Genomic DNA, 50,841 nt, shown 5'->3' on the forward strand with positions numbered 1-50,841 from the left:
CCCCTTAACGGTTTCGTCAGAACGAATCGCACTACACAAACATGCGCTCGGCAAATGTCTGCTCCACAGAGGACTGTGCCTCAACGTGAACCAAAAAGGCCGCTTCTGCCCCAGCCTGCTGCACTTCAACAAGTAAATCGACTACTTTATCTTCGCCAGTCGTTAAATCGGCAAAATATTCCTGGGGTAGAAATCGTACAGAGTTTCGATCAATTGATGCTGCCATCTCTGCAAAAACAAATCCAGAAACTCGATGAAAAAAGTAGAGAGGAGTTCTTTGAACAGGCGATCGTGATCGATCATAATATCACTTTATCACTCGTATCAAGCGCGTGTAGTGCCTACCCATCTTGTCTTTGGCTAAATTTTGCCCTTATATCATGTTGTTCTTTGATCAAGAAGATGCCCGATCGCGATCACGGCTTCTCTACCGCACAATCACGCTTGTCCCACTTCACTATCACCTCATCAAGTGGGCGATCGGGGCATAGTAGCAACATGAAACGCTGATCCAACGTCCGTGATAAGCGGGCAGGATGGAGGATTTAACGATGTTCAATGCGACCGAGATCCTGACGGGTACCTTTGTACAGCAGCTTAAGGCAGGCTACCGACGTACTTACGGCAACCTCAAAGCCGACTATGCCGATATCATTGCCTGGGCTGGCGGCATGGCGCTGGAAAATATTGCCAACAGCGATGCACTCTACCACGACATTGAACACACTATTTTGGTCACACTGGTTGGGCAAGAAATTCTGCGCGGTAAACATATTCGTGAGGGCGGCGTGGCTCCAGAAGATTGGTTGCACTGCGTTATCTCGCTGGTGTGTCATGACATCGGCTACGTGCGCGGAGTATGCCGAGACGATCGCGCCAGCCTTTGCGCTACAGGGATTGCTGACACCATGATTGAGCTACCGCCGGGTGCCACCGATGCTAGCCTTACGCCGTACCATGTCGATCGAGGCAAGTTGTTTATTGACGAGCGCTTTGGTGGACATCGCCTACTCGATACCGAACTCATCCAACGCAACATTGAACTGACTCGCTTCCCAGTGCCTGCTGCCGGAGACCATCAGGATACCAGCCACTATCCAGGATTGGTGCGATCGGCAGATCTCATCGGACAACTCAGCGACCCACGCTACTTGAAGAAAATTGCGGCGCTGTTCTATGAGTTTGAAGAAACCGGAGTGAACAAAGCGCTGGGCTACAAAACGCCTGGAGATCTCCGCCAGAGCTACTCACAGTTCTACTGGAAAGGGGTGTATCCCTACATTCAGGATGCGCTACGCTACCTGTCTGTGACGCAGCAGGGACAGCAGATTACAGCATCCCTCTACTCCAATGTGTTTGTCGTGGAGCACGGAGGGGCGTGAGGAAAGAGATGAGGGATGAAGGCTAAAGGCTAAAGGATGAAGGCTAAAGGGGTAATGTGATGGGGCGCTCGGTTTTTAGGATTCTTCTGGCAATCGCGCTAGTCGTCATGACTGGTTGCAACCTATCCTCTTCTCAACCACTTCCAGTTTCTTCCCACACCCCAAACCCTACACTCCAAACCCTACACCCCTCCCCTTCACAGCCACCCCCTCAAATCGACTCAACACGCCTCTTCCAGCACATTGAGGCATTGAACTTTGAGCGATACCAGGCAAGTGATCGCGATCGTGCCCGTCGCTATTTAGTCAAAACGCTGACTGAGTTTGGCTGGAAACCCCAGCTACAAGCCTTTGAAGGTGGTATGAATGTCTTCGCTCAGCGTCCCGGCACGAATGCCAACGCAGGGGCAATTTTGGTGGATGCCCACTACGACACGGTGAACGGATCGCCCGGTGCTGACGATAATGGGAGCGCGATCGCCACCACGCTCGAAATTGCCCATCTTTTAGGTTCCCGCCCAACTCAACGCCCGCTATGGATTGCGTTTTTCGATCGTGAAGAGGCAGGCTTGATCGGCAGTCTCAATTTCACAGCGCGTCCTAAAAATTTGGCGAACCTCGCGGGCGTGGTGAATTTGGAGATGATGGGGTACGCCTGCCATACAGCGGGTTGTCAGAAGTATCCCGAAGGTCTGCCTGTGCAGCCGTTGGGCGATCGGGGTGATTTTCTGGGCGTTGTTGGCGATCAGGAGCATTTGTCACTGCTGAAGGCGTTTCAAGTACCCACGTCGAACCCATCTGTATCCAATCTGCCAGCCGTCATCACAGTACCCATTCCCTTCAAAGGCTTGCTGACTCCAGACGTGCTGCGGAGTGACCACGCACCCTTTTGGGCCAAAAATATTGGTGCTGTGATGGTAGGCGATACCGCAAACTTTCGCAATCCCCACTACCATCAGCCCAGCGATACACCAGAAACGCTTGATCGCGTCTTCTTCACTGGAGCCGCCCAACGGGTAGTGGATGCGGTTAGTGCGCTATTGGATGAGTAAGAGGCATGAAGACTTTCAGCTTTCAGCTTTCAGCGGTCAACGGTCAGCTTTGAACCCCTTAAACGTAAACCTTCATACTCACAGCGATCTTCGTTTGGATTCACCACACTCGCTATCCTGTATCCTGCTATCCATCCTACAAAGACTGCGGCTGACCAATCAAAAACTGCTTAATGGTACGTACATCAAAAGCACACACATTCTCGTGGCAACCAACCAAAAGCTGACCGCTAATAACTAATTGCTGATCACGATCACCCCTCATCGCCAAAATTGTCACACGGCATGACTCTATTCAATCACCAGGCGGACTGGGCGACAGCTGCATACTAACAGTATCGAGTTGCCCCTTAAACGTATGGAAGCCCAAGTGTTGCCCCTCTCCCTTCAAGATGTTGTTGACCGCATTCTGACTTCTCGCCGCATTACTCGTCTTGATCAACGGTTGCTCGTTTCACTAGCAAATTTGAGCCGTGAAGAGCAAGCAGTACTCAACGAAGTGTTCGATCGCCTGCGTCGTGGTTTACTACGAGTCGTTGATTAGGCTCAGTAGCCGTATGCTGCACCTTCGCCACGTGGGTCGGCAGCACCTTCCAAAGTGCCATCGGGATAACGGACGATCACATCCGCATTACCCCAGCTACTACGCTCTTTAATCTGGTTGCCGCGACGGTGTAAATCATCCAGCGTGAGGCGATCGAAACCCTGCCGTTCTACCATCAGCTGATCGGGTAGCCACTGCTGATGGAGCCGGGGAGCCGCTACTGCCTGCCTCGCGTTCATGTCGTAGACCAATACATTCAGCACGACTTGGAGCACGGTGGTAATGATGGTGCTACCGCCCGGAGAGCCTGCGACCAGACGGAGTTGTCCCTTCTCTGTGACGATCGTGGGAGTCATGCTAGATAACGGCGTTTTACCAGATGCGATCGCGTTGGCCTCGCCACCGACCAGACCAAAGGCATTGGGTATACCGGGTGCGATCGCAAAGTCATCCATCTCGTTATTGAGGATAATTCCAGTTCCCGATATCACAACACCAGAGCCAAAGCCAAGATTGATCGTAAAAGTGAGACTCACCGCGTTTCCCGCACTATCGACCACGCTGAGGTGACTCGTGTCGTGGGACTCTTTGCCGAACCGCTTTAGCGTTTCTGGGTCAGCCGCTCGTACCTGACTGGCCGATCGTGCCTTTTGTGGGTCAATTTCCTGGCGGCGCTGCTTGGCATAAGTGGGACTGATCAATGCAGCAACAGGCACTTTCACAAAATCAGGGTCGCCTAAATATACAGCGCGATCAGCGTAGGCAATCCGCATCGCTTCCACCATGAGATGCAGCGCATCGGGACTGTGCCACCCCATCGCGTTAAGATCCGTGTCACCCAGGATGTTGAGGATTTCGAGCAGATGCACTCCACCGGATGATGGGGGCGGCATGGAGCAAATGCGCGTAGCCCGAAAGTTGCCGCACACCGGATCGCGCCAGATGGGATGATAGCGTTTCAAATCTGTCAGCGTAATCAACCCTTTATTGGTAGACATATCACGCGCGATTGTCTCTGCCAATTTGCCTGTGTAAAAGCTTTGTGGATCGTTGGCAATGGTTGTTAGAGTTTTTGCCAGATCCGTTTGCACCAGTCGATCGCCCGGTTGTAAGGGCGTTCCATTACGGGTGAAAATCTGACGGGCAGCAGGGTTTTGCTGAAGCGTTTTTTGCTGGGCGATCGCGTCTGCTAGCCGCCAACTCACCGGAAACCCCTTCGCTGCCAACTGGATCGCGGGAGCAACGACAGTCTTCCAGGGCAGTTTGCCGTAGTGATGCTGCACGTCATACAGTCCAGCCACCGTTCCGGGTACTCCTACAGCCAGGTAGCCATCTGTACTTGCCTTGGGGCGCACCTTGCCTTGGGCATCTAGATACATTTTGGGCGTAGCTGCCAGAGGTGCCCGTTCGCGGAAATCCAATGCCTTCACTTCGCCCGTGTTGCCCAACCGCACTAGCAAAAAGCCGCCGCCCCCAAGTCCTGCCGATGCTGGCTCCACCACCGAGATTGCCAGTGTAGTTGCGACGGCTGCATCGATCGCATTGCCGCCCTGTTTTAGCACTGCTAGACCTGCTTCACTCGCCAGTGGATGCGCCGAGACGACCATGCCCCGTTTCGCGCGATCGGGGTAGGGAAAGGCACCTCCACGCTCACCGCTAAACACTACTACTGTCAGGCAAATCAGCGATGTTACCAGTCGTCTACGCATAAACTATCCTTTTAGCTTTTAGCGCTTAGCCTTTTCTACACCCTATCACCCTACGCCTCAACCCTATTCCCCCATAAAAAGCCCTCCAACATTTCTGTCAGAGGGTCATTTCCGCACACAACCAAGGAGAAAACAGGAAAGAAAACTTCAGCTAAACACACACCTGACCATCATGCAGGTTACCAGCGTGTTGGCACAAACTCAGCCTCAAACGCAGACAACCAGGCTTCTTGGGGCACCAGCGCTAGAACTAGCTCTGGATGTTCGAGAAAAGGATGCTTGCTCCAAAGAGCAGCTTCAGAAGGTGGCAGCCTGCGATTGTGGCGGACTCTGTAAAAGATCGCAACCGTAAACAGCCCTGCAATTGCCCCAAAGCCAGCCAACTCGGCGTTGGTTATGCTCTGCCATTTAAAATCACTCGCAAAGTCAACCTCTCTACCACCACTGAAACTATCAGCCCGTCGAGAAGAGTCTCCAGAATTGTCTATTCCATTAGAACTCGCTCTATCTGAACTATTGGGGCCGTCCGAGCCGTTTGGATTTCTTGGACCACCCACTCCATTAGAGCTACCAAAAGCACCTACAGGACAGGGACTTGCTAAAACCGATGAGCCAAGCAGTAAAGCACCCGTGACAACCGCGATCGCCATCACGACTGACAGGGGAAGGCGTAATCGAGCCATAGCTTTAACGCGAGTAAACGTTGTGATGATTATGGGTGAGTCGATGCCATTAAACAGGCTAATACGATACAAAAAAACAGAAGACTTGCAAAAGACTAAAGGATAAGAGTAAAAGGCTAAATTGGAGACGACGCTAACGAGAAAGAAGCAAGAGTTCGGAAACCGCCGCAATCTTCATACGTTCCTTCGCTCTAACGTTGTCCTCCAGCCTTTATCCTTTTTTTCCCATGCCTACCTACACCGGAATCTCTAGTGAAGCCTTTCGGCATCCGCTCGATCGCCAAGCCGAACAAGCGCTGCGTAGCGTCCCTGGTTTTGATTTAGTGGCGCGCACCTTCGTTGAGTTCCTATCTGAGCGTCCGCAGTTCGTCTATCAAATGGGCAACAGTATTCAGGTAGGCCCTCGTCAATACGCAAACATTTACCAAATTTTTCGAGAATGCGTCCGCGATCTGGATGTGCATCCTGAGCCTGTTTTGTTCATTTCCCAAGATCCGTTTGTGAATGCGTTGGCGCTAGGGCAAGAATTTCCCAGCATGGTGCTCAACAGTGGTCTGCTGGATTTGCTGGACGAGCACGAGTTGCGGACGGTGATTGCTCATGAGCTGGGGCACATCAAATGCGGTCACACCACATTGGTGAGAATGGCGCTGTGGGTCAACCAGATTATTTCCGGTCTGGCAGAGCGCACGTTTGGGTTGAGCAATCTGGTGACAACAGGGCTGCTGCTGGCGTTTGCCGAATGGAAGCGTAAGGCTGAGCTTTCTGCCGATCGCGCTGCCCTTTTGGTTACAGATGACCTGTCTCCAGTGCTGCACAGCATGATGAAAGTCGCAGGCGGTAGTAGCAAGTACGCCCACGAACTAAGTCTGGATGAATTCATGCGGCAGTCAGAACGCTATCAAGAGCTAGATCAGGACGGGCTGAACCAGGTCTACAAATTTTTCCTCTATAACAATCTTTCAACTGGCATCTTTCTCACCCATCCCTTCACGGTTGAGCGGGTGCATTTTCTGCGCGAATGGTCGATTTCAGACGATTATCGGCAGATTCGCCAGGGCAACTACACTCGCGCTGGCGCTGAAGGGTCGGTAGAAGTCCCCTCAGGCACTACTTCTAGCACGGCCCAATCTCAAACCGAAGTGGATGAGTTGCGTCGTCAAATTGAGGAGTTGCAGCGTGAGATCGATCGCGTCAAACGCTCTGAATAGATAGAACCTCAAACTAAAGCCCGATCGGAGGAATGCCCTAGAAAGAGAGTTGAGTAAAATCGGCGCTACGTGATTACGTTGGTTAGTCTGTGTGTCTTCCCGACGTGATCTGCGAGGACTGACGTACAAGAGGCAGCAGAATGATCCGCTCACAGTCTCAGAAAGAGTTGGCGGGGTTTCTCTACGGCTTTTTAGGTGTGCTGGTTTTCAGCCTGACGCTGCCAGCAACCCGCATGGCTGTTTCAGGGTTTGATCCGGTGTTTGTGGGGTTGGGTCGCGCGATCGTGGCGGCAGGTTTGTCGCTCATTCTGCTTGTCATTACGCGGCAAACCATCCCACCGCTCAGATTTCTGCCTCAATTTTGCCTGGTTGTCGCTGGTGTGGTTATTGGGTTTCCGTTACTGTCTGCGATCGCCATGCGAGATGCACCCGCTTCGTATGGAGCCGTCATTACCGGACTATTGCCACTCTCGACTGCTTTGTGTGGCGTGTGGCGGGCCGATGAGCGTCCATCCTTACCTTTCTGGATCTTTGCAGGTTTGGGGAGCACGTTGGTCATTGGGTTTGCGCTGCTATCGGGGGGAGGATCGCTGCGGTTGGCAGATCTGGCGTTACTGGGTGCGGTCGCAGCAGCGGGGTTAGGCTATGCGGAAGGCGCGGTTTTGTCACGTACATTTGGCTCTTGGCAAGTGATTTGCTGGGCGTTGCTGTTATCAACCCCGGTACTGCTGCCGATCGTGTGGCAACATGCGCCCTCTCATCCTTCATCTATTGCCCCCGGTGCGTTGCTGGGCTTCCTGTACATCAGCGTCTTTAGCATGTTTCTTGGGTTTTTCGCGTGGTATCAGGGGCTATATCTCGGCGGTGTAGCTCGTGTGGGGCAGGTGCAGCTACTGCAACCGTTTTTGACCATTGTGGCTTCAACTCTCTTGCTGGGTGAGCACTTAACGATGACTACCGTATTTTTTGCGGCAGGAGTCATCATCTGCGTGGCACTAGGAAAGCGCACTCAAATCAAAGCGTCTTAACCACGTTCAAGCGCTCGATCGCCACGGTTTTTGCGGGATGATGGGCATGATCGCGGAAGAAGTTTACAGTCTAGAGGCTGTGAACTGTAAAATGAACGTTAGGCTAGATGTCCGGCATCTAGATTCATCATCTTAATTTTGTCTTTGTCGCACGAAAGGTTTCACGATGACGCTTAACTATGTCCTGGAAGCAATTTGGGCGCTTTCTGCTCTCGGTTTGATTGTGCTGGTACTGTTGCATAGTCCCAAAGGGGATGGGTTAGGCGGCTTGGGCGGACAGGCGCAGCTTTTTACCAGCACTAAGAGCGCTGAAACCACGCTGAACCGTGTGACTTGGGTGCTGACGGTCGTTTTCATGGGGCTGACGGTCGTTTTGAGCGCAAACTGGTTAGCGAAATAGATCTGCTGTAGGGACGTTACATGTAACGTCCCTACAGAAACAAAACTAGATTCTTGAGGCTAATGAACTGGAAACGGGTTCTGAGAAGATTGCCTGGTTTGGTGCGGCAGTGGTGGCTGAAACTATTACCCCAAGTCATCACAAGCTGTTCACTTCTGGCAATGACCGTTGGAGCGATCGCGCTGGTGCTTTTGGTGCATCCTCTGCTAGCACGATCGGAACAGCCACTGACAGCAGCTTTCAACGCGAACAGACAAACGATCGCCCAAAAGCCTGCTCCCGATTTCCCATTACAAGCTCACCCTTTGCCGCCCACTCTGGCTCAGTGGAGCGCTCCTCAAGCGGGTGACTATTTTGACCAGATTGAAGTGGTTCCGGTCAATTACCTGGTCTGGTCTCACGTTCCGATAACCGTTTATATTCAACCGCCAACCGCTACAGAACTGGCAAGTCCGTTTACCGCCCAGCGATCGCAGGCGTGGATTACGGCGGTTTCGCAAGCTGTGCAAGAGTGGAATCGGTATCTTCCGTTAGAACAGGTCGAGCAGCTTGAAGGTGCCAATGTTGCCGTCTTGCGATCGCCCCCATCGTTACAGCTTGAAACCTCAACCAGCCAGGAGGCAACAGGCGAACAGCGAGAACGATCGATTTTGCGGCTTGGGCGTGCGCGATCGGCGGTTACGAACTACAAGGTGTACATTCAAGGCTCTCTTAAAGATCCAGCATCAAAACCAACACTGGCACTTCGCTACACCATGCAGCTTCGTCCTGACCAAGCGACCCAGTACCTTCAGGCTGCTGCACGGCACGAACTGGGCCACGCGCTCGGCATTTGGGGGCACAGTCGATCGCAAACGGATGTGATGTACTTTTCTCAAGTGCGGCACCCGCCATCCATTTCGCCCCGCGATGTCAACACGCTCAAGCGCATCTACGAACAGCCAACGCGCTTGGGATGGGCACTGGTTGATAATGATCCATAGTGAGTGATGTGAAAGCGCTACTCATTCATCGATCCTTCTAACCACCCACTGACTTCTACGTGAACCGTTAGGATCAATAGTAGTATCGCTGCCGTAAACGCCAAAGGAGCACCGATGAGTACTGTACAAACTCAGTTCCTACCGATGTTTGGGTTGTTGCATCGTGGGACGACTACATCAAGCAGATTGAAGACCCAGCGTGCGAAAAGGCGAAGGGATTACTACGCGACGGACAGATGAGGATTGAGATGCTACCAGTCGGCTCTGACCATTCATGCGATCACGCGATGATCATTGCAGCAGTGAGCTTGTTGCCATTCATAAAGGCATTCCCCTCACTGCTAGAGATAACGGCACCTATCGCAAAGTTGGGAGTCGGGAGTGCCAGCCAGGTGTTTCGTACTATGTGGGGGAGCGGGCACGCTTGATCCCGCGCGGCACGTCGATTATTGACCTTGATCGCTATCCCGCTCCAGATTTGGCGATCGAAGTTGCCAATAGCTCACTGTTGACTGATCAGGGTACAAAACGGTTGTTGTATGAGGATTTGCAAGTTTCCGAATACTGGGTAGTTGATGTCCAGAAGGCGCAAATTCTGGCGTACAGCGTCGCCGATCAGGGTAGCAAGCGGATTGATGTTTCACAAGTGCTACCAGGGTTGGCGATCGCCTTGTTAGAAGAAACCCTTCGTCGCAGTCAGGAAACCGATCAGGCACAAGCTGGAGCCTGGTTGCTGAGCCAACTTCAATAACCCAACTGTAGCCTGTTTTTATGGTACGGGCTTTAAGTTACGGGAGCGCGACCAAAGAGTTTGGTAAGGGTTTTGAGGCGATCGCTCAACTCTCCATGCAAGGCACCCGGATGATAGCGCCACTGCCAGTTACCTTCCGCCACGCTGGGAAAATTCATGCGTGCTTCGGTGCCCAACCCCAAAACATCTTGTAGAGGAGTGATAGCGAAGTTGGCGATCGAGCTTAACGCCAGCCGAATCAGATCCCACTGGATGCCATCAGGACTGATGCTGCCCAGATAGTTCACCAGGTTGCCTTTTTCGTAATCAGACAGTTGGTTAAACCAACCTAGCGTCGTGTCGTTGTCGTGAGTGCCCGTGTAAACCACGCAGCGACGGGGGTAGTTAAACGGCAAAAACGGATTGGCCGGATCGGAACCAAAGGCAAATTGCAGTATTTTCATACCTGGAAATTCAAACTGATCGCGCAACGCCTCCACTTCAGGCGTAATCACGCCCAAATCTTCCGCCAAAATTGGCAGTTTGCCCAACTTTTCGCGCAACACTTCAAAGAATTCGTGGCCCGGAGCTTCTATCCACTCGCCGTTTAAGGCCGTTTCTTCCCCTTGTTTAACGGCCCAAAACGCTTCAAACCCCCGGAAGTGGTCAATGCGGATCAAATCAACGTAATCCAACATGGCGCGAAAACGCCCTATCCACCAAGCAAAATCGGATTTTTGTAGATGCTCCCAGTTGTAAACCGGGTTGCCCCACAGTTGCCCCGTCGCGCTGAAGTAATCGGGTGGCACACCCGCCATGAGTGCAGGCTCGCCCGTTTCTTCAGTCAGGCAGAAGTTTTCGGGGTTTGCCCACACGTCCGCGCTATCGTGAGCTACATAAATGGGGATGTCGCCAATGATTTCAATGCCTTTGGCGTTGGCGTAATGCTTCAGGTCAGCCCACTGGTGAAAAAACTCGTATTGCAGGTATTTGTGGTAGAAAATCTCGGCAGGTAAGCGACGGCGACATTGCTCCAGCGCTTCTGGTTTGTGCTGCGCGATCGCGGGTTCCCACGTATGCCAGCTTGAATCGTCTTGAGTTTGCTTCAGCGCCATAAACAGGGCATAGTCATCCAACCAGCAGGCTTTGCTTTCACAAAAAGCGGTGAAATGCTGTTTTTGCTCCGCACTGGCATAGTTTTTGAAATTGGCACAGGCTTTCTCTAGCAGCGCCATTTTAATCGGAGCAACCTGATCGAAGTGGACGCGATCGTCTGCAAAGTGTGGCAAGTCAGCAAAGTCTGCCTCGCTGAGCATCCCGCTATCCCGCAAACGCTCTGGGCTAATCAGCAGCGGATTGCCCGCCATCGCTGAATAGCACATATACGGCGAGTTTCCAAAGCCCGTCGGCCCCAGCGGCAGCACTTGCCAAAGCTGTTGCCCGGTTTCAACCAAAAAATCTACAAAGTCACGCGCTTGGGGACCTAAATCGCCAATGCCAAAGCGGCTGGGAAAGGACGTAGGATGCAGGAGAATACCGCTCACTCTGGATGACGAGACAGAGAAGTTGGAGTCGGGATGACGAGTCATGACGTTGAGTGAGAGGGTTGACGTGCGATCGGCGTTGGTTTGACTCTATCATGGTGTTCCAGGGTTAAAACCTATCGGATGAAAGACCTGCCTGTGGCACACCGTAACCCCACTCCAACCGTTGACATCATTATTGAACTGAGCGATCGCCCCCAACGCCCGATCGTCCTGATTGAACGGCTCAACCCTCCCCTTGGCTGGGCACTTCCAGGGGGCTTTGTAGATTATGGAGAAGCCGTCGAAACCGCCGCCAAACGCGAAGCAGAGGAAGAAGTGGGCTTACAGGTCGAACTCATGGAACAGTTTCACGTCTATTCCGACCCCAACCGTGACCCACGCCAACATACGCTCAGCATTGTATTTTTAGCGATCGCCCAAGGCACACCCCAAGCAGGCGACGATGCCAAACATTTAGACGTGTTTGAATCCTGGCGCATCCCTACCAATCTCTGCTTTGACCACGATCGCATCCTGCGCGACTATTGGCGCTATCGGCACTATGGGATGAGACCAATGGTGTAGGGGGAGTGGGGACGCAAGGGAGGCAGAGGAAGCAAGGGAGGCAACAGGGGAAAAGTAAAGTTAAAGGCTAAAACTCAAACCTCCTTTCACTCTTCATTCCTATCTTCCAACTCAAGTTCTTATCTTTCAACTCAAAAATTTTCATCCCTCATCCCACTCAAAACTTTTCTACTATGTCCCGCCAAATTATCCGTACCGATGCTGCCCCTGCACCCGTAGGCCCTTATAACCAGGCGATCGCCGCTACTGGTCGTTTGATCTTTCTGGCAGGGCAAATTCCTCTTAGTCCTACCACAGGTGGGATTGTGGGAACCGATGTGGCAACGCAAACCGAACAGGTACTTGCGAATCTCAAAGCGATTTTAGAAGCGGGTGGTGCAACGCTGGCGGATGTGGTAAAAACGACTGTGTTCTTGAAAGATATGAATGACTTCGCAACGATGAATACGGTTTATGCAAACCATTTCGAAGAGGCGATCGCACCTGCCCGCGCCTGCGTGGAAGTATCTCGCCTACCCAAAGATGTCCTTGTCGAAATCGAGTGCATTGCAGTGGTCTAGCTGCTTATCTAGCGATCCTTATTTGATTTGTGAAAATGATTCTGGCTTAGCTTTCAGCTTTAAATTCAAGGCTGACCGCTGAAGGCTGACCGCTAAAACCAACGCCACATTTGCCTTCTGCCCTCCGCCTTACTGCACTAACGTTTTACCCGTCTCGACATCAAACACAAAAAGTTGGTCTAAGTCCAGCGTTACATAGGCACGATCGCCCACGCGAGGGCATTGGTCAGGACGGCACTGAAAGGCAATGTCCTGAGTTTGAGCAGACAAGTCCGTCGGCAATTGGGCACGTACCAAAACCTCTCGTCCTAACGGTTCAACCACACTGATCTCGACCTGAAGATGACCCGATTTGGCACCGAACTGAAGATGTTCTGGACGAATGCCAAGGTCGTAGGGTTGTCCCGCGATCGGCTGTAGCTTTGCTTGCAATGGTTCTGGGCAAGGCAGGCGTTGTCCATAGACCTGAAATGCTGCATCATCATAGACCGATCGCAAAACGTTCATGGGTGGACTGCCCAAAAATGTCGCAATCATGCGGCTGGAAGGACGGGTGTAAATCGTCTGAGGATCGCCAATTTGCTGAATGCGTCCCTGATCCAACACCACAATTTGATCAGCCAGAGTCATGGCTTCTACCTGATCGTGCGTCACGTAAATCGTCGTAATGCCTACTTGCTGATGGAGCCGTTTGAGTTCAGCCCGCGTTTCATCTCGCAGTTGGGCATCCAGGTTGGACAGCGGTTCATCTAGCAAAAATACCTGAGGCTGTCGAGCGATCGCCCGTCCTAAGGCGACTCGTTGCTGCTGCCCACCCGATAATTGCCCTGGCTTGCGATCGAGTAAATGATCGATCGCAAGCATTTTCGCAACTTCGGCAATTCGTTCTTGCCGCTTCTGAACTTCCACCCGTCGCATTTGCAGCCCAAAGGCAAGATTGTCTGCCACCGTCATGTGGGGATAAAGCGCATAGTTTTGAAACACCATCGCCACATCCCGCTGACGCGCTGGAATTTCGTTGACACAGCGATCGCCAATATACAAAGCCCCAGACGTTGCCTTCTCCAACCCTGCGATCGTCCGGAGAATCGTCGATTTACCGCAACCAGACGGCCCTACCAATACCCAAAACTCCCCATCGGGAACCTCAAAGGTAATATCAGCGATGCCAGCAGACGGCGCTACACGCGTTGTCGTCCTACCCAGCGCAGCGCTACCAAACTGCCGTGTAATGCCCTCTAACCGAACAGTTGCCATATTGCTGAAGATTCTTTGATAACGAATGCTTTGGAGTGTGTCCAATTAAAACTTACACGATCGCCCGCCCCCGCTTCCCCTGTCTCTCCCACTCCCCACTCCCCATTCCCCATACATATAGCTGCTACTCCCATCGTCATGCTAATCTTGCACAGGATTCCTCAGTTCGCGTTGCAGTCTCTCGTGTAAACTGACCGATGTAACTGAGAGATCTTTCTCAAGTAGCCCGACGTTCAATGCGTCGTGGTGGCGATCGCCGAGGCAAATTTCATGGCTATTCTGGACTCTAAAGGTCGGTTGTTTGGCAAAGTCAGCGTGTTGGATATTGGCGCAGCCTTAGTCATTCTGCTGGTCATTGTTGGCGTTTTGCTGCCCAGCATCACCGGCGCTCAACTCAGTGCCAGCGTTAAACCCGTTGAGGTCGATGTGGTCATTCGCAGCGTTGGCTCTCAAGATCCCAAAACGTTGCTCAAAGAAGGTGGTAAAACGAGTCTGATCATTCGGAATCAGCCCTTTGGCGATATTACCATCAAGACCGTGAGAGAACTGCCTCGAAATGTCGCAGTACCACAGCCCAATGGCACCCTGAAAGCATTACCAGATCCTAGACCAGAAGCCGCACTCACCAAGGATTTTCTCGTCACGGTGGCGGGTGATGCCAACATGACCAAGAATGGCCCCTTGTTGGGTAATAACAAGATTAAAACAGGCACCAAAATCGAGCTTGAAGGTTTTACCTACGATTTTTCAGATCTGTATGTCATTGATGTTCGCGTTGGTGCGTAATGGCCGGTTCATCGTCTAGGCTCATTTCAGCAGCTTAAGAAAGCGCCGGATGAGGGCGATCGTCACGGCGGGTAATTCCAGTTGAGGGGTTAGCCCCACATCGTCTAGCACCTGAAGGGCACGCACCGCTTGAGGATTGAGATCTGCCAATCGCTTACCAATATCGGGGCCTGTAAACTGCGATCGCTTGCCCCAGATCATCGCTGTCGGCACCGTTAACTGCGGCATGTAGAGCGACAGATCAAACGACAAATCGCCTCGCACAAACGACAGGGCTGAGTACTCCGCGTTGGGCTGTTGAGCAGACTCCAGATACGCCTCGACAATTTCAGGGAAGATCCGCTCAGGACGGGCGAACTGGCGCTTCTCTAAAAAGTTGCGAATGCCCCAACTCACCGCAATACCCGTACTGTAGAGCACGCGATCGAGAACAGGCGTGCTGACCAATTGGGCAAAAAACGTGCGCGTATAATCAGAGCCAAAATCAGATAGGCCCGCTGGGGTGGTCAGAATGAGGGATTGAAACAACTCTGGCCGCTGAATCGCTGCCCGAATAACGATCGCCGCTGTAAGCGATGAGGCCACTACAGGTACCGCCCCATCACAGATTTGCTCTAAGAACTCAATGATCGTTGTGATGTAATCCTCAACCTGATAGCCCCGCTCTAGATGCTCCGATCGCCCCCAGCCGATCAAATCGGGAGCTAGAACGCGATACTCCGCTGCAAAGGCAGGATACACCTTCGACCATTCATAGGCAGAGGAACCACCGCCAAACCCATGAAAGAATACGAGCATGGGCAGTTCGCTACCATCCCAGGGCGGAGCATCCGCCGTGTAGTAAACCATTTTGCCGAGGGAAGTAATCAGGGAGTGTTGTCCAAAACCAGGAGGAAGAAACATGAGCAACCTTGATGAGAATGGGGCTAATCAGCAGTGAAGAGGCAAAAAGTGATGTCATCGGCGGACAATGACTGGCGTACCAATCCGCGCCCAGTTAAAGAGCCAGCGGGCATGGTTCACCGCCAAATTAATACAGCCGTGGCTTACAGGTCTCCCAAACCGCCGATGCCAGTAAGCTCCATGAATGGCATAGCTACCGCTGTAATACATCGTATAAGGGACATCACTCACATCATAGCCAGGGCCTTTCATGTGGGCATAGCGATCGCGGGTTTGAATGGCAAAGACTCCAGGCTGGGTTGGCGTTGCCGCTTTGCCTGTTGAAACCAAAATGGCATAAACAGGCTTTCTGCCTTCCCAAGCAATTAATCGCTGACTGGAAAGATTGATTTCAATCCATCGTTGGTTGGATTTATGCAAGTGGCGCACCGTTGCGACGGTTACATCACTCCGTGCGATGAGGCTCGGTGCTGAGCGTGCAATCGCCTGGGATGATCCGAAACCAATCACAAACGCTAGCATCCAAGTTCCACAATATCGTCTAAACATAGGCAGTATCATCTCGCTCATCGTCGTTTGGCTGAAGACGCGACACCAGAATAGCCGCCTGTTGCGCGATCGCGTCCCAATTTCCCACCTCAACAGCTTGCTTGGGAAACAAATGGCTTGAAAGCCCCACTGCCACAGCGCCAGCCGCCAAAAATGCCGGAGCGTTTTCTACCGTTACACCACCTGTTGGAATCAGCGGAATCTGACCCAGTGGCCCTTGCAAGCTTTTGATATACGCTGCCCCGCCCAATGCCTGCACCGGAAAGACTTTCACACTGCTAGCCCCAGCCTGCCATGCACTCACAATTTCAGTGGGGGAAAGTGCGCCAGGAATAATGGGCACCGCCTTTGCAACGGCACGCTCAATCAGCTTGGGGGCAACGTGGGGCGTAAAGACAAACTGGGCACCTGCCGCGATCGCCACTTGGAGTTGGGCTTCATCCAGAATGGTGCCCGTGCCAATGGTGCAATCAGGCAGATGCAGGCGCAGTGTGTGGATCAACGCCGAGGCCCGATCGCTATTCCAGGTAATTTCAATGAGCCGCATGCCTCCTACTGCTGCTGCTTTTGCCATTTCGTAGCCCACCTCAAACTGTGGCGCACGAATCACCGCGATCGCACGAAACCGTTGTAGAAGAGCATGCCAGTCTTGAGAAGTCATGATTCGTTCACACACAGTCGCTTTGTTCCAGCATACGTTCGCACAAGATTTAGGCTCAAGGAGCAGATTCTCAGCAGTGGTGCTGATGCTAGAGTCTCGAAGTTGCGCTTTACGGTTGAATAACCCATTGATTCATCACAGAATGTGTGATAGCGGCATGATCAGCCAAGTGTGATTAAACGAACCCAAACTGCCATCAAGACAAAGGCGGGTTACAGTTGCCGTTTAAGCCTAAACGCAAGGTGTCTACGCTGTTCGTCAGGGCCTATCTCAAGTTGTCGCTCAATCGCTGTCGTTGCTCACGAGGTTGTCACTAGCCAATGAACTACGCCTTATCAGAAAAATCACCCCCCTTGACGGCAACCAATCATCGCCTTCGATCGTTGCGAGACAAAATGAAAGCACTACAGGAGCGGTTGGACAACTTTACCGTTTTAGATAAGTCCAGGACTCCTGTTGGTGACGTGAGAAATTTAGTGCTCCATCACGGGCAGTTAGCGCTCGTCATTGTACAGCCCGATGTCCACAGGCATTGGCGCTTTGTGCTGCTAAGCTGCCATTTGGTAGAACGCATTAGCCTGCGCGATCGCGTTGTTCATGTACGCACGACGCAAGCAGACATGAGCTATCTACCTGAGCATGGTACAACCCATGCTTCAGTCAACTACACCAGCGAGGCCAACTACACTAACGGAGACAATCCTACCAACGGAGCCAAAGAGCAACTGAAAGCGATTGCGCCCGCTCAGCAAGTACCAGCACCCCTGGACGCCAATCACACTCAACATCTGGAACTGGCTAAGAAAACGGCATCCGGCTGGCTATCCGCTCAAAAAGGGGCGCTTCAACCGTCCGTCGCTGGTAAAGAATCGTCGCCACAGGATGCCCCTGCAACGCCTAAAGTGCTGGCATCTGCGATGCGCACTACTACTTCCCAATCGTCTCACCTGGCGCATCGAGCCGATCCCAAAGAGTCTGACTCTATGCCGTTTGCAAGCAAAAGAGCATCCGGTTATCCGCAAAATGGACAACTCCTCAAGCTTCAGCCAGAAGCTGGCGCATCAGGCTCGATCGCGCTATTAGAGTCAGCACCTACAAAGGTTACAACGATAGTTCCTTCTCAACCACCGATCGTGAAGGGTAAATTCACGTCACCCAAGCAGGCCAGCCAACTTCTGGAAGCGATCGCCAAATCACTATCTCATCGCTGTAAAACTATTCGGATTGAAATTGAACTGGACGATCCAGTACTTCAAGGGGTTTGTCAGGCATGGCTCAATCAATACATGGCGATGCCCAAGCGTTGATAGCCAAACATTAAGGTGCTCCTGGCAGACGCCAAGAGCACCTTAAACCCGTTAATTAAGCGTTGAAAGCTGTAAACACGCTAAGCGATCGAAGCCATCTTCACATCACTATTCGCCAGCAGTTCCTGAAGTTCATCAGAATCAACTGTTTCTTTCTCAATGAGCATCGCGGCCAAATGGTCTAGCACATGACGGTTGCCAGTCAAAACAGCCTTTGCACGACGGTACGCCTGTTCAACCAGATTGCGAACCTCATCATCGATCGCGGCAGCCGTCTCTTCGGAGAAATCCCGCTCAGCCGCAATGTCGCGTCCCAAGAACATGTTGCCCTGCTGACGACCCAGCGCCACGGGGCCTAAGCGATCGCTCATGCCAAACCGAGTTACCATTTGACGCGCCACACGAGCCACCTGCTGGAGATCGTTTGAAGCACCTGTGGTGACTTCTTCTTCGCCAAAGATGATTTCTTCAGCGATTCGACCACCTAAGGCAACAGCCATCTGGTTTTGCAGGTAAGAGCGCGAATACAAGCCCGAATCCATTCGATCTTCGCTGGGAGTAAACCAGGTTAACCCACCTGCACGACCGCGTGGAATGATGCTGATTTTCTGCACTGGATCGTAATCGGGCATCAATGCGCCCACTAAAGCGTGGCCTGCTTCGTGGTATGCCACCAGTTCCTTGCGCTTCTCGCTCATAACGCGATCTTTCTTTTCAGGGCCAGCAAGGACGCGATCGATCGCGTCGTTCACTTCGTCCATCGAAATCTCGGTCAGGTTACGACGAGCGGCTAGAATCGCGGCTTCGTTCAACAAGTTAGACAAGTCTGCACCTGTAAAGCCAGGAGTCCGACGCGCAATCTTTTCCAGATCCACATCTTTCGACAGCGTTTTGCCGCGTGCATGCACGTTGAGGATTTCCAAGCGACCCGCGTAATCTGGGCGATCGACCACCACTTGACGGTCAAAGCGACCAGGACGCAGAAGGGCCGCATCCAGCACATCAGGACGGTTCGTTGCCGCAATGATGATGATGCCCGTATTACCCTCAAAGCCATCCATCTCAGTCAGCAACTGGTTGAGGGTCTGTTCTCGCTCATCGTTACCACCACCCAAGCCAGCACCGCGTTGACGACCAACCGCATCAATTTCATCGATAAACACGATACAAGGTGCGTTGGATTTGGCCTGCTCGAAGAGGTCACGCACCCGTGAAGCGCCCACCCCCACAAACATTTCCACAAACTCAGAACCAGAGATGGAGAAGAAAGGTACGCCTGCTTCACCCGCGACTGCACGAGCCAGAAGGGTTTTACCTGTTCCTGGAGGCCCAACGAGCAGCACACCTTTGGGAATTTTGGCACCCACAGCCGTAAAGCGATCGGCGTTCTTAAGGAAATCCACCACCTCGCTCAGTTCCAACTTTGCCTGGTCAATCCCGGCGACGTCACTAAACGTTACCTGGGTCTGTGGCTCCATTTGCACTCTGGCTTTGGACTTACCAAAGTTCATGGCCTGACTGCCTGGGCCACTCTGAGCACGACGCAGCAAGAAGAATAAACCCACCAGCAGCAAGACCGGGAAAAATAGGCTACTTAGTGCCTTGAGCCAAAACCCATCGTCTGTCTGGGGTAGAACCGAAATATCAACTTTATTAGAGGTCAAAATGTTGATGAGTTCAGGATCGTTCGGCAAGTTAACCACAATGCGGTTGTTGCCATCTTGCACCACTGCAACGCTGCGATCGGCGCTGATCCGCACTTTCTCAATCTTGCCTTCTTGCACCTTCTCAATAAACTGGCTGTAGCGCCAGGTTTCCCGACTGGGAGGTTTATTATCAAAAAACGCTGTTGCTAAAGAGACGACCACGATCGCCAGTAGCGTATACAGTCCAACATTTCTCCACCGCTTATTCACCGGGTTTTGTCCTCCTTTTATAGGGGTGCGGAGTGTGTCACTATTCTATCGATGTTAACTAATATTAACGTAATCTCAGGAATAGCGGATCGTCGGTCAGGCAGGAAGTTCAACGAACGACGTGTCAACCTCATACCGAAACGGGGCTTACTAGAGTCTATGCACATCCTTGCCTCTACTCATCCTAACGAATGACTCACCGTGGTGAAGTGCTTGTAGTTGTGATGAACAACCCCAGCGATTGGGCGATCGCTTGCTTCCAACACTGGTACCGGATTCCCATCGCTCCAGTTGAAACGCTGAAACAGCAGGGCTACTGGCCTCCTCGGTGGCTGGCTTTCTACCAAACAAAAGTCTTTGGCGCAGAAGCCTATGCCATCAACTATTACGCTCATGTCAACCAAATTCGCGAGGCCTACCATTGGGAGCTTTTTCCTGACAACCCCAGAGAGGCTAAAAGCGAACACCGTTATTGCAAGCTAGAACTATCTCCCTTAGAACCATTACCGCAGCCGATCGTCAGTCAGCGTCTTCGTCGTGTCAGCTTTATCGCTACAACCTGGGAGCAGTTTCAAACCGCAACCTCGGTTGAAGCTTTGTTGTCACACCAACGCTCTAAATAAGCGTAAGGTAATCTCTGGAGCACAGCAAGAAGACGGGGAACCGTAAAAAGCAAAGGGACAGGCGATCGCCCATCCCTTCAAAAGAACTGTATTGTCTAGAAACAAAACGCGTGCGGAGACAAAGCTTGTCCGGAGGCAAATCTGTGTAAGGACTAGAAATTCATCTCAGCCTCTTGCACACGCTCGACTTGCTTCTTCTTCAAGACGAGCATAATTTGAGACAGGATCACCGCACCAAAAAAGGCTACCAGAGCTTTGATGCGATCGGGGTTTTGTAAAACAATTTCAGTATCGGCCTGACCAAACCCACCCACATTTGGATTCACGGTTAGCGCATCTCCCGCTTTCACGTCCTGCCCTTCCGAAACAATCAGGTCAGGCCCAGCAGGAATCGTATCGACTACCGTTTTACCGTCAGCCATCTGAATCGTCACCTCGTAGCCGCCGTCTTCTGGCTTTGCCACTTTTGTAATGGTGCCCGCTTCCGAAGCGTTGTAGACGGCGTTATTGCTCTTCTCACCGTTGGGGTAGACTTGCCCGCGACCGCGATTGCCACCCACGTGCACAGCATACTTGCCAAATCGCAACGATTTATCGGTTTTCGGATCAGGCGCAAGGATGGGAAAGACGATCTCTTGATACTGTTCACCGGGCAACGGGCCGATGACGACAATATTCTCTTTGTCTTCGCTGTAAGGTTGAAAGTAAAGATCTTGTACCTTTTCCTTCATCTCTTCAGGAATGCGATCTTCGGGTGCAATCTTAAAGCCTTTGGGCAGCATCAGCACAGCCCCAACGTTCAGAGGGCCTTTGTCACCGCCGCCAACAACCTGCTGCACATCAGGATTGTAGGGAATTTTGACGACAGCTTCAAACACGGAGTCGGGCAGAACGGACTGAGGCACTTCAACCTCGGTTGGTTTTGCAGCCAGATGGCAGTTGGCGCATACAATTCGACCCGTTGCCTCACGGGGATTCTCGTAAGCCTGTTGCGCAAAAATCGGGTAAGCGGAGGCAGTTTGCGGCAGCGATAGGCTACCTGTAAGAAAAACCGCGATCGCCAGCAACGCTACAGCGGTAGAGCGGCAAAGTCCAACGGTAGCTACTAATCTCTCTAAAGGATTTTTTTTCATCTGTAACGAACGTGTCATGAGCAAAGGACATTCAGCAAACGATCGACCTATCTAAACCCGCCAAGGCTAAGACCACCAGGGTTCTTCTCCAGTGCGGAAATCTGTCTCAGTCCAAGGAGTAAAGCTGACTTTGTTATCTGCAACCGTTGCGTGAGCCAACGCCAGGGACAACGGCGCGGGGCCTCGAATCACTTTGCCGTTGCTGTCGTACTGAGAGCCATGACACGGGCACTTAAACTTGTTCTCAGCCACATTCCAGGGCACAACACAGCCCAGGTGGGTGCAAACAGCGTTGATCCCAAAGTCAGCCAGGGCTTTATCTTCTTTAATGACAATGTAGGTAGGGTCGCCTTTCAGCCCTTGAGACAGAACGTGATCACCAGCGGCATGGCTCGCAACAAAATCACTCACCAGAATATCGTTGCCCAGTGCGTCTTTGGCAGTAGCTCCGCCACCAGCACCACCGCTTGAAGGCGGAATAAAGTACTTCACAACCGGATACAGCATCCCCAAAACGGTAACGGCTCCCGAACCGACCAGCAAAAGGTTCATGAACTGCCTACGCCCAAGATCGGGCACATCCGAAGATCCAGAAATTTGTGTCATGACTACGTATAGTTCTGTTAAGAAAGGGCTTGAAGAAGGGTTTGGAGAACGCTATAAGCTTTGAGCGTTAAACTGGGTCTGCGCTCCAGTGGATCAGCTATCTGCCCCTCTTGCAGACACGGCACACCAAACGCTGTAACAATCGTCTCACAGAGCGGCTCATCGCGTTTCTGAGGAAGCAACTAAGATTATTACATTTCTTGACGCTAGCATCATAGCTAAGTAGAGGGTTGTCGGTTTTATACAAAATATTAACGATCGCAGGAAAGTCGGCCTTTTCCCTTGCAGCATGTAGCCCCGCCTGTGAATCTGAAAGGAGTTGTAGGATATGCGGCACTATGACCGGACGTGACTTACGCCAACTCTTGCTGGACAAATGGGGACGCTCCTACGACATTCAGCTACGGCGCACTCAAGGCAAAATCTTGTTTCTGGTCATGTGGAAGTATCTGGAGCAAGTGTCCTTTCCACTAACCGAGGCAGAATATATAGAGCATTTGGATGAAGTCGCCACCCACTTACAAGCCTGGGGGAGTGGGGCACAGGTGCAAATGGCGATTCAGCAGACTCGCGATCGGCCACGCTTGGGCAAAGCCGTTAGCATTCCCCTCGAACTGGGTGAGCGTGCTTCTGAATGGCTGCTCGAAGATTTTTAACAGGACTGATACCTTTTGACCAAAACCTTGGAGGTTTAAGTGATTACATTTGGCACAATGCCTGATTCTTAGTGAAAACCTCGGAGATTTGTGTAAGTTGGCATAGTTTTGTAGTCCTAAGCACACTATGCAGTCGTTAAAGTCTTGATAAATCCTTAATTTATAAAAGAAGAATTGTAGCTATCGCTACTAATAATCGGTTTTACTTTTTGCTCGTTAGAAGTACTAGCATTCCATAAACAAGAAGAAATGCTTTGATCCCCACCTATATTTCCTACAACGCGCTTGATCTCTAGCTAGAGTTTGATTGCCAATCAGCATAAATGCCGACATAATAGGATTAAGAGCTAGCAATAACTAGTCATCTTTAAACATTGATTTAGTTTCTTTTGATACGCTTTGTTAACCATTTAAAACAACGAAGGACGAAAACCCGTCCCGTAAATCCATGCTTCAAACTGTGTTTAAGTCGAAAGAGCTTAATATGCCTACTGCACTATCAATTCACTGCCCTAACTGTGGCAGTCATGCCGAACGGTATTATCTCGACTCTGATCATTTGACGAGAACCCAATGTTCGACCTGTGACTACTTAATGGTGACATGTTCCCAAACGGGACGGGTCATTGAGGCATATGCCCCTGGTCTTTATGCCCACCGTTAATGGTATAAGCGTGGGCGATCGGATCCTTGGCGTAGGACTCAGGCTCAGCCAGTCTAACGTCCAGGATTCTGCCAAGATTCGGTCAAAAAGCCTCCCTGTCGTATCGATCGCAGCCGCTTATGCTGACGCTTTTGCAGCGGAAGCCCGCAATTGCCCACATGCCGCATCCGTCGCTAGTCCGCGAGACTGACGGACGCTGACGACAACATGCTTAGCTTTTAGCGCGTTGACAAACGTCTGGATGCGCTGTGGACTGGGCCGTTGATAATCAACTTCAGAGATGGGATTGTAGGGAATCAAGTTGACGTGACTCTGGAAGCCGCGTAGATGTTGGGCGAGTTCGATCGCGTGCTCTGGGCAATCGTTTAGCCCTGCCAGCAAGATATATTCAAACGTCACCCGCCGACCTGTTATCTGCACATACTCCCGACACTCATCCAGCAGTGCTTCTAAGGGATAATGCTTTGCGCTGGGAATAAGCTTCTCGCGTAATGCCTGATTTGATGCATGGAGACTGACGGCAAGGGTTGCACGGAGTTGACTGGCGGCAAGATTACGAATGCGACCCGGAATCCCCACCGTCGAAACCGTCATGGTACGCTGCCCAATCCCTACATCTTGATTTAAGCAGCGTAGAGCCGCAACCACATTCTCTGTATTCAGCAACGGTTCGCCCATACCCATAAAGACCACATTGCTGACGCGCTGCTGAAAGTCGTTTTGTACCGTCAGCACCTGATCCACAATCTCGGCTGTCGTCAGATTCCGCACAAAGCCGCCCTTCCCCGTGGCACAGAAGTCACACGCCATTGGGCACCCGACCTGGGAGGAGACGCAGACGGTGAGGCGGGTGAGAGAGGGGTGTAGGGTGTAGGGTGTGGGGTGTGAGGTAAGTTCGATCTCTGCGCCTTCGCGTCTCTGCGGTTGCCTGCCTTCTGCCCTCTGCCTTCTGCCTTCTGCCTCCTCCCAATCGAATGTCGGAATCCCTACCGTTTCAATAATCTGTCCATCAGAAAGGCGCAGGAGAAACTTAACGGTGCCATCGGGAGCCGCAGAGCGGTGGTGGAGCGTTGATCGCCCGATGTCCACACCTTCCAACTCAGCCCGCCATTCTTTGGAAAAAACGGAAATGTCGGTGAGCGATCGCACACCCTTTTGATACAGCCATTCATGCAACTGCTTGCCACGGTAAGGACGCTGCCCCTGCTGCTGTACCCACTCAGTCAATTCAGCTAAGGATTTGCCCAGAAGTGGCGCGGATGGATCAGTTTTTGGATTGGGGTGAATCAAAGAGGTCATGGGTTGCGATCGTGCTTCTTCTGTTCGTCTTCCTCTGCCAGCCGCCGAATCGTTTCCTCCGCTAAACGAATGTTCTCCTCAATGGGCTGACCGTCTTTGTACGTTGGCGGCATTGTTGTCCATTTCCCATCAACATCAGGATGATGGAAGAGTGCCCGAATAGCTTCCAGATCATCTCGATGCTCCAGCACATAGGCTTTCAATTCAGAGCGACTCATTTCGGCATAATTTGAGTTCATAAGAAATCCCAAAGTCCACTAGTGGTTCGTCAGTTTTGATTTTGTGCTTTGGGTTTAGTGAAGGATGTTATTTTGTAAGTGAGAAACTCACAAAATAAGTCTTGACAGACCACTAGGAGGTACAGTGATTTCGATACTGTCGCCTGCAAGGATGTAGGCCGCTCCAGTGAGAGGGTCAAAGCGGAACAAATGAATGTCTCGGTAGGCTGTCGAAAGCATTGGACAGACCCGCAGGCAGGCGAGGGCTTGTTCGTTCGTCGGAATAAATGGCTGGTTCCTCAATTCTGACACAGGATGAGGATACCCAGAGAGGAGGCTACCATCGCTGATCGCCTACAACACAGCCGCTCGTAGGCGGGCGATCGGCAAGCAGGTTAACTTCCGGGCACTGGGTACATAGGCTCGGCGGCGAAACACATCGTAGCCGTTCCGTTCGATCTCGTCCAAAATGCCGCTGTATAACATGAGTGCGGCCCAAACTGGGAAGCGAGCATCGCGGTTGAGCGCTCGAATGCCCCGTTCGGCAGAGGCAAAAAACTTACGGGCACGCTGAATTTGGAATCGCATCAGTTCACGCCAGCGCTCATCGACCACGCCATTAAACAAATCGTCTTCAGTGTAGTTGAACAGCGCCAGTTCATCTAGAGGAAGGTAGATTCGACCTCGGCTTGCGTCTTCGCCTACATCCCGTAGAATATTGGTGAGTTGGTTCGCAATGCCCAGCGCCACAGCTTCTTCCGTAGGATCATCGCTCACTTTGCGGTAGAGATCCCAGGGTGCTGTGCGGGGGGTCGTATCAATCCCCATCACAGGGGTGGTCATCAGGCCAACGGTGCCTGCAACCCGGTAGCAATAAAGTTCAAGCTGTTCAAACGTTTCGTAGCGCGATCGGTACAAGTCCATCCGCTGCCCTGCAATCATGTCGCGAAACGGCTGAATGTCGATCGGGAACCGTTCCAGGGTGTCTACTAGGGCCACATCCGGATCTTCGATCGGCTGACCAGCAAACACTGACTCTAGCTGCTTCTCCCACTGATCTAGCGTTTCGGGTGTGGTTAAGCTTGCGCGAGGCCCATCCACCAACTCGTCGGTACGGCGACACCAGACGTAGATTGCCCAGATTGCCCGACGCTTCGCCTCTGGCATCAGCATGGTGCCCAGATAGAAGGTCTTGGAGTACTTTGCCGTAATTTGACGACAGAGTTCGTAGGCATCTTCCAGAGAAGCTAGAGTCCTCACACAAGAATAATCAGGCAATTTCAGCATTTCCTTGAGAACGCTTGGCGAACATAGCAGGTGAGCAGATTCAGGGTAGGCAAGGAGCCGATCGCAGTAAGGGCAGCAATGCGCCGTTGAGTATCACTTCAATGGCAAAGCTACACGCCTTTCGCCCCAGTGCCCGCTAATGCTTCATCAAACTGTTAGCTCTAAGAAGAACCATCAGTTAAAAGTATGAACATTATGGAGACGGCGAACGCCTACACATTCGCTGTAGACAGCAAAGACTTAAATCTTCGCCATTGGTTGGGGCTGATGCCTTGTGCTAGCTGAGTCATTTGTTGAATGGGAAAGGTCACTCAACCATTGACTGTTCACAAGTGCCTGCGCTGTCAGCTTACCAGAAAGTACGGCACCCTCCATACTGCCAAGATAGCGTTGCATCGTATAACTCCCTGAAAGGAAGAAATTTGGCACAGGTGTCACTTGGTCAGGACGATATGCCTGTCGTCCTGGAGTGGCGGTATAGACCGATCGCGGCGTTTTCACAACCTTAAATTTTCGCAGTTTCGCTGGGTTATCTGTGCCAAAGTGCTGCGGAAAAAGTCGCTCCAGATCTTTCATCGTCGCGGCAATGATTTCGTCATCTGACTTATCGATCCAATCTTTGGCAGGCGCAAGGACTAACTCCAGCATGGAGCGATCGGGGTCAGCATATTCTTTGCAGGTCACACTCATATCGGCGTAGACGCTGAGAAGTTCCGATCGAGAAAAGAGGAGTTGATCAATATCGGTGAGCTTGCGATCGAACCAGAGATGCAGGTTAATCACGGGCACGCCTTCCAATCCATCCAGCTTTTGAAAAAACGCCATTGTCTTCCAGGATGAGGGAGTCAGTACCTTCATCACATCTACTGACATCGCAGAAACATAAGCATCGGCTGTAATGACTTCATCAGCCGCACCATCCAACCCGCGCATGAGAAAGCCTTTCACTGTGCCATCCTCATGAAGCTGGATTTCCTTCAGCGGTTTTTTCAAATGGACTTCCCCACCGCCTGCTGTGATGTAATCGACGATCGGCTGGCACAAGCGCTCCGTCGGTGAACCATCCAGAAACGCGATTTTGGAACCGTAGCGTTCTTGCAGAAAGCGGTTGAGCGCTGTGAGCAGGATTGTGGACGACACCTCATCAGGATTAATAAACGTCAGCGCTTTCGATGCGGCGATGAACACATCGGTACTCACTTTTTCGTCAATGCCCTGCCGCCGCAGCCACTCATCCATCGAGTACTTGTCCATCTCCTCGACGTACTTCTGACCGCGCACGATCGCAGGCGTAAGACCAATGGCAAAACGAACCTTTTGCTCCCACGTCAGCATGTCGTTGTTGCGAAGAATCGACACGATGACGTTAAACGGCGCAGGAATATCGGGCACGTCAAAGCGAGACAGCACTCCTGGTTTATCGGGCTGGTTAAAAATGAGCGTGTGCTGCTTCCACTGAAGTCGGTCTTCGATGCCGAGTTCTGCCATCAGTTGCAGCATGTTGGGATAGGCCCCAAAGAAAGCGTGCAGACCAGTTTCGTACCAGTCGCCGTCTTCATCTTTCCAGGCAGCGACCAGGCCACCCAAAACATCTCGACTTTCTAAAACAATGGGGGTATGTCCCGCATCGATCAGGTATTTGGCACAGGAAAGCCCTGCCAGACCTGCTCCAGCGATCGCAACTCGCATGTGGCTTCTTTAATCTTCTTCAAGGTTGGATTGCTCTCATTATACGTTGCAAACCGTTACATTTCGCGCTGATGCCTGGTTACTTGCACGCGATAGAAGGACAGGTTAATCGTTCAGCCATTCATGCTCTGGGGAATGCTTAAGGTTGAATCGTTCCACGGGTTCGCGTAGAGAGAAGCCATTTTTGCCCGCAGGAACGTTCTAGGAAACATCTATAGGACTTACGCAGTCGCCCCCTAAATCCCCCAATTCTGGGGGACTTTGAGTGCTTGCTCCCCCTTTCTTGTATGCCCGCTAGGGCTATAAATTGGGGGCTGGGGGGATAGTTTTAGAGAATTTGCGTAAGTCCTGATCTATTAGACCTCCTGCGCGAATACTTAAAAGCCCCCTCCCGTCCCCCAAGTTTGGGGGAAGCTAAAACTGATGCCCCCCAAATTTGGGGGGATGGGGGGGCAAAATCTGATTCATGCAGGAAGTCTATTGTTTTTGTCTGTAGGGACGTTACATGTAACGTCCCTACAGACGGTCTCTCTACCTGAAAACACTCCAGGAATTAGCGCTCGGAAACGAGATTTAGCCGTGAAGCATCATGAAACCGAAATTTAACTTGCCCGCCTTCCTTGCAGGATTCTGTTTTTTTATACTCTGGAGCGCGATCGGTCCTCAAATATCCCGCGCTGTCTTTCTGCTACTGGATGCACCGCACGTCTTTCCTCGCGCTGCAATTGCTCTGCTTGTGTCTCTGCTTCCCCTCATTGTGTTCTTGGAAGTCCTCATGAAGCTACTCTTCATGAACGCGATTCCAGACAAGATAGGGTACCAACCTGTCGAACTGGCGACCGTGCGGGGGATCGATCGGGACGCTCTCACGACTTACACAATTCGTTTAGAATCGCTCGGTTTTATCAAACTGCTCGATTTTCAATTGGCGAAACCCTCTACAGGCAATGCCAGACTCTTTTCTCACCCCAAGCACCATTGCTTTGTTGAAGTAGGTCAGCTTGTGGGGAGAACACCCATGCACTGTAGCGTTATCAGTGTTTTAGATCAGGGTTGGAGACTGGGCACGACCGATCGCCCGCTCAGTTCTCTCTCTGCGACTGCTTACGCCTTTTTCCGACAGCCACGCAATCTCTATCGGTATCAACCTTCAGGAGATCTGAATCAACTGTTGCAATCACATTTGGAGCTACGTCAACAGCTATTGGCGGACTTGCAGCTTCAGGTCATTCAAGATAATTCGGTACAGACATTTTTTGAAGTAGAACAGCGAGTGCGGACTCAACAAAAACAAGCACTGTGGCGTAAAAGCATTCTCGTTTGTTTGGTAGAAATGCTGCTGTTCTCTCTAAACCCCAAAGATGAGTGGCTGGGCGAATATGCTGACTTGGCGGCTCGACGACGTTGAAACGAAGCCGTTTTGAAGGCAGAAGGCAGGGGGCAGAGGGCAGAAGGTCAAATCTTGCTTATTAGTTCTTTATTCGCTACGCATTGTCGATCGCCCCTCCCAAAGAAAAAGCCCCGACGACAAGCGCCGGGGGCTATTATCAGGGTGCATCTACCACTCTATTGTTCCCAGCCTGCGGGGAGAATCCGGATAAATGAGGGGAAATTTGGGGGGATGAGGGATGAGGGATGGGGGATGAAGTCTAAAGTCTAAAGGATGAAGGATGAAGAGTGATCAATGCTTTCAGCCTTTGAGTAGGGTTGATCAACGCTTTCAGCCATTGGTAAGCGCTTACTTCAGTGTCATTACTCTTTTGACACTTTCAGAGGTTCTCCAGACATTCTCAGAGGCTCTCTAGATATTCTCAGAGGCTCTCTAGACACTCTCAGAGCTTCTCTAGACACTTCCAGAGACTCTTTCGACACTCTCAGCAACCTCTTTCGACACTCTCAGAGCCTCTTTAAGCACTTCCCAAAGCTCTTTCGACACTCTCAAAGCTTCTCTAGACACTTCCAGAAACTCTTTCGACACCCTCCGCAGACTCTTTCGACACTCTCAGCGAGTCTCTAGACACTCTCGAAGGCTCTTTCAACACTCTCAGCAAGCCTCCTAACATTCTCAAAGACTCTCTCGATCCCCTTCGAGACTCTTCAGACGATCGCGGCAAGCGTCCAAAACAGTTCAGAGCCTCTTCCGTTTGCCTTCCCCCACTCTCCACTCCCCATTCCCCACTCCGTGTAAACCGCAACTGTCATTCTTTTAGAAAAAGCGATAATGAAGCGATTTAGACGTGCGATCGCCCATTGCACTTTTTGGCGTTGCTGAATCAAAGTATGAATTTATCTGAGTTGCAAGTCTCCTCGCCCCCTAAATCCCCCTTTCTTGAATGCCGAAGGCTATATGCTGGGGGACTATGAGAAATCTGGCTCCCCCAAAATTGGGGGCTGGGGGGCGAATTCATACCGCTATTCAGCAACGCGCACTTTTTTAACCGTCTTATTCCCTTCCTTATCGGTCTGAACGAACGTATGTCGATGCGAACTGAAACGCTACAGGATCGGCTGGATAGCTACTACGAGCAGATTAAAGCGATCATTTTGATCCGCCAAAATCCCATTACGGGGCTGCTGCCAGCGAGTACGGCGGTGAATGCTCACGGTGACTACACCGATGCCTGGGTGCGAGATAACGTATATAGCATTCTCGCGGTGTGGGGGCTGGGGCTGGCGTATCGGCGGCTGGATGACGATCGCGGACGCACCTTTGAGCTAGAGCACAGCGTCATTAAGCTGATGCGCGGACTGCTGTTTGCGATGATGCGGCAGGTGCAGAAGGTCGAAACATTCAAAGTGACACAATCGCCGTTGGATGCGCTCCATGCAAAGTATGACACGCACACGGGTGGCACAGTGGTTGGGGATGACCAGTGGGGGCATTTGCAGTTGGATGCGACCTCCATTTTTCTGCTGGTGCTGGCACAGATGACGGCATCGGGACTGCATATCATTTTTACGACGGATGAAGTGAATTTCATCCAAAATCTGGTTTATTACATCGGACGCGCTTACCGTACACCCGACTACGGCATTTGGGAGCGGGGCAACAAGATCAACCACGGCAATCCAGAACTCAACGCCAGTTCTGTGGGTATGGCAAAAGCGGCGCTAGAAGCCATGAGTGGGTTGAACCTGTTTGGTGTGCATGGCGGACAAACTTCGGTCATCCACGTCTTGCCGGATGAAATTGCCCGATCGCGCATTACGCTCGAATCGATGTTGCCAAGAGAATCCAGTTCTAAAGAAGTGGATGCGGCGCTGTTGAGCGTGATTGGGTTTCCAGCGTTTGCGGTGGATGATGGCAAACTGCGCGATCGCACCCGCAACGACATCATCACCAAACTTCAGGGCAAGTACGGCTGCAAGCGCTTTCTCCGCGACGGGCACCAGACCGTTTTGGAAGATACCAGCCGTCTGCACTACGAACCCTGGGAACTGAAGCAGTTTGAGCATATTGAGTGCGAATGGCCGCTATTCTTCACCTATTTACTGCTGGATGCCGTGTTTAGGGGCGATCGTGATCAGATTCAGGACTATCAGCAACGACTGCAAGCCATTCTGGTAGAACGAGATGGACTGCACCTTCTGCCAGAGCTTTACTACGTACCAGCAGATCGCGTTGACGCAGAGCAAGCTAACCCACAAAGCCAAAAACGGCTGCCGAACGAGAATGTGCCGCTGGTGTGGGCGCAAAGCCTGTATCTATTGGGGCAACTCTTAAGTGAAAATCTGTTGGCAGTAGGCGATATCGATCCGTTAGGCCGTCATTTGCACGTACGACAGCAACGCAAACCCCAGGTGCAAGTCGCTTTACTGGCAGAAAATGAGGCGCTTCAGTCTCAGTTAGCGGCCTATGGGATTGCCACTCAAACTCCCACGCAGGCAGAATCGTTTCAGGTGCGGGAAGCGCAAGAGTTAGCCACTGTGTATACCCAAATTGGGCGTAACGACAAATTGGGTCTGAGTGGTCGTCCAGCCCGGCGGTTGCGAAGCCTGACTACCGCACGCATCTTTCAAATTCGGGGCGATCGCATCGTCTTTCTACCCTCCATTCTGAACAAGCAGCAGTTTTACCTGGCTCTCGACCCACACGTTCTGGTGACGCAAATTCGCACCGAACTGGCGCACATTCAACGCCACTGGAGCCAGCTTGGGCGACCTACCATGACCCTGCTGCTCACCCAAGACATGCTGGAGGCAGACGATCCCAACGCACCGGATACAATGCCGCTGCTGACCTTGCTGCGGGAACTACATGACGGTAACTGCAATGGAGTGCAGGTGAAGTTAGGACGGCTCAATCAGCTCATGCTGACGGCGACGGTCGAACGCATTGACTTTCTGCATGACTTCGATTTCACCCAATCCCCTGTCCGCGATGCGCTGCCCGAAACCCAATACCTCAGTTTTCATCCCGATCAACTGGTGCCACTCAGCATCACGCAAGAGTTTCGGCTAGAGTGTGAAACCAATACGGGGCTATTGCTCTCTAGCCTGAAGCAATCCGCCAATCTCTATAAGCAGGTGGAACTGCTCAGTACACTGGTGCGGCTCAAAGAGCTTGACTTTGATACGGGCTTTGGGCGGCCTGCGAAACGCGTGACCGTTGGCGAATTGCTGGATGAGATTTACACCAAAGCCGGGACGCTGAAGCAGTGGGCGATCGTCCGTCGTGCAGCCGGACTCCGCAACAAAATCGACATGAGCCTTGCCGATGCCGTGACTGACATCTTAGTACGACAAAAGCAAATTTCCGTGGGTCGCGCTTACAGCGAAGCCTCTCTGATTACGCGTCCTGGTTCACCGATCGAGGTGATGCAAAAAATCACCGAGTTTTGCCGCGAAGATATCCGCGATCGCATGTTGACTCAGGAAATTCTGATCTACCTCAGCTTGCTCATCAAAGCGGAACCGTCTCTCTTTGACGGACTCTTGACGCTTCGAGTGGGCTATCTCATTTTGCTGATTACCAGTGAACTGGCATGGGAACTCAACGTTCCGCAAGATGAAGCTTACGAACGCCTGATGCAGTTGAGTCCCCACGAAATGCAAACCCGCCTCCATCATGTGTTGGAGGGCTATCAGGGGTTAGACAAGGCGCTATTCCGTCAGGAGTCGCTGCCCATCAAACAACGGCAAATGAATATTGAATGGATTGTGCGATCGGAGCAGGAAGACACACCGCCAAACGTCGAAAACTGGTGGCGCAAACGTCAGTTGGATGGCTCTCTTAACCGCGTCCCCAAGCACTTTTACCCCAACGTGTGGAATCTACTCAAACATTGCAAAGGCTTAGTCATTGGCGACAAACTCGAACGCCGCAATCGCCTGGATAGTCATTTGCTGCTAGCAGAAACCACTCCAGGTGAAAAAAACTTTGCGCTTCAGGTAGAACATCTGCTCAATAAAATCCAGGCTCCTGAATACCGTCAGGTCAACATCGAAGCGCTGATGGAACTCGCTACGATCACTGATCACAACCCCAATTTGTACATAGAAGACTACATTGTTCTAGATGTGCTGGTCGGTCACGCCGTCCGTTTGGCATGGATGGATGGGCATCTCGATCATCGCGATCGCTATGACGAACATAAAGCAGCGGCATGGCGATCGTTCTACACCAGTTCCCCTTACGATTGCGCCAGCTATGTGGCAAAGGCGCTACTGTTCTTAACAGAGCTGGCTGAAACGGCGCAAGCGCGAGTAGGGAGTAGGGAGTAGGAAGGCAAAAGGTAAAAAGCTGATAGCTGATGGCTGACCGCTGATAGCTGTCTTAAATCTCATCCCTCACCTTCTCTTACCGAGCGATCGCCGCCTAACTTTAGCCGATACGTGACCACATAAAGACGGCAATATCTGGAACGGTCGATCGACCACCAAACGTGCAACGTAGTTCAGGAAACGCCAAGGCAATTCGCTGTGGCTTAACAACAGCATTGACGTTCGTTACTAATTCACCCTGTAGTATGCTGTGTTTTCCCTGTGGCATTGGTTTCTGAATGATTTGTCCATCGATATATTCACTGGCAGGCTTCGTCTCTGGCAGTTGCAGAAACGCCTCTAACGTCAGCGTCTTTTCAGGGACTTGTACCATTGTTGCCCTCCCTTCGCAGATGGTGCTACTGGCGATCGTACTACTATCTCACCCTAATACCCTTTTCTTTCATTGAGCTACAACGATGCACTCCAACCAGCAATGTCATGCAGGTTCGGTCACTCAAAACTCTCTAGCTTGTCGGCGCATAGCGCTACTCAAAACTCAAAACTCAAAACTGGTATAACCCTCTGCCTCACCCTCTACACTAAGAAAAGCTGTCTCACGTTTGCCATCATGTCCCTCAAAGTTTACGGTATTCCCAACTGTGGCACCTGCAAAAAAGCCTTCTCCTGGCTGGAAAGCAGTGGGATCACCTATGAATTCATCAATACGAAAGAGCAGCCACCCGCACGATCGCTCATTCAAAGCTGGGTAGAAGCACTTGGCTCCAAACCGATGCGAAACACCTCTGGGCAGTCCTACCGCGCTTTGGGTACCACTAAAGATGACTGGACAGACGCACAATGGATCGATGCCTTTGCCAATGATGCCATGTTACTCAAGCGACCACTCTTCGTCAAAGACGGCACTGCTGTTATGGTTGGCTTTAAAGATAAACCTGACGTTATTCGTGAAAAGCTTGGTGTGTAGAGTGTCCGTTTAGAATGAATTGAACTTTCCACAAAACAGCAATGCGACGACACGAAGCGTTAGCCATTTTGCATAGCCATCAAAAGACGTTGAAAAGCTTTGGTGTGAAATCTCTAGCGCTGTTTGGCTCTGTGGCGCGAGATGACGCTCGATCGGATAGTGATGTCGATCTGCTGGTTGCGTTCGATCGTCCGGTAGGTCTTTTTACCTTTGTGCGTTTAAAGCGTTACTTAGAAGAAATTTTGGAACGTTCTGTTGATTTAGGTACACCAGGCTCTTTGAAGCCATATCTTCGTGAATCGGTCTTGAGAGATTCCATCCATACCTTCTACTTCTGAAGAATGGCGATCGTCTGGCAAACCATCCAGGAAGATCTCGTTCCATTCGCACTTTCCCTACGCCAATTGCTAGATTGAGACCTATGTTTCAAACTACTCGTCGTCGGCTGGCGCTTTGGTATACCACTGTTACAGCAGTGTTGCTGTTGCTGTTTGCTACGGGCTTTTATCTATATGTCCGAGAGACGTTGATTGAGCGGATTGATGACACGTTGAATCATGTGGTGGAAGTGGTGGGGCGATCGCTCGTGATTGAACCCGTGAATCCTCACTCTGAAGGCGGAGCGCTCCGGGTGAATGTTGAAGCCAGCTTTCGCGATAATGCGGATACTGGGGAAGATGACCACATCGATTTGGAATGGTTCAGCCCTACAGGCACCCTGCTCTGGTCAACCCTATCAGAACCGCTGCAAATCCCGCTGCATCTAGATAGCACTGGCGAAACAGTACACACGATCAGAGGCGTAAGCGGAACCTTACGAGCAGTCGAAGCGCAAGACGCGGAGGGAAAAGGACAAAGCGCTACGAATCAAACCAATCAAGGATTATTAGCAACTAAAAATCCAAAATTAACGACTACCTCCTCTCCAGACTCACTCATTCTCCGACAGGTGACGCAACGCATTGAGGTCGGTCGGCAAGTGTTGGGCTACTTGCGGGTGAGTCATCCCTGGTTTGAAGTCACCAAACCTGTGCGCCAGTTGGTGTGGGATCTCTTGTTAGGAATCGGGCTAATGGTGGCAGCCGTCGCCGCGATCGGGTGGTTTCTCTCTGGCTTGGCGATGGAGCCTGTACGCGAATCATACCAACGGCTCAAGCAGTTCACAGCAGATGCGTCGCATGAGTTACGCAACCCGATCGCCATTATGCAAACGAATGTACAGGTCGCACTTGCAGACCCCGATCCTGATCCTCAGACGCAACAGCAGCACCTCAAAGTCGTAGAGCGATTGACCCGACGGTTGGGTCGCTTGGTCGATGATCTGCTCTTTCTGGCACGACAGGATAGTGGCTTTGTGCAAGCGCGTTGTGTCAATGTATCTCTGGAGGGCTTGCTGCAAGACGTATTGGAAGAACAACAAACGCTTGCTGAGGATAAAGGCATTCAGCTTGACTTGAGCGTTATCGAGCCAGTGACTAAAAGTATCTCCCCCAGTACCAATAATCAAAATAGTCAAACTATACTCAGTCAAAACGGAGTCACAGATGCGTTGCCTTCTCTACCGACGATCGCCCCATCCTCGCCAACGCAAGACTGGAGTACGCTGTACGCCGATCGGGATCAATTAGCACGCCTGTTCACCAATCTGGTCAGCAATGCGTTGCAGTACACGCCTTCTGGTGGAAAGGTAGGGGTAAAAATTCAGCCACTCAAGCGATCAGGTAATCCGCTACTCCAGATCAGCGTGAGTGATACAGGCATTGGCATTGCACCAGAGGCACTCCCACGATTGTTCGATCGCTTCTACCGGGTTGACCAGGCACGCACGCAAACATCTGCTGCTGGGTCAGGTTTGGGATTGGCAATTGCGAGGGTGATCGTCGAGAATCACCAGGGACACATTCACATCGATAGTGCGCTTAATCAGGGCACGACGGTAACGGTGGTTCTGCCGCAGCGCGATGAAGGGCAGCGGTGAGGGGAGTGGAATGGGGAGTAGGAAATGGGGAAGAAAAATTATCTACGCTTGATGGTAGAGATCGAGGGCTTGTCGCTTAAGACTAGGGGTAGGTGGAAGTTTGAGTCAGCATTTCTACAGTAGTGAACGTAGAGCGCTCAGAGGATTTTTCTCAGATGCAACGGCTAAAATACTTGGCTTCCTTGGCAGGTGCGATCGGGTTTGCCTCCTTTGCGGCACTCTCTGCTTCACAGGTTTCTGCCCAAAGCAGTGCGGGTGGAAGCACGAGCGGTACTGGCGGTAGCGGCACAACGGGAGTCACACCAGCGTCACCCTCGACGGGGGTATCGCCAGCATCGCCTTCGACTGGGGTAACACCCACGTCTCCTTCGACTGGAGTGACCACAACACCGGGTACGAGTCCCTACGGTACAACGTCGCCTTCCAGTGGAACGAATGGAGGCACTAACGCGGGCACCAGTTCACCTTACGGCACCACAGGGACTTCTCCTGCTGGAGGTAGTGGTGCAACAGCCCCAACGGGTTCTTATGGCGTTGTAACACCGTCTTACGGAACGTCTGTTACATCTCCATCGGGCACCACTAGTCCTTATGGCTTGTCACCAGGCGGCACCACTTCGCCTTCCACTGGCACCACAAACCCCAGTGGTGTTACAAATTCCAACGGGACACCTGGAACGACACTCACAACTCCAGGTAGCACGCTTACAACTCCAGGTAGTACGCTCACAACTCCAGGCACCACTCAAACCACACCTGGCCTAAATACAACCCCTGGTCAAAGCACAACTACTACACCTGGTACGTCAACATCTCCCTCGGTTGCACCGACTGGTGGCTCCACAGGGACGGGTACCGTCGGGCAGTAAGTCCGGAGCGTTAGGGCTAATTCCGTTTTTGATGCGGTGAAGGTTGTTCCGAATTAGCGGTCAGCGGTCAGCCTGCCAGTCATAAAGCTGAAAGCTGATAGATGACTGCTGATAGCTTTAAATACCATCGTGATCGCGCATTAACCTCTAACGCACCATTAACTCTACACCTTGTTTGAAAGGCCAAACGCGGCATGAATGAGCTGCAAAGCTTTGATGCCGTCTGTTTTGGCAACTACACAACTAACCTTAATTTCAGAGGTGGCGATCATTTGAATGTTGATTTGGTGCTCTGCTAACGCTTCAAACATGCGGGCTGCTGTACCGGGCTGATGCACCATGCCAGACCCCACAATGCTGACTTTGGCAATTTCACGATCGACCACAATTTCACCGCAACCCAGCTTTGGGGAGGCTTGCGTTAGCACCGTACAGGCCGCGTCTGCATCCAGTTGTGCCACGGTAAATGCAATATCGCGCGTGGTGATACCATTAATCACCCGGCATCGCTGCGATTGAATGATCATATCGACGCTAATCTGTTGCGCTGCCAGGAGTTGAAACAGTTCTGCGGCCATACCAGGACGATCGGGAATATGGCGAATCGCCAGACGTGCCTGGTTTAGATCAAGGGCAACGCCTCGAACGGGAGGGGTGTGTGGTGTGGGGTGTAGGGTGTAGGGTGTAGGCTTTTTGAAAGGCTGACTGCTGACCGCTGACCGCTGATTCCTAATTTCTGGCTCCTGACTTCTGACTCCTGACTTCTGTACTTCAAAGGTCTTACACAGTGCCGCGATCGCGCGATCGCAATCGGCTTCATCAATGACGCAACTGACTTTGACTTCAGACGTTGAAATCATGCGGATGTTTACCCCGGCTGCGGCAAGGGTCGAGAACATTTGAGCCGCAACACCGGGACGACCAATCATCCCTGCACCCGCGATCGCCACTTTGGCAATCTGCTGCTCGACCATCACTTCAGCCTCGCCGTCAGGATGTGTGACTTCCGTGTTGAGGGCTGGCAGAATGGCACTGGCGACCGCTTCTGCTTGCCTGAGTGACTGTTTAGTCACGGTGAAGGCGATGTCATTTGTATTGCTTTCGTGGATCGATTGAATAATCAAATCGACATTCAAGCTTTGCGCTGCAATTTCGCCAAACAGACGTGCCGCTACACCAGGGCGATCGGGCACTCGCAGCAGCGACACCTTGGCCTGATCGGTATCAAACTCAACCCCATCAACGGGATGCACCAGTTCCAAGCCTGTGAGCGATCGCACCTGTGGCACGGGCGAGACTACCCACGTACCGGGTTCATCTGTCCAGCTCGATCGCACGACAAGCGGCATCCCGTAGTTCCGAGCAATTTCGACTGCACGGGGATGCAACACTTTTGCACCGAGACTGGCAAGCTCCAGCATTTCATCACAGGTAATTTCTGCTATCAATTGAGCATCGGGCACCAGTCGCGGATCGGTGGTTAAGATACCAGGAACATCGGTATAAATTTCGCAAAAGCTGGCTTGCAGCGCCGCAGCAAGTGCCACCGCAGAGGTATCTGACCCACCGCGCCCCAGAGTCGTAATTTCCAGATCATCCGTAGCGCTGATGCCCTGAAAGCCAGCCACCACCACCACCTTACCTTCTTTGAGATGACGCTCCAGCCGTTCTGTCTTAATTTGCAAAATGCGGGCGCGACTGTGTTCTGCTTCGGTGACAATGCCGACCTGTGCCCCGGTGAGCGAAATCGCGGGTTGCCCCAATGCCTGTAACGCCATGCTGAGAAGGGCGATCGATACCTGCTCCCCTGTTGAAAGCAGCATATCCATCTCGCGCCGACTGGGGTTGGGAGAAATTTCATTCGCCAGCTTCACTAACCCATCAGTGGTCTTGCCCATTGCCGACACCACGACAACCAGGGCATGGCCTGCCTTCACGGTCTGTACCACCCGTTGCGCCACGGCCTGAATCCGTTCGACCGACCCAACCGATGTGCCACCGTACTTTTGAACAATTAGCGCCATAATGCTTTCACCACGCTGTAAGGGGGCAAATGCAACTACCCCATCTCTATCCTGCCAGCAAGAAGAGCTTAAACAGAGTATATAAACGATATAGCTGTGGATATAAACTTTTTCGCCGAAATCTGCACGAACGATATGCCCTGCAAAGGCTGCTTTAATGGAGAACGATTAGACATTTCCTCCAAAATCTCAAAGCTTGCAGTTCAACGCTCCAAACGTGCGGTTTTGCGGTCTGCTCCGGTTGCGGTGATCGCGAGCTTGTCAACACTTGCCATGTTGGCTGGTTGCATCCAATCGCTACTTTAGAGCAGCTGTCGCTGAAGCTTGAAGAATTGGTATCACAGCACTTAACTGCTGCAAAGGGTTGGGGCTATTTCCCCTGCCGTTAGTCTAAATTCCAGTAGGGAAGCAGGGGAAGACGGAAATTTAACTCAAAACTCAAAATTTCTACGCTGACCGCTTTGATCCACATTTGAACCACATATTACCCAACGGGTTTTACCACAGAGGTAGGTGAGGGGCTGGCTGATGGTGCTGCCGGAGTGACGGGCAGTGGTGGGGCACATGCTCCTAACTGCGATGCCTTTAACCCTAAGTTTTGCGTGACAAAGGGGGCGATCGCGTCTTGCTCAATCCAACCGCTTTCACCTGACTTCACTGTTGGCTTGACAGGAGACGCGGTGGCGGCAGCTGAAGGTGGAGGAATCGAGCAGACTTTGAGCTTGAGCCAATAGCCGCGGTCGGGAATGGACTGACGGCTTGAAAGCTGTAGCACGCTGCCAGCAGGGATCGTTCCCAAGCGCACACGCCCTTTCTCTGTACTGGTCGTTTGTTCCGGTTGATTCCACAGCACGAATGGTTGAGTGGGTGCGGGTGCGGCTTCGATCGTGCTGCGCTCAACTAGCAATAGTGAGCCGACCGACAGCGCTTCGATCTGAGGTGATTGGCTTTCGGGGCGGAGCGCGGTAGGCGGTGTAGCGGTCGTCTCAGGTGATGGAGATAGTTGCTCTCCTGGTGGCTGTGAACCAACGAGTGCAGCAACCCATAGGCGCACGTCAGGAGAGAGGGCATAGGCAAAAACACCGCCTAACCCCAGTAAAACCAGCAACACAAGTAAGGCAACGAGCGGGTTAGTCGAAGAGTTCTGGGTGGGTAAAATTTGCGTCTTCTGCGTTCTGGTAGTCGAGAACCCATTGGTTTGGGTGATGGGTGTCGTGGGGTGATTCGTTGTGTTGGTTGCATCCAACACTGTAGGCACGGGGATTGGATTTTGGGATGATGACGGTGATGTAACCTGACAGTGCAGCAGCCCGATCGTCACATTGTCATGCCCATTTTTGGTGTTGGCGATCGTCAGCAGTCGTTGGGTCGCAGTGGCAACATCGATCACGCCCTCTAGCAGTGGTAAAAGCTCACTCTGCCAGACTTCATCCACACGATCGTGATCGCTCAAGCCATCTGAACACAGCAAAAACACACAGTCTTCATCCAGCACAAAGCGCTGCACGGTTGGGTGAAGCATTGTTGAAGCACTCATCCCTAATGCTTGCACTAACGAGCCTGATCCCGGCTGCTGTAACGCGTCCCGGTACAACGCATAGCCCAGCCTTACTTCTCGTGATGCCAGGTCATCATCCAGGGTAACTTGATGGCAACCCAGGCGCGTTACTCGGTAAATGCGGCTGTCTCCGACATGGGCGAGGTACACCTCATGGGCAGAGGCCAACGCCATGACCAGAGTTGTCCCCATCCGTTGCCGTTCTTGTCGCTGCTCATCATCATTACGCTGACTGATAAGGTCGTTGGCCGCCAGGGTAGTCTGTTCCAGTTGCAGCATCAAATTTGTTGGCTCAAGGGAGCCATTTTGAAACGGTAGCGACTGCAACTGCTGCTGCATGGTATCGATCGCCAGATTGGACGCCACATTGCCACCTTCGTGACCTCCGATGCCATCACAAACAATGACTAACGGCTGCGTTTGCGCCGGATCAATGCCTGTCCAGACCGTACCACCGGGCGGGTAGCAAGCATCTTCGTTGCGTTGGCGGCTCGGTCCTTGATCAGTCAAGGTTGCAATTTGCAGGTGTCGAGCCTGCGCCTGACCACACGTTGCCAATGCCTGATCCAATAGACTGGTCAGTTGTTCGGCATTCCTGACCTGGCCTGTTTGCATCAGTTGGCATAGCTCATCCAAAAAAGCAGCGATGTCTGCCTGTGCAATAGGCTGCCAAAGTTGCCAGAGTTTCCCTAAAGCTGCCAGGGTGACAGGTGTTTTACCATCAGCCTGTAAAGACAGTAACCGCACTAAAGCGCCCTCGACACGCAGCAGTTCTGGCTTTAGCAGGGTTGTTGCTACGCCCTCACTAGCAAGTGGTTCCCAGAGGTGCGCCATTTGCCACAGCCAGTTAAGCTGCCGCAAAGCGTTGCTTTGTGCCCAGACTGCCGTTAGTTCTGGCATTAACTGCCCTTCCAGCAATGTAGATGCATCACTTATCACACCATCTGCATACAGTGGCACTTGCTCCAGCAGCAACACCTCTCTTCGCCGCTTAGGCGAGGCTTCCACCACTCCATACACTTGCGGTACATGCAGTTGATACGGCGCTAACCGGAGATAGGGTTCGATATCGGGCGAAATCTCCGCAGGCGCATGTGGTAAGCGCCCAGGCAGCGTATCCAGGACGACGTTATTCTGCTTTACGTAATAGCGCCCCGCCAGCAGTTCGCCCGATCGATACGATTCAAGCTCTTTCCCCATCGCCCACAAATACCGCTTTGGTAACCGCGTGCGGCATTGTTGGCAAAACCGATGGCTCTCTGGATTTGGAGCCTGACAAAGATGATTGGGGCAGTAGATCGTTACCGTATCGCTGTGCATGAAACATCCTTGCCAGGTCTATCTGCACTCATTAAGCCACACCTTCAAATTACCTGGCACAGATCGAACAGCATCACTTGACTGACACTCTTCCTTATCGCACCGAATCGCTTCCTACACCAAGCACTCAGTCTAATGATGCCAATACCATCGTTCCGACGAAACCATCGTTATGACAGAACATTAAAGCAAGCTCAATGACTCAAGCACGATCGAGAGAATGGCTTCGTTTATGAGGGATGTCTTTATGTTAAACGTAGCCAGCAGTTGTGGCGAACGAGTACAGAAACCAGCCACTACGCCAAAGCAGAATACCAACTCAACCACATGTCGTATCGATCGCAAGATCGCCCACACCAATGAAAAAAGCCTCGTACAACACTTCAATCAGCAGCATCAACGCCTGCCTTTTGCCTTTTACCTTCTTGTAGAAGGCTATCCCTCTGGCTCCTGACTCCTAATTTCTGACTCCTGCCTTCTACCTTCTGCACTAAGTGGCACCTCCATCTGCATCATCAACCGAGGATAAACCCCCAGAAAAAAGACTATCCATGTGACAACAGGCACCGCTACAAGCACTGTCAGCCAGACCATTTGCAGCAGCCACCAACTGCCCCCAATCAACACTCCCCCTGTCAGCAAAATTGACCAGGGTTGACACCACCAGGGTTTATGAACCCAGACACTATCGGGTTTCTGCATGTCAGGCTTATTCATGAGTATTTTTGCTAACTTACCCTAGAATGAGGTTTGATGGGTAGATATACACAGACGAGGAATCTATGGCTGCTAGTGAATCTCAAGTGCAGGGTCCTCTCTCAGACCGAGAACTTCAGGTGATCGAACTGGTAGCTGCTGGCTTGACTAATCAAGAAATTGCCGAAAAGCTGGAAATTAGTAAGCGAACCGTTGATAACCATGTCAGCAATATTTTGACCAAGACTGAAACCGATAATCGAGTGGCGTTGGTGCGTTGGGCCTTGCAGTGGGGTAAGGTGTGCCTGGACGATGTCAACTGCTGTGCGCTACCAAATGCTAGCTTACCAACGTTGGAGAATGAAGCAATTTCCTGAGTTGCTAGACGCTCATGGCACAGTTTAGATTGGCGTTAGCTCCTTCATGGCTGAGCCGATCGCCCTGCCCTGAACGATCGCCTCTTTAACAGCCTGAGTCAGCACGATGCCAAACAGTCTTTTCTCGCTGGATTATGATGACGTTCCATGAGAAAAGGCAGCGTCGATTGAAAGTTGAGTCGATTGGAGATGATCACGTGGACGATCGCATTCGTTATCCAGGATTGCCGCTAGCGGTCTATCGTGAGGTGGCGGCCCATCTAGAGCAAGTTGACGGAGTGACTGTGGAACTGCTGCCTCAACAATCCCAGCAGTTTGACTACCGCCTCAGCCAAATCGATAGTCTTCGCATCATCGGTTTAGATGACTCAAACTCAACCCGTCGTCAGCAAGTGCAACAAATTTTGGCGTACTATAGCGATCGCTATGGTGCCTGGGAAGCCGTTAAATAGACAACACATGGGGTTAATTCAAGCGCAACGGGGAACGCGAGACATTCTGCCGGATGAAATTGCTTACTGGCAGCAGGTAGAGGCAACCGCTCGATCGATTTTGTCGAGAGCAGCCTTTGTCGAAATTCGCACGCCCATTTTTGAGCAAACCGACCTGTTTGAACGCGGCATTGGGGAAGCCACTGATGTGGTCGGCAAAGAGATGTATACCTTCCAGGACAAGGGGGAGCGATCGTTGACGCTTCGTCCTGAAGGCACGGCTGGCGTGGTACGTGCGTTTATTGAACACGGGCTGCATGCACAGGGGGGCGTGCAACGGCTTTGGTATATGGGGCCGATGTTTCGCTATGAGCGTCCAGGCACCGGACGACAGCGACAGTTTCACCAGTTGGGAGTCGAGTTGCTCGGCAGTGGCGATAGCCGCGCTGATGCCGAAGTGATTGCGATCGCGGTCGATTTTCTCCAAGCGGTAGGGCTAAAGGATTTACTCCTGGAGCTAAATTCACTGGGCACACGGGACGATCGTGCCCAATACCGCCAGTTGCTTGTGGATTACCTCACTCCCTACAAGGCAGACCTTGATCCCGATTCACAAGATCGCTTGACGCGCAACCCGCTGCGAATTCTTGACAGCAAAGATGCCAAAACGCAAGCCATTCTGCAAGAAGCACCCCTCCTGGGTCAGAGCCTTAGCACCACTTCGCAGGAACGGTTTGCTAACGTGCAGCAACTGCTCACGGACTTGGGGATCGTCTACACCATTAATCCTAAGCTAGTACGCGGCTTAGATTACTACAGCCACACAGCCTTTGAGTTTCAATCCATCCAGTTTGGTACGGTGGGCGGCGGCGGTCGCTATGACGGTTTAGTCACAGAACTGGGTGGCCCCGAAACACTGGCGATCGGCTGGGCGATCGGGCTTGAGCGGCTGATCGGGCTGCTACAGCAGTTAAAACCTGCTCAACCTATCACCACTGACTTTTATATTGTTTCCAAAGGCGATACGGCCGAAGCGCAGGCACTCAAGCTGGCGCAGATCCTCCGTAGAGCAGGCTTTAAAGCAGAGTTAGACCTGAGCGGTAGTGCGTTTGGCAAACAGTTTAAGCGAGCCGATCGCAGTCGGGCGATCGGGTGCTTCATCCTTGGTGATGCCGAAGCTGCCGACCAGACTGTTCAGCTTAAATGGCTGGCAACGGGAGAACAGCAGGCGATCGCGCAAGCTGATCTGCCCGCTTTAACGGATACGCTCCATCAGCAAATCGCCCAAGTTCAAGCCTTATCTAGCACTGATGCCTGAACCTTGCACGATCGAGTCACAAGGTTCCTATTAACTTTTCTAACGGTTCTTGCTGCTGAACTAACGAAGCATCCCATCGTGGGCGTAGAATTATCCTAATTCTTAGAAACCCTTAGATAAGTTAGGACACGTTCAGTATGTCTGACCCTAGAAATGCAGAGCTTATTCAACCCTGGAAAGGTGACCCGTTTACAGGGCATCTCTCTACACCCATTAGCGATTCTGGTTTTACCAAAGCGTTTATCGGAAATCTGCCTGCTTACCGCAAAGGGCTTGCGCCGATCGTCCGTGGTCTCGAAATTGGGCTGGCTCACGGCTATTTCTTGATTGGCCCCTGGGTCAAATTTGGCCCCCTACGTGATTCTGATGTGGCAGCACTAGGCGGTTTAATTTCTGGCTTGGCGTTGATCTTGATTGCAACAGCCTGCCTCTCGGTTTATGGTCTGGTGACATTTAACGATGATCACAGCGGCTCGAAAGATTCCTTGCAGACAGCCGAGGGCTGGAGCCAGTTAGCTGGCGGCTTTTTTGTAGGTGCAACAGGGGGTGCCTTTGTTGCCTTCTTCCTGCTGAACGAGTTTTCTACGGTCGATTCAATCTTCCGTGGCTTGGTGAACAATTAAGCAGTTGTGCCATTTTTCATAACCCTCACAGCCTGGATCAGTTTGATCTGGGCTTTTTGTTTTGGCTGTGATGGCAGATGCAGGGGCGATCGTGACGAATGGTGGGCTGCGAAAGAATCCAGAAGTCAGGAGCCAGAATGCAGGTGGCAGCATCTTAAAGTCACTAACTTCGCTGTGCAGCTAGATTAGAATAAAGGAGAGGCCATAATATTGGTCAACTCAAAAACTTTAGAGTCAGTGCCGCTCCACTCTTCCTGACCACAGACTACGCGCTGCTGACTCCTTAACTCTACGGAGCACCACCATGACACAACGACTCAAACGATGGGAATCACCCCGTCGCGAAGGACGAAACGATAAAGGCAAAGGCGGCTCTGCCCGTCAGCGTCAACGCCGCAAGCAATTTCAAGCGCTACGGCAAAAGCTGAAAGCACAATCTGACAATCAAAATCAACAACGGGGAGGCAGCGATGCTTCCCCACTTTTTTTGCAAGCCAATCGTGATGTGAAACTGCTTGTAGGAAGCGGGAGTCTCAGGTAGGGTGGGCAATGCCCACTAAAGCAAATCATTCTAGAACGGTAGACCCAACGCCTTCGTGATCAGCGGCAACAGCTTAGTACAGGCTTCGGCAAGCTTCGCGGTGTCAGGCAGAAAGGACGCAGCATTTTTGAAGAACGTCACCGCTTGACTCCCTAACCCTTTCTTTTCGGGTTGCTCCGGATCTTGGGCAACTTCTGCCAGCACCTTGACCTGTTCAAGCGCGGAGGCTTTGCCTTTTTCGGGCAGATCGGCATCGCTTTCAATAGCAGCTTGCAGTTCGAGCAACAGTTCTTTAATGCCAGGTTGAGCAGAGTCAGGCGTACTGGGCAACTGGTTGACCACGTTGGAAACACTGCCGCTGATAGCACCGAGATTGATGGTTGATCCGGTGACGTTGCCGCCAATATTCACACTCTGGCTTTTGTCTGTACTGTCGCTCATGGCTTTACTCTCGGCGCTGGCGTTTACTTCAACGGTAACAGGACGATTGGCAAGCAGGCGCAGAATCTCCGTCATATCGGCGCTTTTCTCGCGGTAGATGGTGATCTGCTCGTCTTTGGCTTTCAGTTCCGCGTGATATTTCGCTTCCAGTGCCTTGAGCGCAAGGTCGTAGTTCTGATTGAACTCGCTGTGGATCTTGGCTTTGTCGGCTTCTTCTTGAACACTGACTCTAACAACCACCACACCATCGCCCTTATTTTCAATGCTCTGAATCGTCAGTTCAGTACCGTCATTGTCTACCTGCACGGTTTTGAACGCAGCAACGAAGGCTTTCCAGTCCACGCCGTTGCGGAAGATGAGGTCAACGGTGTTGAGCGCTTCTTGAAACAGTTTGGTGAATTCACCAGGAGCAAAGTCACCGCTGCTGGGACGGCGTTCTTGCTGGTTGCGGAGAAGATAGACGTACTGGCAATCGACATCCTCTAGCTTGGTATTGCTGTCGATGTTCCAGGCTTCCAGGCAAGCTCCGGTGAGGTAGGCAGCGGTAAAGTCGGTGCCAATGGCAAGGACTTCGCGCAGGTTCGCGTCTTTGAGTTCAGCACGATGGAGAGTGGCATCGCTAAGGTCTGTCCACTTTAGATTGGCGGCATTGAGGTTTACACCATTGAGGTTTGCACCGCGCAGGTTGGCATCAATATACGTCTGGTTGTGACCATCACGAGTTACAAGCAACTTAAGCACCGTCGAGTTTGCAAGAATGGAGTCGCCGACTCTGGCGCGGTCTAGCTTTTTGGCATCTTGCCAGCAGACGTGAGTGAGATTGGTTGGCTGTTGCTTGGTGTGGTTGAAGTTGGTGCTTTTGAGTGTGGCGTTAGTAAAATTGGCTTGGGTCAAATCGGCACCGCAAAACGCTGTCCCACCAATAGCAGCAAAGTCGATGCCAAAACTACGAGTCAACTCAAACTTTTCATCGCCTTTCAGCGCTCGACGAGCAGCATAGATGCTTAACAGCAGACTAGCGACAGAGACAGCAACTGCAACTGCACCAGCACCAGCACCAGCAACTGCGACTGCGACTGCAATAGCACCAGCGCCAGCAACTGCCTCAGCGACTGCAATAGCGACAGCGACAGCGGCAGCAATAGCAACAACGATAGCGACAGCAATAGCGACTGCAATAGCAACAACGATAGCGACAGCGACAGCGGCAGCGACAGTGACAGCGACAGCGGCAGCGGCAGCGACAGCAACAGCAACAGCGAAGCAGATGGTTGCGGCTACTTTGCTGGTGAAGCCCTGTCGTGCGATGGCAATAGAGGCAGCGCTGATCGTGATGAAGAAAGAAATAGTCGTCGTTACATCGGTTACAACGTAAGTTCTGTCATACGTAGAGTCCCACCAGCGAGGAAAGTAGTAAGCAATGTAATAGCCGAAATATCCCTGTAAAACCCCTGCTAATGCAGAGATGAGAAATAGGAGTAACAGTTGACCGATGACCCACCGCTTTTGTACACCCGCCTTTGCCCCTGTAAAGTTGGCTCCTTTTAGAACAGCATTGTTGAAGTTTGCCCCACGAATGTCTGCCTCGGTGAAGTCTGCCCCGGAAAGGTCTTGCCCTTTGAAGTTTTGCCCTCGGAGGTTGGCGCGGCGGAAGTCTCGTTCTCCGTTGGCGTAGCGGTTGAGGACTTCGGTGGCTTTCATGGAGGGGTGAAGGGTAAGGGGTGGGAAGAGGGGGAAGCAGGGGAGGCAGGGGAAGAGTGCTTTGGGAATTTTGCTATAGGTGTAGCATAAGGGATGTGAGGGTGGCTAGAGGTTGGATGGGTAGTGTCTGCGGTGCCGACGATCGAGCAGGGTGAATCGTGTACTCAATCGTGTCAGGATCTAACCAGGTTTTACATTCCCATTTATTTGGTGAGGTTAGATACACGGACGGTCAACCTGTTTATGCTGCGATCGCTCAAACCTCGAACCACATCATTCCTATTTCAAGTACGATCGTTCTTGTTTCAAGTGACATCGTTCCTGTTTGAGATGCGATCGTTCCTGTTTCAAGTGAGAACATTCCTATTTCAAGTGCGATTGGTTCTGTTTCAAGTGAGAACATTCCTGTTTGAAGTGCGATCGTTCCTGTTTCAAGCGAGAACATTCCTGTTTCAGACAGAAACGTTCCTCTTTCAAGTGAGAATGTTCCTATTTCAAGTGAGAACATTCCTATTTGAAATGCGATCGTTCCTACCTCAGATGCGATCGTTCCTGTTTCAAATGAGAATATTCCTGTTTCAAGTGCGATCGTCACTTACTTGGACTGAGACTCCAGCCATGTCTCCAGGTCTGCGATCGCTGCAAAACCCTATAACGCGATTGCCTCGGTCTCTCGCCGACTCAAGTTTGTGAACGTTTAACCCATAGCTGTCGTCGTCTAGCGCCCTTGCAAGATCTGAGCGGTCGTGAGTGCCAATATACCGAACAGCGGAGAGACGATCGGGTTCTCTTCTGTATAAACCGTTTCTTCGTACAGCCCCTCTACCCATTCCAGCACTGTCACTTTTTGCTGTATCGGATCCACAATCCAATATTCGGCAATGCCTCGCGCTGCATATTCAGACCGCTTATAGCGATAGTCTCGTGCTTCCTGGCTGGGGCTGACGACCTCAACGACGAGCAACGGCGGCGGCATCTCTGGCATCACGGTCGATCGAGTGGCTCCCTCTAGGGCGATCGCTAGCGCTTCAGACAAGATCATCAAGTCAGGAAAGCGCGTCGTTGCTCGTGAACCGCTGACTACAATTTCAGTGCCAATGCTCACTCGATAGGTTGGAATGCCTTGCTTCAGAAAAAAAGCAAAAAGCAATGAGGCAATGCGCCGATTGATCTCACTTTCGGGTGGCATAACAAGCAATTCTCCATTCACCAACTCATACCGAGTGTCTGTGCCATCGTCGTACTTGAGGTACTCTTCCAGCGTCATCAGTTGGGATGCGGTGTTTTGAGCGGCCAGCGTCATAGAGGCTCTTACCTGCCATCAACGGTTTGTTAAAATCAAGCGGTCAGCAGTGCGCTTCAAGCCTGATTAGTTTCATTATGTCTATTGACTTGGCAAACGTTCTATCAGCGCCAGTCATTTCTAAGTCTACTCAAACGCCTGAAGCTGAGCTTTTAACAAGGCTTGAATGCCCGTTTCGGCAACATCCAGAATGCGGTTCAGTTGCGTGCGTCTAAAGCTACCCGTTTCAGCCGTGCCTTGAATTTCAATCAGCTCCAGGCTTTCATTCATCACCACGTTGCAATCCAGTTCAGCCGCCACATCTTCGGGATAGTTGAGATCGAGCATGGGTTCGTCCTCCAGTAAGCCGACTGAAACGGCAGCAACCTGATGAATGATGGGCGATCGCTCCAGGTCTCCCTTTGCCACTAGCTGATCAAGCGCATCCTTCAGTGCCACAAAGCCACCTGTAATGGACGTGGTACGTGTGCCAGCGTCCGCTTGTAGCACATCCGCATCAACGACGATCGTGCGTTCGCCCAGGGCTGCCATATCAAGGGTCGATCGCAGGCTACGTCCAATTAAGCGCTGAATCTCCTGGGTACGACCAGATAGTTTCATGAGTTCGCGTTCTTGGCGGTCTGGAGTTGCGCCTGGCAGCATGCGATATTCTGCTGTCAGCCAACCTTGCCCTTTGCCTTCTAAAAAGCGCGGTACTTTAGGCTGAATGGAAACTGTGCAAAGCACCTGCGTATCACCACATTTTGCCAGCACTGATGCAGCGGCAAACCGCGTAAAGTTCCGCTCAAAGCTCACCGGACGTAGTTGATCCGGTTTTCGACCATCAGGACGCTGCCACATTGTTCTTACCTCAAAACCCCTGACTCAGAATACAGGAGTTCGGGGAAGAGGGGTGTAGGGTGTGGGGTGTAGGGCGCAGGAATTAGAACGTCCTAGCAGGCAAAGTTTGTCAGAATAGAAAGCAATATCATAGAACTTACGCATTGACAGAAGTGGCAATGTCTGAAGTCAGACAACAGCCGA

The 50,841-nt window shown here is 51.8% G+C and carries 53 protein-coding genes; 29 read left to right on the forward strand and 24 right to left on the reverse strand.

Annotated features, from left to right (window positions below):
• Positions 1-31: 31 nt before the first annotated feature.
• A complete protein-coding gene (locus AC5JLP_RS19525) occupies positions 32-226 on the reverse strand; it encodes a hypothetical protein (protein WP_496069610.1) in 195 nt (64 codons plus the stop codon).
• A 325-nt stretch (positions 227-551) separates the two neighbouring features.
• Here AC5JLP_RS19525 and AC5JLP_RS19530 point away from each other — a divergent pair, with 325 nt between their 5' ends.
• The 3 genes from AC5JLP_RS19530 (at position 552) to AC5JLP_RS19540 (ending at position 2,978) form a co-directional block, all read left to right on the forward strand.
• The gene (locus AC5JLP_RS19530) at positions 552-1,382 is read left to right on the forward strand and encodes an Npun_R2479 family HD domain-containing metalloprotein (protein WP_496069611.1); all 831 of its coding nucleotides are present in this window, start codon (positions 552-554) and stop codon (positions 1,380-1,382) included.
• Positions 1,383-1,489: 107 nt separating this feature from the next.
• Positions 1,490-2,434 carry a M28 family peptidase gene (locus AC5JLP_RS19535; RefSeq protein WP_496069612.1) on the forward strand — a complete coding sequence of 315 codons (945 nt, stop codon included), beginning with the start codon at positions 1,490-1,492 and terminating at the stop codon, positions 2,432-2,434.
• Positions 2,435-2,792: 358 nt separating this feature from the next.
• Positions 2,793-2,978, forward strand: a complete 186-nt coding sequence (locus tag AC5JLP_RS19540) for a hypothetical protein (protein WP_496069613.1) — start codon at positions 2,793-2,795, stop codon at positions 2,976-2,978.
• Between the two features lie 2 nt (positions 2,979-2,980).
• Here the strand turns inward: AC5JLP_RS19540 and ggt are convergent, their stop codons facing one another.
• Both ggt and AC5JLP_RS19550 read right to left on the reverse strand, forming a co-directional pair.
• Positions 2,981-4,687: a gamma-glutamyltransferase gene (gene ggt / locus AC5JLP_RS19545; RefSeq protein WP_496069614.1), complete on the reverse strand. Its 1,707-nt coding sequence runs from the start codon at positions 4,685-4,687 to the stop codon at positions 2,981-2,983.
• 179 nt (positions 4,688-4,866) lie between these two features.
• Positions 4,867-5,370, reverse strand: coding sequence for a hypothetical protein (locus tag AC5JLP_RS19550; RefSeq protein ID WP_496069615.1), 504 nt, complete (start codon positions 5,368-5,370; stop codon positions 4,867-4,869).
• 227 nt (positions 5,371-5,597) lie between these two features.
• On the opposite strand from AC5JLP_RS19550, the gene AC5JLP_RS19555 reads away from it, so the two are divergent.
• The 5 genes from AC5JLP_RS19555 to AC5JLP_RS19575 all read left to right on the forward strand — a co-directional run bounded on the left by AC5JLP_RS19555 (position 5,598) and on the right by AC5JLP_RS19575 (position 9,743).
• Positions 5,598-6,581, forward strand: a complete 984-nt coding sequence (locus tag AC5JLP_RS19555) for a M48 family metallopeptidase (protein WP_496069616.1) — start codon at positions 5,598-5,600, stop codon at positions 6,579-6,581.
• Between the two features lie 140 nt (positions 6,582-6,721).
• Positions 6,722-7,609 carry a DMT family transporter gene (locus AC5JLP_RS19560; protein ID WP_496069617.1) on the forward strand — a complete coding sequence of 296 codons (888 nt, stop codon included), beginning with the start codon at positions 6,722-6,724 and terminating at the stop codon, positions 7,607-7,609.
• A 166-nt stretch (positions 7,610-7,775) separates the two neighbouring features.
• Positions 7,776-8,009 carry a preprotein translocase subunit SecG gene (gene secG / locus AC5JLP_RS19565; protein ID WP_496069618.1) on the forward strand — a complete coding sequence of 78 codons (234 nt, stop codon included), beginning with the start codon at positions 7,776-7,778 and terminating at the stop codon, positions 8,007-8,009.
• Positions 8,010-8,071: 62 nt separating this feature from the next.
• Positions 8,072-8,992: a matrixin family metalloprotease gene (locus AC5JLP_RS19570; RefSeq protein ID WP_496069619.1), complete on the forward strand. Its 921-nt coding sequence runs from the start codon at positions 8,072-8,074 to the stop codon at positions 8,990-8,992.
• Positions 8,993-9,266: 274 nt separating this feature from the next.
• The gene (locus AC5JLP_RS19575) at positions 9,267-9,743 is read left to right on the forward strand and encodes a Uma2 family endonuclease (RefSeq protein ID WP_496069620.1); all 477 of its coding nucleotides are present in this window, start codon (positions 9,267-9,269) and stop codon (positions 9,741-9,743) included.
• Positions 9,744-9,775: 32 nt separating this feature from the next.
• Here the strand turns inward: AC5JLP_RS19575 and malQ are convergent, their stop codons facing one another.
• A complete protein-coding gene (malQ, locus tag AC5JLP_RS19580; protein WP_496069621.1) occupies positions 9,776-11,311 on the reverse strand; it encodes a 4-alpha-glucanotransferase in 1,536 nt (511 codons plus the stop codon).
• A gap of 78 nt (positions 11,312-11,389) precedes the next feature.
• Between malQ and AC5JLP_RS19585 the strand changes: the two genes are divergently transcribed.
• Both AC5JLP_RS19585 and AC5JLP_RS19590 read left to right on the forward strand, forming a co-directional pair.
• Positions 11,390-11,833, forward strand: coding sequence for an NUDIX domain-containing protein (locus tag AC5JLP_RS19585; RefSeq protein WP_496069622.1), 444 nt, complete (start codon positions 11,390-11,392; stop codon positions 11,831-11,833).
• Positions 11,834-12,006: 173 nt separating this feature from the next.
• The gene (locus AC5JLP_RS19590) at positions 12,007-12,393 is read left to right on the forward strand and encodes a RidA family protein (protein WP_496069623.1); all 387 of its coding nucleotides are present in this window, start codon (positions 12,007-12,009) and stop codon (positions 12,391-12,393) included.
• Between the two features lie 129 nt (positions 12,394-12,522).
• On the opposite strand, the gene AC5JLP_RS19595 is transcribed toward AC5JLP_RS19590, so the two are convergent.
• Positions 12,523-13,650, reverse strand: coding sequence for an ABC transporter ATP-binding protein (locus AC5JLP_RS19595; RefSeq protein ID WP_496069624.1), 1,128 nt, complete (start codon positions 13,648-13,650; stop codon positions 12,523-12,525).
• 270 nt (positions 13,651-13,920) lie between these two features.
• Between AC5JLP_RS19595 and AC5JLP_RS19600 the strand changes: the two genes are divergently transcribed.
• Complete coding sequence (locus tag AC5JLP_RS19600) at positions 13,921-14,436, forward strand: DUF4330 domain-containing protein (protein WP_496069625.1); 516 nt, start codon at positions 13,921-13,923, stop codon at positions 14,434-14,436.
• Between the two features lie 21 nt (positions 14,437-14,457).
• On the opposite strand, the gene AC5JLP_RS19605 is transcribed toward AC5JLP_RS19600, so the two are convergent.
• The 3 genes from AC5JLP_RS19605 to AC5JLP_RS19615 are packed head-to-tail and all read right to left on the reverse strand — an operon-like array spanning position 14,458 to position 16,549.
• Positions 14,458-15,339, reverse strand: coding sequence for an alpha/beta fold hydrolase (locus AC5JLP_RS19605; protein ID WP_496069626.1), 882 nt, complete (start codon positions 15,337-15,339; stop codon positions 14,458-14,460).
• 54 nt (positions 15,340-15,393) lie between these two features.
• Positions 15,394-15,861 (reverse strand): L,D-transpeptidase, encoded by a 468-nt coding sequence (locus AC5JLP_RS19610; RefSeq protein WP_496069627.1) that lies wholly within the window; start codon positions 15,859-15,861, stop codon positions 15,394-15,396.
• 19 nt (positions 15,862-15,880) lie between these two features.
• Positions 15,881-16,549, reverse strand: coding sequence for a bifunctional 4-hydroxy-2-oxoglutarate aldolase/2-dehydro-3-deoxy-phosphogluconate aldolase (locus AC5JLP_RS19615; protein WP_496069628.1), 669 nt, complete (start codon positions 16,547-16,549; stop codon positions 15,881-15,883).
• A 320-nt stretch (positions 16,550-16,869) separates the two neighbouring features.
• Between AC5JLP_RS19615 and AC5JLP_RS19620 the strand changes: the two genes are divergently transcribed.
• Positions 16,870-17,856, forward strand: a complete 987-nt coding sequence (locus tag AC5JLP_RS19620) for a hypothetical protein (RefSeq protein ID WP_496069629.1) — start codon at positions 16,870-16,872, stop codon at positions 17,854-17,856.
• 80 nt (positions 17,857-17,936) lie between these two features.
• Here the strand turns inward: AC5JLP_RS19620 and ftsH3 are convergent, their stop codons facing one another.
• Positions 17,937-19,772 (reverse strand): ATP-dependent zinc metalloprotease FtsH3, encoded by a 1,836-nt coding sequence (gene ftsH3 / locus AC5JLP_RS19625; protein WP_496069630.1) that lies wholly within the window; start codon positions 19,770-19,772, stop codon positions 17,937-17,939.
• A 191-nt stretch (positions 19,773-19,963) separates the two neighbouring features.
• On the opposite strand from ftsH3, the gene AC5JLP_RS19630 reads away from it, so the two are divergent.
• Positions 19,964-20,395 (forward strand): DUF8743 domain-containing protein, encoded by a 432-nt coding sequence (locus AC5JLP_RS19630; RefSeq protein ID WP_496069631.1) that lies wholly within the window; start codon positions 19,964-19,966, stop codon positions 20,393-20,395.
• Positions 20,396-20,547: 152 nt separating this feature from the next.
• Here AC5JLP_RS19630 and petA read toward each other — a convergent pair whose 3' ends face one another.
• Together petA and petC are read right to left on the reverse strand one after the other, a co-directional pair.
• Entirely contained in the window at positions 20,548-21,546 is a 999-nt protein-coding gene (gene petA / locus AC5JLP_RS19635) for a cytochrome f (protein WP_496069632.1), read from the reverse strand.
• 48 nt (positions 21,547-21,594) lie between these two features.
• Complete coding sequence (gene petC / locus AC5JLP_RS19640; protein WP_496069633.1) at positions 21,595-22,134, reverse strand: cytochrome b6-f complex iron-sulfur subunit; 540 nt, start codon at positions 22,132-22,134, stop codon at positions 21,595-21,597.
• 338 nt (positions 22,135-22,472) lie between these two features.
• Here petC and AC5JLP_RS19645 point away from each other — a divergent pair, with 338 nt between their 5' ends.
• A complete protein-coding gene (locus AC5JLP_RS19645; RefSeq protein WP_496069634.1) occupies positions 22,473-22,790 on the forward strand; it encodes a DUF3067 family protein in 318 nt (105 codons plus the stop codon).
• A gap of 484 nt (positions 22,791-23,274) precedes the next feature.
• Positions 23,275-23,454, forward strand: a complete 180-nt coding sequence (locus AC5JLP_RS19650; RefSeq protein WP_496069635.1) for a replication restart DNA helicase PriA — start codon at positions 23,275-23,277, stop codon at positions 23,452-23,454.
• A gap of 117 nt (positions 23,455-23,571) precedes the next feature.
• On the opposite strand, the gene rlmN is transcribed toward AC5JLP_RS19650, so the two are convergent.
• The 4 genes from rlmN to crtB form a co-directional block, all read right to left on the reverse strand.
• The gene (gene rlmN, locus AC5JLP_RS19655) at positions 23,572-24,753 is read right to left on the reverse strand and encodes a dual-specificity RNA methyltransferase RlmN (protein WP_496069636.1); all 1,182 of its coding nucleotides are present in this window, start codon (positions 24,751-24,753) and stop codon (positions 23,572-23,574) included.
• Positions 24,750-24,992 (reverse strand): DUF6887 family protein, encoded by a 243-nt coding sequence (locus tag AC5JLP_RS19660; RefSeq protein ID WP_496069637.1) that lies wholly within the window; start codon positions 24,990-24,992, stop codon positions 24,750-24,752. Before AC5JLP_RS19660 ends, rlmN begins: the two co-directional genes overlap by 4 nt.
• 87 nt (positions 24,993-25,079) lie before the next feature.
• On the reverse strand, positions 25,080-25,283 hold the full coding sequence (locus tag AC5JLP_RS19665; RefSeq protein WP_496069638.1) for a DUF6888 family protein: 204 nt from the start codon (positions 25,281-25,283) through the stop codon (positions 25,080-25,082).
• A 42-nt stretch (positions 25,284-25,325) separates the two neighbouring features.
• A complete protein-coding gene (gene crtB, locus AC5JLP_RS19670; RefSeq protein ID WP_496069639.1) occupies positions 25,326-26,258 on the reverse strand; it encodes a 15-cis-phytoene synthase CrtB in 933 nt (310 codons plus the stop codon).
• Between the two features lie 14 nt (positions 26,259-26,272).
• On the opposite strand from crtB, the gene AC5JLP_RS19675 reads away from it, so the two are divergent.
• Complete coding sequence (locus AC5JLP_RS19675) at positions 26,273-26,398, forward strand: hypothetical protein (RefSeq protein ID WP_496069640.1); 126 nt, start codon at positions 26,273-26,275, stop codon at positions 26,396-26,398.
• 100 nt (positions 26,399-26,498) lie between these two features.
• Here AC5JLP_RS19675 and pds read toward each other — a convergent pair whose 3' ends face one another.
• A complete protein-coding gene (pds, locus tag AC5JLP_RS19680; protein WP_496069641.1) occupies positions 26,499-27,947 on the reverse strand; it encodes a 15-cis-phytoene desaturase in 1,449 nt (482 codons plus the stop codon).
• Between the two features lie 589 nt (positions 27,948-28,536).
• Between pds and AC5JLP_RS19685 the strand changes: the two genes are divergently transcribed.
• Positions 28,537-29,355, forward strand: coding sequence for a hypothetical protein (locus AC5JLP_RS19685; protein WP_496069642.1), 819 nt, complete (start codon positions 28,537-28,539; stop codon positions 29,353-29,355).
• Between the two features lie 689 nt (positions 29,356-30,044).
• Here AC5JLP_RS19685 and AC5JLP_RS19690 read toward each other — a convergent pair.
• Positions 30,045-30,224, reverse strand: coding sequence for a hypothetical protein (locus AC5JLP_RS19690; protein ID WP_496069643.1), 180 nt, complete (start codon positions 30,222-30,224; stop codon positions 30,045-30,047).
• Positions 30,225-30,422: 198 nt separating this feature from the next.
• Here AC5JLP_RS19690 and AC5JLP_RS19695 point away from each other — a divergent pair, with 198 nt between their 5' ends.
• Positions 30,423-33,671, forward strand: a complete 3,249-nt coding sequence (locus tag AC5JLP_RS19695; RefSeq protein WP_496069644.1) for a phosphorylase b kinase regulatory subunit alpha/beta — start codon at positions 30,423-30,425, stop codon at positions 33,669-33,671.
• Positions 33,672-33,771: 100 nt separating this feature from the next.
• Here AC5JLP_RS19695 and AC5JLP_RS19700 read toward each other — a convergent pair whose 3' ends face one another.
• On the reverse strand, positions 33,772-34,044 hold the full coding sequence (locus tag AC5JLP_RS19700) for a Uma2 family endonuclease (protein WP_496069645.1): 273 nt from the start codon (positions 34,042-34,044) through the stop codon (positions 33,772-33,774).
• Between the two features lie 237 nt (positions 34,045-34,281).
• Here AC5JLP_RS19700 and AC5JLP_RS19705 point away from each other — a divergent pair, with 237 nt between their 5' ends.
• The 4 genes from AC5JLP_RS19705 to AC5JLP_RS19720 all read left to right on the forward strand — a co-directional run bounded on the left by AC5JLP_RS19705 (position 34,282) and on the right by AC5JLP_RS19720 (position 37,485).
• Entirely contained in the window at positions 34,282-34,638 is a 357-nt protein-coding gene (locus tag AC5JLP_RS19705) for a Spx/MgsR family RNA polymerase-binding regulatory protein (protein WP_496069646.1), read from the forward strand.
• Positions 34,639-34,679: 41 nt separating this feature from the next.
• Positions 34,680-34,976 (forward strand): nucleotidyltransferase family protein, encoded by a 297-nt coding sequence (locus AC5JLP_RS19710; RefSeq protein ID WP_496069647.1) that lies wholly within the window; start codon positions 34,680-34,682, stop codon positions 34,974-34,976.
• Between the two features lie 83 nt (positions 34,977-35,059).
• A complete protein-coding gene (locus tag AC5JLP_RS19715) occupies positions 35,060-36,616 on the forward strand; it encodes a sensor histidine kinase (RefSeq protein WP_496069648.1) in 1,557 nt (518 codons plus the stop codon).
• Positions 36,617-36,771: 155 nt separating this feature from the next.
• Complete coding sequence (locus AC5JLP_RS19720) at positions 36,772-37,485, forward strand: hypothetical protein (protein WP_496069649.1); 714 nt, start codon at positions 36,772-36,774, stop codon at positions 37,483-37,485.
• Positions 37,486-37,649: 164 nt separating this feature from the next.
• Here the strand turns inward: AC5JLP_RS19720 and AC5JLP_RS19725 are convergent, their stop codons facing one another.
• On the reverse strand, positions 37,650-39,509 hold the full coding sequence (locus AC5JLP_RS19725; protein ID WP_496069650.1) for an aspartate kinase: 1,860 nt from the start codon (positions 39,507-39,509) through the stop codon (positions 37,650-37,652).
• A 484-nt stretch (positions 39,510-39,993) separates the two neighbouring features.
• Entirely contained in the window at positions 39,994-42,387 is a 2,394-nt protein-coding gene (locus tag AC5JLP_RS19730; RefSeq protein WP_496069651.1) for a PP2C family protein-serine/threonine phosphatase, read from the reverse strand.
• Positions 42,388-42,634: 247 nt separating this feature from the next.
• On the opposite strand from AC5JLP_RS19730, the gene AC5JLP_RS19735 reads away from it, so the two are divergent.
• Positions 42,635-42,841, forward strand: coding sequence for a hypothetical protein (locus AC5JLP_RS19735; RefSeq protein ID WP_496069652.1), 207 nt, complete (start codon positions 42,635-42,637; stop codon positions 42,839-42,841).
• Here the strand turns inward: AC5JLP_RS19735 and AC5JLP_RS19740 are convergent.
• Complete coding sequence (locus AC5JLP_RS19740) at positions 42,823-43,104, reverse strand: DUF6737 family protein (protein WP_496069653.1); 282 nt, start codon at positions 43,102-43,104, stop codon at positions 42,823-42,825. The two genes, AC5JLP_RS19735 and AC5JLP_RS19740, sit on opposite strands and share 19 nt — an antisense overlap.
• Before the next feature lie 65 nt (positions 43,105-43,169).
• Here AC5JLP_RS19740 and pedR point away from each other — a divergent pair, with 65 nt between their 5' ends.
• The 5 genes from pedR (at position 43,170) to AC5JLP_RS19765 (ending at position 46,373) form a co-directional block, all read left to right on the forward strand.
• Positions 43,170-43,460 (forward strand): photosynthetic electron transport-dependent transcriptional regulator PedR, encoded by a 291-nt coding sequence (pedR, locus tag AC5JLP_RS19745; protein WP_496069654.1) that lies wholly within the window; start codon positions 43,170-43,172, stop codon positions 43,458-43,460.
• 134 nt (positions 43,461-43,594) lie between these two features.
• Positions 43,595-43,912 (forward strand): hypothetical protein, encoded by a 318-nt coding sequence (locus AC5JLP_RS19750; RefSeq protein ID WP_496069655.1) that lies wholly within the window; start codon positions 43,595-43,597, stop codon positions 43,910-43,912.
• Positions 43,887-45,209: a histidine--tRNA ligase gene (hisS, locus tag AC5JLP_RS19755; RefSeq protein ID WP_496069656.1), complete on the forward strand. Its 1,323-nt coding sequence runs from the start codon at positions 43,887-43,889 to the stop codon at positions 45,207-45,209. Before AC5JLP_RS19750 ends, hisS begins: the two co-directional genes overlap by 26 nt.
• Before the next feature lie 137 nt (positions 45,210-45,346).
• Entirely contained in the window at positions 45,347-45,832 is a 486-nt protein-coding gene (locus AC5JLP_RS19760) for a photosystem I reaction center protein subunit XI (protein WP_496069657.1), read from the forward strand.
• A gap of 304 nt (positions 45,833-46,136) precedes the next feature.
• Positions 46,137-46,373 carry a hypothetical protein gene (locus AC5JLP_RS19765; protein WP_496069658.1) on the forward strand — a complete coding sequence of 79 codons (237 nt, stop codon included), beginning with the start codon at positions 46,137-46,139 and terminating at the stop codon, positions 46,371-46,373.
• 30 nt (positions 46,374-46,403) lie between these two features.
• Here AC5JLP_RS19765 and AC5JLP_RS19770 read toward each other — a convergent pair whose 3' ends face one another.
• Positions 46,404-48,515 carry a pentapeptide repeat-containing protein gene (locus AC5JLP_RS19770; RefSeq protein ID WP_496069659.1) on the reverse strand — a complete coding sequence of 704 codons (2,112 nt, stop codon included), beginning with the start codon at positions 48,513-48,515 and terminating at the stop codon, positions 46,404-46,406.
• 123 nt (positions 48,516-48,638) lie between these two features.
• Between AC5JLP_RS19770 and AC5JLP_RS19775 the strand changes: the two genes are divergently transcribed.
• Entirely contained in the window at positions 48,639-49,208 is a 570-nt protein-coding gene (locus AC5JLP_RS19775) for a DUF6888 family protein (RefSeq protein WP_496069660.1), read from the forward strand.
• Positions 49,209-49,233: 25 nt separating this feature from the next.
• Here the strand turns inward: AC5JLP_RS19775 and AC5JLP_RS19780 are convergent, their stop codons facing one another.
• Both AC5JLP_RS19780 and rph read right to left on the reverse strand, forming a co-directional pair.
• Positions 49,234-49,818, reverse strand: a complete 585-nt coding sequence (locus tag AC5JLP_RS19780; protein WP_496069661.1) for a Uma2 family endonuclease — start codon at positions 49,816-49,818, stop codon at positions 49,234-49,236.
• A 126-nt stretch (positions 49,819-49,944) separates the two neighbouring features.
• Entirely contained in the window at positions 49,945-50,658 is a 714-nt protein-coding gene (gene rph, locus AC5JLP_RS19785; RefSeq protein ID WP_496069662.1) for a ribonuclease PH, read from the reverse strand.
• Positions 50,659-50,841: the final 183 nt, after the last annotated feature.

This window comes from Stenomitos rutilans (assembly GCF_059505485.1).

Bases quoted from the DNA above. Each gene is read 5' to 3' on its own strand.
- AC5JLP_RS19525 (WP_496069610.1), bottom strand. From the start codon at position 226: ATGGCAGCATCAATTGATCGAAACTCTGTACGATTTCTACCCCAGGAA.
- AC5JLP_RS19530 (WP_496069611.1), top strand. From the start codon at position 552: ATGTTCAATGCGACCGAGATCCTGACGGGTACCTTTGTACAGCAGCTT.
- AC5JLP_RS19535 (WP_496069612.1), top strand. From the start codon at position 1,490: ATGACTGGTTGCAACCTATCCTCTTCTCAACCACTTCCAGTTTCTTCC.
- AC5JLP_RS19540 (WP_496069613.1), top strand. From the start codon at position 2,793: ATGGAAGCCCAAGTGTTGCCCCTCTCCCTTCAAGATGTTGTTGACCGC.
- ggt (WP_496069614.1), bottom strand. From the start codon at position 4,687: ATGCGTAGACGACTGGTAACATCGCTGATTTGCCTGACAGTAGTAGTG.
- AC5JLP_RS19550 (WP_496069615.1), bottom strand. From the start codon at position 5,370: ATGGCTCGATTACGCCTTCCCCTGTCAGTCGTGATGGCGATCGCGGTT.
- AC5JLP_RS19555 (WP_496069616.1), top strand. From the start codon at position 5,598: ATGCCTACCTACACCGGAATCTCTAGTGAAGCCTTTCGGCATCCGCTC.
- AC5JLP_RS19560 (WP_496069617.1), top strand. From the start codon at position 6,722: ATGATCCGCTCACAGTCTCAGAAAGAGTTGGCGGGGTTTCTCTACGGC.
- secG (WP_496069618.1), top strand. From the start codon at position 7,776: ATGACGCTTAACTATGTCCTGGAAGCAATTTGGGCGCTTTCTGCTCTC.
- AC5JLP_RS19570 (WP_496069619.1), top strand. From the start codon at position 8,072: ATGAACTGGAAACGGGTTCTGAGAAGATTGCCTGGTTTGGTGCGGCAG.
- AC5JLP_RS19575 (WP_496069620.1), top strand. From the start codon at position 9,267: ATGCGATCACGCGATGATCATTGCAGCAGTGAGCTTGTTGCCATTCAT.
- malQ (WP_496069621.1), bottom strand. From the start codon at position 11,311: ATGACTCGTCATCCCGACTCCAACTTCTCTGTCTCGTCATCCAGAGTG.
- AC5JLP_RS19585 (WP_496069622.1), top strand. From the start codon at position 11,390: ATGAAAGACCTGCCTGTGGCACACCGTAACCCCACTCCAACCGTTGAC.
- AC5JLP_RS19590 (WP_496069623.1), top strand. From the start codon at position 12,007: ATGTCCCGCCAAATTATCCGTACCGATGCTGCCCCTGCACCCGTAGGC.
- AC5JLP_RS19595 (WP_496069624.1), bottom strand. From the start codon at position 13,650: ATGGCAACTGTTCGGTTAGAGGGCATTACACGGCAGTTTGGTAGCGCT.
- AC5JLP_RS19600 (WP_496069625.1), top strand. From the start codon at position 13,921: ATGGCTATTCTGGACTCTAAAGGTCGGTTGTTTGGCAAAGTCAGCGTG.
- AC5JLP_RS19605 (WP_496069626.1), bottom strand. From the start codon at position 15,339: ATGTTTCTTCCTCCTGGTTTTGGACAACACTCCCTGATTACTTCCCTC.
- AC5JLP_RS19610 (WP_496069627.1), bottom strand. From the start codon at position 15,861: ATGCTAGCGTTTGTGATTGGTTTCGGATCATCCCAGGCGATTGCACGC.
- AC5JLP_RS19615 (WP_496069628.1), bottom strand. From the start codon at position 16,549: ATGACTTCTCAAGACTGGCATGCTCTTCTACAACGGTTTCGTGCGATC.
- AC5JLP_RS19620 (WP_496069629.1), top strand. From the start codon at position 16,870: ATGAACTACGCCTTATCAGAAAAATCACCCCCCTTGACGGCAACCAAT.
- AC5JLP_RS19630 (WP_496069631.1), top strand. From the start codon at position 19,964: ATGACTCACCGTGGTGAAGTGCTTGTAGTTGTGATGAACAACCCCAGC.
- petA (WP_496069632.1), bottom strand. From the start codon at position 21,546: ATGACACGTTCGTTACAGATGAAAAAAAATCCTTTAGAGAGATTAGTA.
- petC (WP_496069633.1), bottom strand. From the start codon at position 22,134: ATGACACAAATTTCTGGATCTTCGGATGTGCCCGATCTTGGGCGTAGG.
- AC5JLP_RS19645 (WP_496069634.1), top strand. From the start codon at position 22,473: ATGACCGGACGTGACTTACGCCAACTCTTGCTGGACAAATGGGGACGC.
- AC5JLP_RS19650 (WP_496069635.1), top strand. From the start codon at position 23,275: ATGCCTACTGCACTATCAATTCACTGCCCTAACTGTGGCAGTCATGCC.
- rlmN (WP_496069636.1), bottom strand. From the start codon at position 24,753: ATGACCTCTTTGATTCACCCCAATCCAAAAACTGATCCATCCGCGCCA.
- AC5JLP_RS19660 (WP_496069637.1), bottom strand. From the start codon at position 24,992: ATGAACTCAAATTATGCCGAAATGAGTCGCTCTGAATTGAAAGCCTAT.
- crtB (WP_496069639.1), bottom strand. From the start codon at position 26,258: ATGCTGAAATTGCCTGATTATTCTTGTGTGAGGACTCTAGCTTCTCTG.
- pds (WP_496069641.1), bottom strand. From the start codon at position 27,947: ATGCGAGTTGCGATCGCTGGAGCAGGTCTGGCAGGGCTTTCCTGTGCC.
- AC5JLP_RS19685 (WP_496069642.1), top strand. From the start codon at position 28,537: ATGAAACCGAAATTTAACTTGCCCGCCTTCCTTGCAGGATTCTGTTTT.
- AC5JLP_RS19695 (WP_496069644.1), top strand. From the start codon at position 30,423: ATGTCGATGCGAACTGAAACGCTACAGGATCGGCTGGATAGCTACTAC.
- AC5JLP_RS19700 (WP_496069645.1), bottom strand. From the start codon at position 34,044: ATGGTACAAGTCCCTGAAAAGACGCTGACGTTAGAGGCGTTTCTGCAA.
- AC5JLP_RS19705 (WP_496069646.1), top strand. From the start codon at position 34,282: ATGTCCCTCAAAGTTTACGGTATTCCCAACTGTGGCACCTGCAAAAAA.
- AC5JLP_RS19710 (WP_496069647.1), top strand. From the start codon at position 34,680: ATGCGACGACACGAAGCGTTAGCCATTTTGCATAGCCATCAAAAGACG.
- AC5JLP_RS19715 (WP_496069648.1), top strand. From the start codon at position 35,060: ATGTTTCAAACTACTCGTCGTCGGCTGGCGCTTTGGTATACCACTGTT.
- AC5JLP_RS19720 (WP_496069649.1), top strand. From the start codon at position 36,772: ATGCAACGGCTAAAATACTTGGCTTCCTTGGCAGGTGCGATCGGGTTT.
- AC5JLP_RS19725 (WP_496069650.1), bottom strand. From the start codon at position 39,509: ATGGCGCTAATTGTTCAAAAGTACGGTGGCACATCGGTTGGGTCGGTC.
- AC5JLP_RS19730 (WP_496069651.1), bottom strand. From the start codon at position 42,387: ATGCACAGCGATACGGTAACGATCTACTGCCCCAATCATCTTTGTCAG.
- AC5JLP_RS19735 (WP_496069652.1), top strand. From the start codon at position 42,635: ATGTTAAACGTAGCCAGCAGTTGTGGCGAACGAGTACAGAAACCAGCC.
- AC5JLP_RS19740 (WP_496069653.1), bottom strand. From the start codon at position 43,104: ATGAATAAGCCTGACATGCAGAAACCCGATAGTGTCTGGGTTCATAAA.
- pedR (WP_496069654.1), top strand. From the start codon at position 43,170: ATGGCTGCTAGTGAATCTCAAGTGCAGGGTCCTCTCTCAGACCGAGAA.
- AC5JLP_RS19750 (WP_496069655.1), top strand. From the start codon at position 43,595: ATGATGACGTTCCATGAGAAAAGGCAGCGTCGATTGAAAGTTGAGTCG.
- hisS (WP_496069656.1), top strand. From the start codon at position 43,887: ATGGTGCCTGGGAAGCCGTTAAATAGACAACACATGGGGTTAATTCAA.
- AC5JLP_RS19760 (WP_496069657.1), top strand. From the start codon at position 45,347: ATGTCTGACCCTAGAAATGCAGAGCTTATTCAACCCTGGAAAGGTGAC.
- AC5JLP_RS19765 (WP_496069658.1), top strand. From the start codon at position 46,137: ATGACACAACGACTCAAACGATGGGAATCACCCCGTCGCGAAGGACGA.
- AC5JLP_RS19770 (WP_496069659.1), bottom strand. From the start codon at position 48,515: ATGAAAGCCACCGAAGTCCTCAACCGCTACGCCAACGGAGAACGAGAC.
- AC5JLP_RS19780 (WP_496069661.1), bottom strand. From the start codon at position 49,818: ATGACGCTGGCCGCTCAAAACACCGCATCCCAACTGATGACGCTGGAA.
- rph (WP_496069662.1), bottom strand. From the start codon at position 50,658: ATGTGGCAGCGTCCTGATGGTCGAAAACCGGATCAACTACGTCCGGTG.